The organism is Deinococcus sp. (genome assembly GCF_025362455.1).
Lineage (GTDB): Bacteria > Deinococcota > Deinococci > Deinococcales > Deinococcaceae > Deinococcus.
On record NZ_JANYGJ010000067.1, the window covers coordinates 1 to 46,591 of the forward strand.

Genomic DNA, 46,591 nt, shown 5'->3' on the forward strand with positions numbered 1-46,591 from the left:
TTGGGCCGAGGAACAGGAATGAGCCGTACGGTTTGTTCGGATCCGCGAGGCCCGCGCGTGAACGACGAATCGCATCGGCAACAAGCGACACCGCTTCGGCCTGACCGATCACGCGCTTGTGCAATGCATCTTCAATGTGCAGCAGTTTGTCGCGCTCACCGGTCATCATTTTGCTCACGGGAATGCCAGTTGCACGAGAGACGACTTCTGCGATTTCTTCTGCACCGACCTGGGTGCGGAGCAACTTTTGTTTGGAACTCGCCCCCTCACCCCCACCCTCTCCCGCGAGGGGAGAGGGGGCCATTGCGTGGAGTTGCTTTTCCAACTCCGGCAACTTGCCGTACTGAATCTCGGACATGCGCGCAAAGTCGCCGCGACGGCGCGCTTCGTCCATGTCGAGCTTGAGTTTTTCGATCTGTTCCTTGACGCCTTGCGTGCCTTGCACCGCCGCCTTTTCACCACGCAGGATTTCATCAAAGTCAGCGTATTCGCGCTCAAGTTTCAGGATTTCTTCTTCCAGCAAATCGAGACGCTTGCGCGACGCAGCGTCCTTCTCTTTCTTCACCGCTTCACGCTCAATCTTCAATTGAATGATGCGACGATCCAGCTTGTCCATGACCTCGGGTTTGGAGTCAATTTCCATCTTGATTCGGCTCGCGGCTTCGTCGATGAGATCAATCGCCTTGTCCGGCAAAAAGCGATCCGTGATGTAGCGATGTGACAATTCCGCCGCAGCAATAATCGCTGCGTCGGTGATGTCCACACCATGATGCACTTCGTATTTTTCTTTCAAACCACGCAGGATGGCGATGGTCGACTCGACTGACGGTTCGCCCACCAGCACCTTCTGAAAACGTCGTTCCAGCGCAGCATCTTTTTCGATGTATTTGCGATATTCGTCGAGCGTGGTTGCGCCGACGCAGTGCAGTTCGCCGCGAGCAAGTGCGGGCTTCAACATGTTGCCCGCATCCATCGCGCCTTCGGCCTTGCCCGCGCCCACCATGGTGTGCAACTCGTCGATGAAGACGATAGTCTGGCCTTCGTCTTTGGCGAGGTCTTTGAGCACCGCTTTCAAACGCTCTTCAAATTCGCCGCGATATTTCGCGCCCGCGAGCATTGCCGCGAAGTCGAGCGACAACACGCGTTTGTTCTTGAGTCCTTCCGGCACTTCGCCGTTGACGATGCGCTGCGCGAGGCCTTCAACGATGGCCGTTTTGCCTACGCCCGGCTCCCCGATCAGCACCGGGTTGTTCTTGGTGCGCCGCAGCAGAATCTGCATGGCGCGGCGAATCTCCTCGTCGCGTCCGATCACGGGGTCGAATTTGCCGTCCATGGCCCGCTGGGTCAGGTCGGTGCCGTATTTGTTCAGCGCGTCGAACTGCTGATCGCTGGTTTTATTGGTCACGGTTTTTCCTTTGCGGCCAGCCTGGGCGGCCTCTTGCAGTTGAGCCTCGGTTGGCCAGCGGTGTTTATCCAGAATCTGGCCCCTGATTTCACTGCGAAGCGCGATCAGCAGGGCGTCGGGCGCCACGAAGCTGTCGCCGAGCGAGGCGGCAATCTCGTCAGCCTTGCTGAAGGCGCGGGAGAGCGCCGGGTCGAGGTAGGTCTGGCCCTGGGCGCCCTGCACGCGGGGCCATTTGGCGAGTTCAGTTTCGATCTGTTTTTGCAGTGCGGCAAGGTCGCCCCCGGCAGCGCCGAGCATCCGGCTGGCCACGTCGTTGTCCATCAGGGCGGCGAGCACGTGCCAGACGCTCAACGCCTGGTGGCCGGACGCCTGGGCCAGTTGCTGGGCGTCGGCAAGCGCCTGGAACGCGGATTCGGTAAAACGGTCAGGGTTCAAGGGAAGACCTCCTCAAGTAACTCTATTGTGAAACTTGAGTGCGGTCATGTCAAGTTTACTGAGCGTTGTGGGATGGGGAAGTGGACAGATGATTGGCATTCGAGATTTTGGGGGCGCTCGGTATCACCCCTCTGCTTCGCAGCTCTGCGAGTCCGTCCGCTGCGCGGCCACCTCCCCTCAAGGGGGCTGGGTGACGCATGCAAGTTTCTCCTCTTCGTTGCTACGCCGACTTTCGCCGGATGTCTTTTTCCTTGAACCGCGCTGGGAGAGCGTTTGCGCTACCCCTCTCCCAGCCTCTCCCGCAGGGGGAGAGGAGCCAACAACGCTGTGTTCATCGGTGTCGCTCAGTTGATGAGAGAGATATGTGCAGCACTGAGCCTCAAGGGCGGCTCCCGCGTAGCAGGTGGGGGGGTTATTGCCCTGGGGGATTGCCACATCAGACGGGATTAACTTGACTTCGGTGTATACGCGATTGACCCCTCGCCCCTGCGGGAGAGGGGGCCACCGGGCAGCCCCAACGCTTCATGTTCGGGAGTCTTTTCAATTCCGTATCAGACAAAATGCCCTCCCAGCGCGGACCAAAATCAAGCTTCGGCTGGCACTGGAAGGGCGTGGTTGTCTTCTGGCTCAGTCCGCTACAAATGTCTGCCGGGGGTATTCCTGTCCAGCTTCGACCATCGGCAATCCCTGCTCGGCCCGCTCCAGAAGTTGCTTGAGCACGGTAACGACCATGGGGCCTTCGCCGTACATCTCCACGGCGTCGTCGCTCAGCAGTATTTCCAGACCCTGCTTGCCTTCCGGAACGCGGCGCATGATGCGGAAGATGCGGCCCTCGACTTCCTCGTAGGTGCTGACCCGAACGTCAGCGGGGAATCCGGCCTGGTCGATCTGGGTCTGAAAATCCATAGCCTTATTGTGCGGTCTGCGGAGCGACAATGTGCCGGGCATGGAGACTTTCTCAAGACCCCGCCGGATTCATTCAGGCCGCACCAGCTCGCGCACACCGTCTGGCGCGGCCACGAAGGCCCGCTCGGCCATGCCGAGAAACAGCCCGGTTTCGACCACGCCCAGCGTGCCCTTGAGCGTGCGCTCCAGGCCCAGCAGGTCGGCGGCGCCGAAGCGGGCGTCGAAGATCAGATTGCCGTTGTCGGTGACGTAGAACTCGCCTCCGGCGCGGCGCAGTTCGCCCACGGCGCCCAGGCGGCGCAACCGCTCCAGGCTGCTGTCTACGCCGAAGCTCAGCACCTCGATGGGCAGCGGGGCTTTCTCGCCCAGACGGCTCACCAGCTTGGTGTGGTCGGCAATAATAACCAGCCGCCTGGCCTGGACTTCCACCAGTTTTTCGCGCACCAGGGCGCCGCCCAGCCCCTTGATCAGATCGAGCTGCGGACTGATCTCGTCGGCGCCGTCGATGGCCAGGTCAAAGGGCTGGGGCGTGAGTGGCCCCACGTCCAGCCCCAGCGAGCGTGCCAGGACGCCACTGGCCTGCGAGGTGGCCACGCAGGTCAGCCCCGCCAGCTCGCCTGCCGCTACCTTGCGGCCCAGTTCCAGAATGGCGTGGCGCGAGGTGCTGCCGGTGCCCAGACCCAGGTGCATCCCGCTGCGGACCAGCGCCACCGCCCGCACGGCAGCCTCTCGTTTGAGGGCTTCGAGCCTGAGCGTGGCAGGGTCGCTGCTCAACTCAGCCCCGCACGCCCGCCTGGGCTGCGCCGGTCTCGTCGGCCTCGATGGCGGCGACCACCTCGCCCACGTGCCCCTCGACCTTGACGTCGTACCAGGCGCGGACCAGTTCGCCGCCCGGCCCCACCAGGAAGGTGCTGCGCCTGATTCCCTCGCCCACCTTGCCGAACACGTTCCTGGGGCCATACGCGCCGATGCGACGCAGGAATTCGGCGCTGGGGTCGGAGAGCAGCGGGAACGGCAGGCTGTGCTCGGCGGCAAACGCCTGGTGGCTGGCGGCGTCGTCCATGCTCACGCCCATGATGACGGCCCCGTGCGAGCGCAGCGCCTGGTTGTCGCGGAAATCGCAGGCTTCCCTGGTGCAGCCGGGCGTGCTGTCCTTGGGATAGACGTACAGCACCAGATACCCGCCCGCCGTCTGTGCGAGGCTGTGGCGCACGCCCTGGCCGTCTGGCAGGTCAAATTCAGGGAAATTCTGACCCGGCTTGAGCACGCGGGTCGGCACGCTGGGGCGGTTATCTGGCGCAGTCATATCCGTCAAGTTAACACCCCGATTGAGAACGCCATGTGTATCGTCTATGGGGGCTTGTGGCTTGTGGCTTGTGTCCTGTAGAAATAGCAGGCGGCTGGACTGGCGCTGGGCGGGTACGCGGCGTTATTGGGCCTCAGCTCGTTGCCAATGCGCCTGGGCACGCCACTCCTCCCCCTGGGGACGCCTGCCCGCTGGCCGCTCCGTTCACGACGACAGTCCGTTCTGCCTGATAAGGCCCCTCACCTCTCTTGATGAGGCAGCGTGTCAATAGCACCTTGGAGGGCGTCGGCGCTGCGCCAGGCATGGTACATCCAGTTCGTCCCACACGCACTTTGTCTCCCCGCATTCTCCACATCGTGGCCGCTGGCGTAGGGCGCCTGTGCTCCGCACCTGCACATAACTGACCTCGCTGGAATATTTTGATCGACTTCAGCGAAAAACAGCGTCTGAGCGCACGTTGTCGACCCCTCTACCTCTGGGAGAGGGAGGGAGCCGCGAAGCGGCGGAAGGGTGAGGCCAAGTGAGCAACGCTCATGCCCTTCCTCTCTTCCCGCGCACTGCGCACCACATCCCGCATCCCATCTGTCCCCACTCCCCACTCCCTACTTCCCACTCCCTACTTCCTACTTCCTGATCGCCTGCAACTCGGTCACGCCGTCCTGCTCCTCGGTTCTGATGAGGCCGGTGCCCTCGGCGTACCAGGAGGTGCTCAGACGTTTGCTGTTCATCACCTGAATGGGGCCGAGCTTGCCCTGAAAGGTCGTTTCAATCGCCACTTTCCAGGCGCCGAAGGTTCCGGCAGGCACCGTGACCTGCTCGCGGCCCAGCACTCTGTAGTTCGAGGCGATGCGGCCCGTGCCACTCAGTAGCCCCTTGCGGCCCTCCAGGTCGAACACCTGCGACCAGGTGTGACCCACCTTCCAGGCGGCGGGCGGCGGGGTGGTCTGGCCGCTGGAGACGATGCGGGTGATGGTGACGCCCGCGCCGAAGTCCAGCTTGGACACGTTGCTGTGGGCGCCGTTCTGGCAGCGGTACTGCTGGGCGAACACGACTTTGCCCCCAGTTCGGTACTCGTCGCTGAAGCCGCTCTGCGCCACCACCCGCCGCAGATCGTAGCTGCCGGGCGCCTTCGGATCGGGCGCCTTCTGAGTAACCGCCTGCTGGGTGGGCAGCTTCTGGTACTGCCAGGTCCAGTTCTCGGCAGGATTCAGGGCGTTCTCACAGCCGGGCGCCGCCGGGGCCACAGCGCCCAGCGCCGAGCCACCCAGGGTCAGGATCGATGCGAGGACCGAGGCAACAACCGCCGTGCTGAATGAAGTCATGGCACCACATTACCGGCGCGAAGTGAAACCAGCCTCACCTTCTGATGAGTGTGCGGACAGACGGTCTGGAAGGAATGACGGTCTGGAAGGAATACCGCCGCATCTTACTTCTTGAGTGCCGACAGCTCTGAGACGCTGGCCTCGCGCTGAATTTTGATCAGGCCGACGTCCTGGGCGATCCACTGGGTCTCGGTGAATTTACGGCGAATCGGCACAATCGAGACGTGGGCGTCCACGTCGCCGTCGAGGGCGACTTTCCAGGCGTCGAAGGTTCCGGCGGGCACGCTGACCTTCTCGCGGCTCAGGATGCGGTACTTCAGGGTCATGACCGCCCCGGCGCCCAGGCCGGACTTTTTGCCTTCCAGATTCATGATGTAGGTCCAGGCGAAGCCCGGTCTCCAGCTCGGCAGGGCCGGGTAGCTCACGCCCTGCACCGTCAGCCTGGTGATCTGTGCGCCAGCGACACTGGGCGCGGTGATATTGATGTGGGCGCCGCCCTCGCAGCGGTAGCTCTGCGGCGCTGGCGGCTTACCGGGCGTGGTGTAGGTGTCTGTGTAGCCCGCCTTGTCCAGCGTGCGGTGCATCTCGTAGAGCACCGGGCCGTTTTTGTCGGTGTCGCGGTAGGTCCAGGTCCAGCCCGGCTGCATCGGTTTGACGTTGTTCTCACAGGGGCTTGCCAGCGAGGGACCAGCCAACGAGGAGCCGGTGCAGGCCATGAGGGCGAGCGAAAGCAGGGAGCGGCGAGGCATGGCTGCATGCTAAAGGCCCGGTGTGAGGAGTCGGTCAGGGACGCCCGGCCAGCCGACCCGATTTGGTGACTCACGCTCCACTCATCAGCTTGAGGTCTGGTAAAGGTGAGTCGCCATCCATTTGTTCTGCACTGACCACGCCTGGATTGACTAAGCCTGCACTGACCACGCCTGCATCTGCCTGACCGGGAGGCTGATAGAGCTGAGCACCACGCCAATCCAGTTGTGAAACCCCAACCGTGAAACCCTCGCCGCAGCTCGCGCTGACGCTGCTGCGCCTGGTGCTGGGCGCCCTGCTGCTGCTGTCGGGCTACCAGAAGTTTGCGCTCAGCGGCCTGCACGGTGTTGGTCTACAGGGGGTGGCCGCCGAACTCGCCGCGCTGGGGTTGCCGCTGCCGGGCGTGCTGGCGCCGGTGCTGGCGGTGGCCGAGTTGCTGGGCGGCGCCCTGATGATGGCGGGCGTGGCGACCCGGCCCCTGGCGGCGGTGCTGGGACTGCTGGCCGTCGCCCAGAGCGTGACGCCGCTGGTGCAGGCCAGCCGGAGTTTCACGCTCAGCGCCTACCAGTACCCGCTGCTGCTGCTGGCCTGCGCGGCGGCGGTGGCCCTGGGGAGTGAGCCGGGGCGCGGTCCGGCTAAGCGCGGTCAGGCCGGGCGTGGCCCATCCGTACGGGGCGGGTCGGGGCGCAACACCCCTCAGCCCTGAAACCCCTCAGCCCTGGAGTCGGCACAGCCCTGAACCAGCTCTGGGCTAGGTATCTCCTTGCCAAGCTTTAGCTCTGCCGAGCGGAGCGGGCAGGCGTGCCCAGGCGGACTTGCAAAGCTCCGCAGGAGAGGAGTGGCGTCCTCATGGGGACGAGTGGCGTTCTCATGGGCGTCCGTTCACGAGGACAGTCCGCTGTGCCCAAGAAGCGGAAGCCAGGGACGTCAGCCAGGACATACTGAGCGTGATGAAGCGTCGGTGCAAACAGCTTGTTCGACGCCATGTCCTGATCGTCTTCGAGGCTCCTTCGAGTCAGTCTGATAGAGAAACGGTCCTTCTCGTAGGTTAACGGCGAGATCCTTCGCTTCGCTCAGGATGACGAACTTCTTTACGAGTGATCGGCTGTTTTAATGTTACCAACACCGCTATCTAAAAAACACTCTTCAAGGTCGAAACCTACACTCTATCCCCCTCTGCCAATCGCCGTGACTGTTTTAGGGCGTAACTATCGGTCATTCCGGCCAGGTAGTCGCAGATCACCCGGTCGCGCCCGGCCTGGTCGCCCGCCTCGGCCCGCTTGCTCGCTTCGGCATAGCGGCGGCGCGACTGTGCCCCCAGCCAGCGGAGCGGCTCGGCCTGGGCAGCCCCGAACAGCGCCCGGAGCTGGGCGCTGGCAAGGCGTTCGGGCTCGCGGACCTGCGGCGTGTCGATGACGCGTTGCCACACCAGCGCCGTCAGAAAGCGTTGCAGGGCGGCGGCGGCGGGCGTGAAGTCGGCCCGCAGATCGAGCAGCGGCTCGGCGAACACGGCCTGGCGCGTCACCTCCACCCCGCCCACCAGGGCGCCGGACAGGGCCACCACGCCGCGTTTGCGAGCCGATTCGTCAGCATTGAACACCAGCCCGGCCCAGGCGTTCAGCTCCGGCACCATTTCGAGTTCGGGCGTCCCGGCGGCCAGCTCATTCCAGTCGCCCCGCGTGACCAGTTCCAGATTCACGCTGTCCTCGAAGTCGTAGACGGCGTAGGCGGCGTCGTCGGCCAGCTCCATCAGGCGCGAGTCGAAACTGCGGTGGCCCCCGCCCGGCGCGGTGAAGCGTGCCCGGTCAGCCTCGGAGAGCGGCGCCAGGAGCCAGTCCACCACCCCGGCCTCGGTATCGAGGTAGCACTTGGGCGGACGGTGATCGGAGACCAGTGCCGCCAGCGAGTACGCCACCGGGTACTTCAGCACCCCCAGCAGCGCCCGGCGGGTCAGGTTCAGGCCGTGAGCAGGCTCCGGGCCGCTTTCCAGATGAGTCAGCAGCCGCAACGTCTGCCCGTTGGCCTCGAAGCCGACGGGGCCGCTCGCCCGCATGGCCGCGTCGAGCGCACGCTCACCCGCGTGACCGAACGGCGGATGCCCCAGGTCATGCGCCAGACAGATGTTGGCCATCAGCGTCCGGCCCGGCACAAGCGCCGCCCAGGGCTGGCCCTCCGAGCGCACTTCGAGTCCGGCCAGCAGGGCGCGGCCCAGTTCGGCGACTTCCAGGCTGTGGGTCAGGCGGGTCCGGTACACGTCGCTGAACGCCTCGCCGATGCCCAGCACCTGCGTCTTGCCCTGGAGGCGGCGAAAGGCGTAGCTGTGGATGATCCGGGCGTGGTCCTCGTCGTCAGGTTGCTGACCGGGCAGCAGTTCTGGCAGCGGGCCGCGCCGGAGGGTCCAGAAGGCCGGATTGGTCAAGTGTGGGTCACTCACATCTGAACTGAATCCGGGCTGGACGCTGAATCTCCCGCCGCAGTCTCTGGCTTGTCTGGCCCTGGCTTATCCGGCCCCGGCTTGTCCGGCCCCGGCTTGTCCGGCTCCAGGTCGAAGCTGGCGAAGACCCGGCGCCCGTTGCCGTCGGGGTAGACGTTGACGATGGCCGGTAACTTGCGCCCGGAACGAAACGGCACGTAACTCTTGCCGCTGATCTCCAATCCCGTTTCCGAGGCAATTTGAACAGGATGCTCGTCCGGAATCGGCGTGCCGGGGCGCAGCGAATATTTGACGCCCGCCGTCGCCGCGCTGGCCCGCACGCTCAGCACCCGGCCCTCGCCGCGCCCGACGGGGGCACACACCGCCAGCAGCACCTGGCCCGTCGCCGCCTCGGCCAGAGCGTACAGCGCCGCGCTGCCGCTGACATCGGCCCGGCGCACCAGTTCGGCGATGCCCCGTCCGGTGGCCCCGAAGCGCTCCAGAAGTTCGACCATCAGCGCGTCGGGAATCAGGATGGCCGAGGCGCCCACATTGCACAGCGTCTCGATCATGTTCTCCAGCCGCTCGCCCTCGTAGCCGTCGTGCAGGTCGCTGAGCAGGTCGTCGTCGCTGAGCAGCAGGGCGTGGCTGATCTCGTGCGCCAGCGTGAAGCGTTGCCGCTCAGGCCGCGCCTGGGAGTTGATCAGGATGACCCTGTTTTCGGGGTCGTAGGCGCCGTCGCGCTCGCCCATCGGCATGAACTCCAGACGCACACCGCCCGACTGGAGCAGCTCGCCTTCCATCAGGCTATGGGTGTCCAGGGCGGGCAGGCCAGCCGCGTACTGGCGGGCCAGCTCGCGCATCCGGCTGCGAAAGGCGCCCGGATCGGAATCCTGGGCGCTGCTCGGCTGACCTTCGGGGCGTCCGCTCACAGTCTGGGAAGGATAGCGCCTTCGGCGGGCCTGTGGCGTGTGGCCTGTGGGCCTCGATCATGGCCCGGTGCCTGCCGTGCTGGAGTTGGATGGTGGCGGCAGCGAGCTTGCAGCGAGGACAAAACTGTGTGGAGAAAGCAAAAATGGGAGGCAAGACCTTCCCCGTTCCCACTGCCCACTCCCTAGCTCCCCTTCAACTCCCCCACCAGCGCCACGTAGTCGCTCTGCGCCTGCTGCTGCGAGGTGCCCCTGAGTTCGGCCCAGGCGTCGTATTTGGCGCCGCCGACAAAATCGAAGCCGCCGGGGCGCTCGCCCTGTACGTCGCCCAGGCTGCCCTGTTTGTAGAGGGCATAGAGCCTCAGCAGCGTCAGGTTATCTGGTTTGACGGGCAACGACTGAGAATCGGTTCTGGCCTGCTCGAAGGCGCTGGCGGAGGCGTCGGTCATGCGGCGAGTCTAGCAAGGTGGATCGGTCATCTGTACTCGTATGAGTAACTTACACATGATAATGTTCTTACACATTTTGAGTTACATACTCATCTACGCCCCCTATCATCTCATCAGTCCTCAAGTCTGTCTCAGTTCACAGCGTCTCAGTTCACAGTCAACGTCGTCCATCCCGGTTTCACCCCAAGGAGCACCCATGGTTCAGGTCGCGCTCGATGCCTTCTGGTCCCTACTTTCCGGCTGGTCCGGCCTGCTGTGGACGGTGCTCATCGCCGCGCTGCTGGGTGGGCTGTGGCTGCTGACCGTGCGCCAGCGCAGCCCAGAGCGCTACCAGGCCACCAGGGGCTGGCTGGGCGGGGCGGCGCTGCCGGTGGCGGCCTGGGCGGCGGCGCTGCTGGTGTTCGCCTTTACCTTCGCGGCGCTGGGTGTGGTGAGAAGCCTGGTGAGCAGCCGCACCGGCGCCGCCGAAAACTCGCGTTCGGGTCGCGGCGCCGACCCTGACGCCTCGCCCACCGTGCAGCGCTCGCCCACCATCAGCTACCTGACCGAATCCAAGTTCGTGCGGACCCTGATCGTGCCGCCTGCTTTGCTCAAAAAGGTAGGCGAGCAGGGCATCCAGGTGCTGTCTCCCTACCTGACCGACTCCGACAGCAACAACCTCAAATACGTCATCGATCAATTCAAGCGCAGGGGGCGGAATCTGGTCTTCACTCGCCAGTCCACCATGACCACCGAGGCGCCCATCAAGCTCGACACCTCGCGGGTGAACGTGGGCCTCGACTTCGTGACACCTGGACGTGGGGCCAAACGCACCTACTACAACGCGACCTTCAGCGCCGAGTACAGCTTTACCAATCCGCTGGACACCGCAGCCACCGCCCGCTTTCAGTTTCCCTTGCCCGAAGGCAGCGGCACCCTGTCGGGCTTCAAGGTGGTCGTGGACGGCCAGGAACTGACGGCTGCCGATCTGAGCAACGGCTCGCAGTGGTCGGCCAACCTGGCGCCCAGGCAGAAAGTCAACGTGCGCGTGACCTACGCCCACCAGGGCGCACGCGGCTGGAAGTACCTGCTGGCCGGGCGCCGCGAGCCGATCCGCGATTTCGAGCTGACCGTCAAGACCAACGAGGTCGCCAAGTTCGCCCGTTACAGCCTGCCGCCCACCAAGACGGCCCGCAGCCTGGGCAGCACGACCCTGGCCTGGAACCTCAAGGACGTCATTACCGCCCAGGACGTGTCGATGACCTTCTCCAGCGCCAGCCTGCGCGAGACGCTCAACAAGCTCTACGGCTTCGCGCCGTTCGCGCTGCTGCTGGCCGCCGCCTTCGGGCTCGTCTGGGCGCGGCTGCGCGGGCTGGTACTCACTCCGGTTCAGGTGGTGCTGGCGCTGCTGTCGGTACTGGCGGGCCTGACCCTCGGCGGCGTGCTGATGAACTACCTGCCGCTGGCCGTCGCGGGCGTGCTGGGCAGCCTGGTGGGCGCGGCGCTGGCTCTACGGGCGCTGGGCACGGGCTTCTGGCCGCCGGTCTTGATCGCCACCGCACTGCCGCTGGCCTTTTTGCTGGTCGGCAACGCCGGGCTGGTGCTGGTGCTCGTCGGCGTGGCGGGGCTGGGCGCGGTGATCTGGCGCCAACCGGTGAGGGCCTTGCCGAGCGGCTTGTAGCCTGTGGCTTGTAGCTTGTGGCTTGTGGCCTGTGGGAACAGATGTGGGGCCTGGACATTAGCAATTGGCCAGCGGTCAGCAGGGACGGCGTGAGGTTGGTGAGAGGTACGGCGCAGGACGGCAACCAGACCAGAATGCTAACCTGAATTCATGACCAAGATTTCTGCTTCCAGCTTCGGGCTGCTCGGCCTGTGCGCCCTGACCCTGACGGCGTGCAGCACCGGCACAACGACCACGACGACGACGACCACCACGACTCCGGTTGACAGTACGGTCTCCACCGGCCCGACCACTCCCGCTGCCGGAGCGGCGGCTGTGGCGAACGGCAGCTACACGCTCCAGTCGGTGACGGTGCCCAGTTTCGATTCCTACCAGAAAGACCGCGTTGTGATCGCCTGCCCCGGCAAGAACGCCACCGAGAAGGTGGACTGCACCAACAACGCTGCCAGCTTCGTTGACGGCAAATACGATCTGGGCGTCATCATCGACACTCCCATGCGTACCGGCACTTACGCGGCGTATACCGCTGCCAACAACCCCAGCCTGAATATCCAGCTCAACGGCAACCTGGTCGGCAACTGGACGGTAGTGGGCAGCCAGTACACCCTCACCGTCACCGGCCTGGTCGGCAATTATTCCGGCGGCTCACTCCGCTTCCCCACCAAGTTCATCTACACCAAGAATTAAGCCGCTCCACCACAGAAGCCGCCGCCGATGCACTGAGGGCGGCGGCTCGTTGCTGTCCCCACTCGCCACACGCCGGGACAACGATCCATTCTCCCGGCCCCCAGCACGCTAGAATCGCCTCAATGAACGCTAAAACCTTTTCCACCATGCTCGGCGGCGCGGAACTGAGCATCGAGACCGGCAAGCTCGCCAAACTGGTCAGCGGCTCCGTGACCGTGCGCTACGGCGACACCATCCTGCTGGTCACCGCCCAGGCCCGCGACGAGCGCAGCACGCTGGACTTCTTGCCCCTGACCGTCGAGTTCGAGGAGCGCCACTACGCCGTGGGTAAGATTCCCGGCTCCTTCCAGCGCCGCGAGGGCCGCCCCGGCGAGAAGGCCATCCTGAGCGCCCGCCTGACCGACCGCCAGATTCGCCCGCTGTTTCCCAAGAGCTACCGCCAGGAAACCCAGGTGATCATCACCGTGATCTCCGCCGACGGCGAGCACGCAGCGGACGTGCTCGGCCCGGTGGGCGCTTCCGCCGCGCTGAGCATCTCCGACATTCCCTGGGGCGGCCCCACCGCCTGCGTGCGGGTCGGCATGGTCGGCGGGCAGTACATCGTCAACCCGACCACCACCCAGTTGGCGAGCAGCACCCTCGACATCGTGGTGGCCGGAACCAAGGACGCCATCCTGATGGTCGAGGCGGGCGCCAAAACCGTGGACGAGGAAACCCTGATCGGGGCCATCGAGTTCGGCCACGCTCAGATGCAGCCGATCATCGCCCTGATCGAGCAGATGCGCGCCGAGCTGGGCCAGGAGAAGTTCGTGTTCGCCACCGAGGCCGACCTCACCGTGGACATGGTGCCGCAACTGGCCATCGACGCCCGCGCCGGGGGCCTGCGCGACGCCCTGCTGACCACCATGAAAAAGGAGCGCAGCATCCGCACCAAAGCCCTGCGCGACGGCCTGATCGCCCTGCGCGTGCCCGACGCCGGGGCCGAGGGCGCCGCCGCCCGCATCACGGCGCTGAAAAACGCCTTCAACAAAGTCGAGAAGCAGGAACTCCGCCGCCTGATTCTGGAAGAGGACCTGCGCGCCGACGGACGCAACACCCGCACCGTCCGGCCCATCTGGATCGAGGCCCGGCCCCTGCCGCGTGCCCACGGCTCGGCCATCTTTACGCGCGGCGAGACGCAGGTGCTGGGCGTGGCGACGCTGGGCACCGGACGCGACGAGATATTAATTGACGATCTGAGTGCCGAGACCGGCGACAAGTTCATGCTGCACTACAACTTTCCGCCGTACTCGACCGGCGAGGTCAAGCGCATGGGCGGGCAGTCGCGGCGCGAGATCGGGCACGGCAACCTGGCCAAGCGGGCCATCCGGGCCGTGCTGCCCAGCTTCGAGGACTTCCCCTACGTCATCCGGCTGGTGGGCGAGGTGCTGGAATCCAACGGGAGTAGCAGCATGGCTACCGTCTGCGCGGGCAGCCTGGCGCTGATGGACGCGGGCGTGCCGATCACGGCCCCGGTGGCGGGCGTGGCGATGGGCCTGGTGATGGAGGGCGGCCAGTACAAGATCATCACCGACATCCTGGGCCTGGAAGACGCGCTGGGCGACATGGACTTCAAGGTCTGCGGCTCGGCTCAGGGCGTGACCGCCTTGCAGATGGACATCAAGATCATCGGCATCACGCCCCAGATCATGCGCGAGGCGCTGGCTCAGGCCAAGGAAGCCCGGCTGCACATCCTGGGCAAGATGGCCGAGGTGCTGGCCGCGCCCAGGCCGGAGCTCTCGCCCACCGCGCCGCGCATCATCAGCATCAAAATCAACCCCGAACTGATCGGCAAGGTCATCGGGCCGGGCGGCAAGCAGATCCGCGAGCTGGAGGCGATGGGCGCCCAGGTGACTATCGAGGAGGACGGCACCGTCCGCATCTTCAGCGCCGACGGCGAGAGTGCCAAAGCCGTGCAGGCCAGGATCGAGGCCCTGACCCGCAGCGCCGCCGTCGGCGAGGAATTCGAGGGCACGGTGGTCAAGACCACACCGTTTGGGGCCTTCGTCAACCTGTTTAGCGGCCAGGACGGCATGCTGCACATCTCGCAGATGAGCGAGGAGCGCGTGAACGCCGTCGAGGACGTGCTGAACGTCGGCGACAAATTGCGCGTCAAGATCATGGGCATCGACGACCGGGGCAAGATCGACCTGATTCGCCCGGAGCTGGAGGGCAAGATCGCGCCGCGTGAGCCGCGTGCCCCGCGTGACGGTGGCGAGCGTCGCGGGCCGCCCCGGCGCTGAAGTCTGTGAATTGAGCAGGCGGCTTCAGCGTTGGCTGGGCGGCCTGTTTTCTTTTCGTTGACGCTACGTTGCTGGGCTGGATGGGTGGGTGGCGGTGGGGTTGCTTCTTTGGGCTTTAGCACTGTGCAAATGCGTCGGCACCCCCACCCCCCAGCGGCCAGGCGTGCCCAGGCGGACTTGCAAAGCTCCGCAGGAGAGGAGTGGCACCCTCATGGGGAGGAGTAGCGTCCTCATGGGCGTCCGTTCACGAGGACAGTCCGTTCACGACGACAGTCCGTTCTGGCCAAGAAGCCCCCGCCCCGGTGGGGCGCAACTGGCCACAGGTTCGGGGGCGGCGTCTTGAGCAGAACGGACGCCCTTGAGGACGCCTGCCCGCCCCTCACCTCTCTTGATTAGGTGATGTGTCAATAGAACCTTGGAGGGAGTTGACGCTGCGCTAGGCATGGTACTTCCAGTTCGTCCCAATAGCGCTTTTTCTTCCCGCGTTCTCCACATCCTGTAGGTCACGTAGGGCGCCCGTGCTCAACAATCGCCCATAATTGACCGAGCTGGAAGGTAGTGGTCTACTTCACCGGAAAACAGAGTCTGGGCGCGTGCTGCGCAGCAGCGGGGTGAGGGGTCAGTGAGCAACGCTCATGCCCTCCCTCCGTCCCCACTCCCTACAACCCACATCCCACTCCCCTCGTTTCCCACAAGCCACGCGCCACAAGCCGGGCGTCAGCCCCCTCACTCCACCTGACGACCCACTACCGCCTTCATCCTCGGCGCGGTGAAATGGCCGAAGCAATAGCCCAGGGAGCCGATCAGCAGGGCGGAGGCGGCGTAGCTCCAGTGGCGGTCAACAGCCAGCCAGGCCGCGCCCAGGAGGCCGACCACCAGGAGCAGCCAGATGGCGGCGCCCAGGGGTGAGTGCTGTATCCGGCGGCGGGCGCAGGCGCTCAGGCCCACGAACAGGGCCAGGCTGCAAAAAAGTGAGGTCACCAGGGCGCCGATCATGTCCGGGTAGCATGGTCCCCGGCGTCTCACCGGAGTCTTACGCGAAGCTGATGGGAGCCCACCCTCACGACCTTCCGGCGCTGCGCTAGACTCGCGCCATGCGAAGTGCCTACCTGACCGCCGCCCGCGCCCTGCAACTGGGACGCGAGGCCGCCGTCGAGGGTGAGAGCAATGCCGCGCTGGACTTTCTGAGCCAGGCCCACCGAGCGCTCCGGGTGCTGCCGCCCGAACGCACCCGCGACGTGCTGCTGGGGCACGTTCACCTGGCCTACTTCCAGACGCTGACGCTGCTCGGCTCGGCCCAGGCGGCTGAGCACCTGCACCTGGGCGTCAGCTACGCCAGATCGACCCGCGATCCGCTGGCCCGCGCCATCGCCCAGGAGTGCCTATCCGGGCTCGACGCCGTGCTATAGCCGCACACCGAACAGAGTTTGCCTGACGGGGCGGCCTGACGGCGGTGCTTGTGGCCTAACGGCGGTGCTGCGAGCGCTCCGAGCGGGGCAGCGGCAGGTCTTCGAGCATCACGACCTGTGTCGGCAGCGCCTCGCCCGCCGCCGGATACTTGCCCGCCCGCGAGGGTTCGCCGCGCCCGCACAGCACCGTCACCGGGTCCACCTGATGGACGCTCAACGGCAGCAGCGCCAGGCGTCCGGTTTCGTAGGCGCCCAGGTCGAGGTAGACATGGCGGCCCAGCCGGGTCGGCACCCGCACCGGGGTATGGCCGTGAACGCTGTAGACCACGCCCTGCGCCATCGGGAAGGGGCCTTCGAAGGGCCGCAGCCACAGCGCCGCCGTTTCGGGGTTGGGGTACTGGGGGTGGCGCACCGGGGGGCTGGCGTGGGCGACCAGCACGCTGGCAGCTTCCGGCGGGGCGTCGTGAATCTCGCCGTCCTCGGTGACGTAGACGACCTTGCGCAGCAGATCGATGTAGCGGGCCAGGTTGGGCGGAAACTGCTCCAGCGTCAGAGTCGCCGTCGTGCCGCGCTCGGCGGCGATGCGGGCCACCTCCTTGCGCACGGTATCGCCGCCCGCCTGCATCCACCAGTGATAACCCTCCATCGCCTTGCGGTAATCGCCCATGTCGTGGGTGCCGACGTACTGCCGGTACCAGCGCAGTCCCTCGTGGGCCATGCGCTCGTGGTTGCCCATCAGCAGCGTGGCGCGGCCCGCGTCGTGGAGTTCAAGCAGCTTGTCGACGGTGCCCAGGCTGCGCGGGCCTCTGTCGATGGCGTCGCCCAGCGACAGAAAGTGAGCACCCGGAAATTCGCGGATGGCGGCTTGCAGCAGGTCCAGGCGTCCGTGCAGATCGGGAATGACGACGATCTGCCTCATGAGCGACCTCCAGATGTGGCACCGTCAGCGCCACTGGACTCATCTGGCCTGGACTCATCGGGCCTGGACTCATCTGGCCTGGACTCATCTGGCCTGGACCCATCGGGCCTGAATTCGTCTGAAAAGTCCAGCAGGGTCTGTTTACTTTTTTCGCGCAGCGCCGCCGCGCCGCCCTCGGTGGCGGTAAAGGTGACGCCCTGGGCGCTGGCCTGGGCCTGGTACGCCTGGCCGTCAGCGGCGCCGGGCAACCAGGCGGCGGGAAAAGCGTAGGTGCGGCCCTGATCGTCCTCGACTTCGGCCAGGCCGGTGTCCTCATCGATCAGGTCGATCACCAGCAGGGTAAAGGTCCGTGCGGTAGAAGCCATGCGCCCAGTGTAGAACGCCTGTTCTCACCGCGACCTTGCAACGCACCCCATTGAGGGCAGCCCGCGCTTGAGGTGACCTCCTTGCCCTACCGAGAGCGCCGGGCAACTGTTAAGCTCAGGGCCGGACCTGGGCGCGGCTCAGGCGACCCAGCGGCAACGTGAAGGTGAAAAAACGCATCAGGTCAGAGTCGGCCAGCACCAGTACGCAGCGAGCACGCCCCCAGCCGGGGCCGCTCGCTGTCCGTGTTTCCCGAAACTAGTTTGGCGCCTAAGTAGTCTGAGTTTCTAAGTAATAAAGTAAGCAATAGAGGAAGTCACCGGGGATCACCAGTTCAGCACTCAAGGGAGGCGGCATGACGCTCAGCACCACACGCGGCGCACTGAAGTACGAGGGCAAGGCCAAACGGGTCTACGAATCCGGGCAGCCGGACCTGTACATCGTGGAATACAAGGACGACGCCACCGCCTTCAACGGCGTCAAAAAGGCCCAGATCATGGGCAAAGGCGCCATCAACAACGCCATTACGTCCGCCATTTATCCGCAGCTTGAGCAGGCGGGCATTCCCACCCACTTTCTGGCCCAGCTCAGCGACACCGAGCAACTGGTGCGGGCCGTGACCATCGTGCCGGTCGAGGTGATCGTGCGCAACGTGGCGGCGGGCAGCTTTTCCAAGCGCCTGGACGTCGCCGAAGGCACCGCGCTGGCCGTGCCGGTGGTCGAGTACAGCTACAAATCCGACGCCCTGGGCGATCCGATGATAAACACCGACACGGCGGTAGCCCTCGGCTGGGCTGACTACGAAGAGTTGAGTCACATCCGCGAGCTGGCCCTGAAGGTGCGCGGCTTCCTGACGCCGTTTTTCGCGGCGCGGGGCGTTCGCCTGATCGACTTCAAGCTGGAGTTCGGCAAGTTAGAAAACGGCCACATCATCCTGGCCGACGAGATCAGCCCCGACACCTGCCGCTTCTGGGACGCCGAGACCGGCGACAAGTTGGACAAGGACCGCTTCCGCCGCGACCTGGGCGGCGTGGAAGATGCGTATGCGGAGATGCTAAAGAGAGTAGTGCTGAGCACTGAGTAAAAAGCACTGAGAAAGATCAAAACGACATGTCCAACGTTTCTTTCTCAGTACTCAGTACTTCTATTCATTCAGTGCCTCTTTACCTTACACACCAGGAGATGTTCAATATGCCCAACTACCACGCTAGAGTCTTCGTCACGCTCAAACCATCTATTCTCGATCCCCAGGGGCGGACCGTCGAGCGCTCGCTCTCGCATCTGGGACAGCAGGCCAGCGGCGTGCGCATCGGCAAATTCATCGAACTCCAACTTGAGGGCGAACGCAGCGAAGTCGAGGCACGCTTGCAAGATATGGCCGTCAACGTGCTGAGCAACCCCGTCATGGAGGACGTGCGCTGGGAGCTGGAAGGCGCATGACAGAACTGAGCGTGGTCAATCTGGCCGAGAAGTTCGGCGCCTTTACCGGGCACTGGTCGCCCAAGGTGGTCGGTGAGCTCAACGGGCAGGACGTCCGGTTGGCGAAAATCAGCGGCGAGTTCGTCTGGCACGCCCACGAGGACGCCGACGAGCTGTTCATGGTCATCCGGGGCACGCTCCGCATGGGCCTGCACGGCGGCGACAAACTGGTGCAGGAAGGTGAACTGCTGATCGTGCCGCGCGGCGTGGAGCACAAGCCCATCGCCGAGACCAGGGAAGTCTGGATGCTGCTGTTCGAGCCGTCTGGCACGCTGAATACCGGCACCGCTGGCGGCGAACGAACGGTGGCTGTGCTGGAGAAGCTGTGAGGAAGAGCATATGAACGTCGCCGTCATCCAGTTTCCCGGCTCCAACTGCGACGCCGACGCGCTGCACGCCGCCAGGTTGATGCTCAGCCCGGATTCGCAGTTCGTCTGGCACACCGAAACTGGCTTGCCCACCGGCACCGATCTGGTATTTCTGCCGGGCGGATTTTCTTATGGCGATCACCTCCGCAGCGGCGCCATCGCGGCCCGCAGCCCGGTCATGGCGGCGGTCAAGGCGCACGCCGAGCGCGGCGGCTACGTGCTGGGCGTCTGCAACGGCTTTCAGGTGCTGACCGAGGCGAAGCTGCTGCCGGGTGCCCTGGGCCGCAACAGCGAGCCGCATTTCATGTGCAGGCCGGTGCATCTGCGCGTGGAGAACGCGGCGACGGCGTTCACCTCGGCCTACACTCAGGGACAGACCATCGAAATTCCCATCGCGCACGGCGAGGGCAACTACTTCGCCGACCCCGAAACCCTGGCGCGGCTGGAAGGCGAGGGCCAGGTCGTGTTCCGCTACCTCGACAACCCCAACGGCTCGCTAAGCGACGTCGCCGGGATCATCAGCGCTGACGGCAAGGTGCTGGGCATGATGCCGCACCCGGAACGCGCCGTGGAAGCGCTGCTGGGCAGCCAGGACGGGCAGGGCCTGTTCGCGTCGCTGGCCGGAGCGCTGGTCAAATGAGCAACGTCCAAAGCTTTCTGGCCGATCAGTACGAGATGGAGCTGAGCCAGTTCCGCGCCGCGCTGAGCAACGTATCTGACTTCGAGCACGCCCAGCCGGGTCACAGCGCCGCCTGGCACGCCGCGCATGTCGCCGAGTGGCTGCGCTTCTTCGTGTTGCAGGACCTGAGTGCCAGTTACGCCGCGCTGGGCTGGGAAGACAGCGCCTGGGTGGGCCAGTACACCGGCACGCCGAGGGTCGCCGTCAGCGCCGGGCGAGAGGCGATCATGGCCGAGCTGGAGCGCTTGGGCAGTGAGGTGTTGGCCCACCTGCGCGGCCTGAAGGATGAGGAGCTGAACGCGGTGCTCGTCTCCCCCGCCGCGCCGGGCGGCACGCGGCCCCGGCTGATCGGGCTGGGGCTGCATCTGCGCCACATCGCGTATCACCGAGGCCAGGTTCGGCTGGCAGCGAAGGGTTGATGGACGGGGCGCTGAGCCTTCGTGAGTCCGGGCAGCGTAGCGGAGTGGCCGTGTTGTTTCTGCATGGCGGTGGCCTGAACAGTGGGCAATGGGCGCCGCAGATGGCCGACCTGAGCGAGTTTCACTGCCTGGCGCCTGATCTGCCCGAACACGGCCTCAGCGCCGCGCTGGGTCCGTTCACGCTGGAGAACGCGGCACGTCGGCTCCTCCAACTGCTGGACAATCTGCCGGTGCGTCAGCCGGTGCATCTCGTCGGGCACTCGCTGGGCGGGGCGGTGGCGCTGCACCTGCTGGGAAAGGCGCCGGAGCGCTTTGCCAGTGCGCTTGTCAGCGGCTGTGCGGCGGGGCTGAGTTCGTTCCTGGCGGGCCTGTCCAGGCTCAGCGCCCCGCTGCTCGACTGGCTGCCGACGGACTGGCTGCTGAAGCTGACGTATCAGCAGTTCCGGTTGCCGCTCGCCGTCCAGCCGGTGTTCGGGCGCGACCTGCGCCGCAGCCTCAGCGCCGATTTCACGCGGCGGATCACCGACGAGTTGCAGGGGTTACGCCTGCCCACTGCCGCCCAGGTGCCGGTCCTGGCGCTGGTGGGCGAACACGAGACGGCGGCGGCGCGGCAGATCGGGCGGCAACTGCCCCAGGGCCGGGTGTATGGGGTGCCGGGCGTCCGTCACGTCTGGAATCTGGAAGCGCCGGAACTGTTCACGCGGGTCGTAAGCGACTGGGTACAGCGCGGCGAGGTCGGGCCGCCGCTGCTGGCGCTGGATCAGGTTCGCAGGGGGTGGCCAGGATGACCGATGTTCGTTCGCTGGTGACGGCTGCCCTCGCCGCCGAGTTTCGGGCGTTCGGGGACGTGCTCTCAGGCTGCCCGGCGGAGCACTTCAACACCCCGCCCCGCTCCGGCCACACCGCCGCCTGGCACGCGCTGCACGTCATGGACTGGACGCGGGCCATGATTCAGCCGGGACTCCTCGGCGCCGATCCGGAGCTGACCTACGGCTACCTCGGCTTCGAGGATCAGCCCTGGGCACAGGCCGTCAGCGGGCCGACGCTGGCACGGGAGCAGGATTCGAAAGACGTGATTCTGGAGGCGGTGCAGGGCGTGCTCACCGACGCCCTGGAGGCGATTCAGGCAGCGCCGGACGGACGCTTCACCTCGGAAGCCATGTGGGGCGCCCTGAAAAAACCGCGCCCGGTGCTGGAAAGCCTGCTGTATCACGCCACGCACACCGCCTATCACCGGGGGCAGGTGCGGCAGCTTTCCTTCGACTTCAAAATAATACCAACTCCGGGCAGTATGGTAAATTAACAGCATGACCCTGCGACTCAATCTCGGCAGTTACCTCCAGCGCCACCAGATCACGGCTTACCGATTGGTCCAGGAAACTGAGGGCCGGGTCGCGCCCAACACGGTGTATGCACTGGCCCGCAAACCGGCTCAGCGCATCGACCTGAATACCGTCAGTGAGGTGCTGCACGCCCTGGAGCGCCTGACCGGTGAGAGTGTTCCGATTTCGGAGGTGCTGGAGGACGTGGCCGAGACACCCAAAGCCGATCTGTCGCATTTGACCGCTGATCCAGGGCGGCCAACCTACGATCCGTCGAAGGCGAAGGTGTTCAGCTACGGAGGCTACCGGGTCGCCATCGGACCCGGATTGTCAGCAGAGGACATCGTGGCCGAGTTGCGGGGCCGCTGAACCGTGAGCGTTCTGTACGTCGATTCCAGTGCGTTTGTCAAGTTGTACGTGACCGAGGACCAGACCGAGACGGAGCAGGTCGAGCGGGCGCTGCGGCGAAATGTCGAGGTCGCCAGTTGTCTGATCGCCTACGCCGAGGTCTGCGGCACCTTCGGGCGGCAATTTCAACAGGGTCGCCTCGCCGAAGAGACCTACTGGGCCACCCGGCGAGCCTTCGAGGCCGACTGGGAGAACGTCAACGCCACCGAAGTGACACCTGAACTCTCCAGCCTGGCCGCCGATCTCCTCAAGTCACAGACCGGGCTGCGGGCGATGGACGCCCTGCATCTGGCCTCGGCGCTGATGCTCCGCAAGCAGCAGCCGCTGAACTTCCTGAGTTTCGACAAGCTCCTCAACGCCGCCGCCCAGGCCCTGATGCCCGACGCCTTCTGATCGCCGTTTTACCATTTAAAACCCCTTCCCAGGAGCCTCATGACGGATAATCAAGAAAGGACGTTTACAGTTCCTCATACAGTAGAAGAGGGTGCCATGATGGTACTTAGGGACGCACTGTGGTTCCTAGGCGATCTGAGCGAGCCACCAACTCAGGCTCAGAGATATGAAGCATCGAGTAAGCTATACAGTATTGTCGTGAATATGTACACAGGTAAGCAGGTTTCATCATATTCCTCAATGGGTGTTGTGCCGCACAAGGATACTCTGCTCATCGAAAAGATAATCACGGATGCGGCAAGAGAGTCAGGAGAGGATTACGTATTTATACAGCCTTTAGAAAAATCTGGTAAGTGCTCTGAATTGCAAGGCGTTTCAAGACTTTTAGAGGAAAGCGGCGAGCCGTTCAGACCTCTCGAATACATCGTCTACAACTACAAGGTCAGATTCGACAAAGAGGAAGGTGAGTGGCGAATGGTAGTCGAGCCAGTGAGAAGATGTGAGCTTTGCCGGTTCATTGAATATATGCTGGCCCCCACTGACGAGTTCGATGGTGGGATAGCATTTTGCTTTGACCTTCCCATTCAGTCTACTTAACTACTCAGCTTATTCTACCAGGAGTCCCCATGACCCAGATTCAACCCCCCACCCCCTCCCTGCGTTCCCGCGCCGGAACCTTCGGCCTCAGCGAAGGCGAATACGACCTGCTGGTGTCCAAGATTGGCCGCGAGCCCAACGCCCTGGAGGCCGCCATCGTCGGCGCCATGTGGAGCGAGCACTGCGGCTACAAGAACTCGCGGCCCCTGTTCTCGGTGTTCCCGACCAGCGGGCCGCAGGTCTTGCAAGGCCCCGGCGAGAACGCGGGCGTGGTGGACATCGGCGAGGGCTGGGGCGTGGCCTTCAAGATGGAGTCGCACAATCACCCCTCCGCCGTCGAGCCGTTCCAGGGCGCCGCGACGGGCGTGGGCGGCATCCTGCGCGATATTTTTGCGATGGGGGCGAGGCCCTTCGCGGTGCTGGACTCCCTGCGCTTCGGCGACCCCGACAGCCCGCGCACCCGGCATCTGGTCAACGGTGTGGTGGAGGGCATCAGCCATTACGGCAACGCCATCGGGGTGCCGACGGTGGGCGGCGAGGTGACCTTTCATCCCAGCTACCAGGAGAATCCGCTCGTCAACGTGATGGCGCTGGGATTATTGCGTCACGAGGACCTGGCCAAAGGCACGATGGGCGAGGTCGGCAACGTCATCATCTACGTGGGCTCCAAAACCGGGCGCGACGGCCTGGGCGGCGCCGTGTTCGCCTCCGCCGACTTATCCGACGCCTCGCAGGCGGACCGGCCCGCCGTGCAGGTGGGCGACCCGTTCATGGAAAAGCTGCTGCTGGAAGCCACTCTGGAGGCCATCGAGAGCGGCGTGGTGGCGGGCGTGCAGGACATGGGCGCGGCGGGGTTGGTGAGTTCGACCTGTGAGATGGCCTACCGCGCCGGGCTGGGCCTCACCATGCGCCTGGACGACGTGCCCACCCGCGAATCCGGCATGGTGCCGATGGAGCTGTGCCTGTCCGAATCGCAGGAGCGCATGATCCTGGTGCCGGTGCCGGGCCGCGAACAGGAACTCTACGACCTGCTGGAAAAATGGGAGCTGGACGTGGTGAACATCGGCCAGGTGGAGGCCCACCAGAATTACCGCCTGACCTGGCGCAATGAACTCGTGTGTGACCTGCCGGTGGACCTGCTCAACGAGGCGCCCAAGTACACCCGCGAGGGCGTCGAGAGCCCGGAGATCATCGCCGCCAGAGGGCGTGACCTGAGCGGCATTCCGGTGCCAGACGACCTGGGTGACGTGCTGCTGAAACTGCTCTCGCATCCGACCATCGCCAGCAAGCGGCCCATCTTCGAGCGCTACGACTGTCAGGTGATGACCAACACGGTGGTCCTGCCAGGCGCCGCCGACGCCGCCGTGATGCGGGTTAAGGGCACCTCATTAGGAGTGGCCGCCACCTCCGACTGCAACCCGCGTTTCGTGCAGCTCGATCCATACACCGGAGCCGCCGCCGCCGTGGCCGAGGCCGCCCGCAACCTGGCCTGCGTGGGCGCCACGCCGCTGGCGATCACCGACAACCTGAACTACGGCAACCCGCACCGCCCGGAGGTCTACTACCAGATGCAGCGCGGTGTCCAGGGCATCGCCGACGCCTGCCGGGCACTGAATACGCCAGTCACGGGCGGCAACGTCAGCCTGTACAACCAGTACGTCGAAGAAGGCCGGACGGTGGCCATTCACCCGACCCCGACGATTGGCATGGTGGGCGTGCTGCCGGATATCAGCAAGCGGGCGACGCTGGGCATCAAAGCCGCCGGGCAGCCGCTGTACCTGCTGGGCGACATCGGGGACTCGATTGGTGCCAGTCAGTACCTCGAAACGGTGCATGGGCTGGAAGCTGGACAGGTGCCACCGCTCGACCTCTATTTGGCCGGGCGGGTCAACGACGGGGTGCTGGCCCTGATCCGCGCCGGACTGACAGAGACCGCGCACGACTGCGCCGAGGGCGGCCTGAGCGTGACCTTAGCCGAGATGGCGATGGCCGGAAACATCGGGCTGGATGTCGTGCTGGAGAGTAATGCCCGTGCCGACGCCCTGCTGTTCGGGGAAGCGCACAGCCGCATCGTGGTAGCGATCACTGACCCTGCCAACACCGACGACGTGGAGAGCATCCTGGCTGGCCTGAACGTGCCGTTTACCCGGCTGGGCGAAACGGGTGGCAACACAGTCAGCATCTCTCTGCCGCGCCAGAACGTATCCCTGAGCGTGAACCTCAGCGATCTGAGCGCGGCGTATGACGAGCCGCTCAGGGGGGTGTTGGGATGAGTTGGGTGACCCCTCACCGCCGAGCGACCCCTCACCCCCGGCCCCTCTCCCCACGGAGAGGGGAGCTAGGACAATGCATCTTTGATCGTTTGCGTGACAGCTTCGAGGCTGGTCAGAACTTCGGTGTTCCAGAAGCGAATGACACGGTAGCCAGCGGCATTCAACTCGGTGGTGCGGTGGGCATCGTAAGCACAAGCGGCTTCGTCGGCGTGCTGGCCACCGTCCAGCTCGATGACCAGGCCGTACTCGACACAGGCGAAGTCCGTGATGTACGGCCCCACCGGGTACTGTCGCCGGAACTTGACGCCCAGCCCCCGGTTTCGCAGCGCAGTCCACAGAATGGCCTCAGCGTCCGTCTGATCTCGCCGCAATCGCCGCGCCCGCTCCGTTTTACCCTGCACAGCGGCCAGTCTAACCCCATCCCACGCGCCGTTCCCCCCTCTCCGTGGGGAGAGGGGCCGGGGGTGAGGGGTCCATCCCTCCGGAGCCAGCCATGACCATGACCCTCACTGACCTGCCCACCGACTTCGAGGGCGACGATAAGCCCCACGACGAATGCGGCGTCTTCGGAATGTACTCGCCGCAGCCGCAGGACCTGGCCTGGCTGACCTACCTGGGCATCTTCGCGCTGCAACACCGGGGCCAGGAGGCGGCGGGCATGTGTGTCAGCGACGGTGACAAGTTCCACGTCGAAAAGGATCTGGGGCTGGTCACGCAGGTGTTCGACGAGCGGCGGCTCGACTCGGTGCGGCTCGCCAACGCGCGGGTCAGCATCGGGCACGTGCGCTACTCGACCACCGGCTCCAACCTGCGCTTCAACGCCCAGCCGCTGACCACCCGGACCAACAAGGGCATTTTGGGCCTGGCGCACAACGGCAATTTCGTGAACGCCCGCGAGGTGCGCGACATCATGCTGATGGAAGGGGCGCTGTTCGCCACCACCAACGATTCGGAAGTGATGCTGAACCTGATCGCCCGCGAGAGCCACATGGACCTGCCGTCAGCCACCGCCGCCGCCATGAAGCAGCTCAAAGGCGGCTACGCCTGCGTGCTGATGAGCCGCACGGCCTTGATCGGCTTCCGCGACCCCAACGGCGTGCGGCCCCTGGTGATCGGCCAGCAGGACCATCCGGCGGGAACGGGCGCCTACGTCATCGCCTCCGAACCCTGTGCGCTGTTCGCGGTGGGCGCCCGGCTGATCCGCGACGTGCTGCCCGGCGAACTGGTCTGGATCGACAAGGACGGCCTGCACAGCCTGATGGTCAATGCGGGCAAACCCACGCCCTGCTCCTTCGAGTGGATCTACTTCGCCCGCTCGGACAGCCGCCTGGACGGCATCGACACCCACGAAAGCCGCATCCGCATGGGCGAGCAACTGGCCCGCGAGTTCCCCGTCGAGGCCGATATCGTGGTGCCGGTGCCGGATTCGGGGATGGGCGCCGCCATCGGTTACGCCCGTGAGAGCGGCATCCCGTTTGATTACGGCCTGTACAAGAACCCCTTTGCCGGGCGCACCTTTCTGGCGCCGACCCAGGCGGCCCGCGACCTGAAGGTGAAGATGAAGCTCTCGCCCACCAGCGCCGTGCGGGGCAAGCGGGTGATTCTGGTCGACGACAGCATCGTGCGCGGCACCACCAGCCGCCAGATCGTGAACCTGCTGCGCGAGGCGGGCGCCACCGAGGTGCATTTCCGGGTGTCGAGTCCGCCGATCAAGCACCCGTGTTTTTACGGCATCGACACCGCCGCCCGCAAGGAACTGGTGTCGAGCACGCACAGCATCGAGCAGATTCGGCAACTGATCGGCGCCGACAGCCTGAGCTTCATCTCGGAAGCCGGGTTGAAGCAGGCCGTGGGCGGCCCCGGCTTATGCCTCGCGTGCTTCAACGGGGAGTACCCGGCAGGGGCGCCACTGCTGAACGATGTGGATAAGTTGGCTTTGGAAGTTTGAGCGGCGGGGCGTGAATTTGTTGTGTAGACTGCCCGCAGATCAGTGGGCAGTCTTTATTTGGAGGATTGGTATGGATGACGTCCCAGCCCCACCCCAGCCGCCGCGCAAGCCGAAGCGCGAAGGCATTCCGCTGGTCCTTGACCTGGACATTCACAAGCGGCTGAAGAAGATTGCCAAGCTGAAGAAAATCTCGCACCAGACGATGCTGAAGCAGTTCGTGGGCGAAAAGTTGTATGAGGCGGAGAAAGGGTTAGGGGTGATCTGAGTGGCAGTCAAAGGTAGTCGAACAATTTCTCGACCATCAGCTTATGAATTCAAGTCGCCAATGCACGTTCCTTATAGTTGGAGTGTGTCTCATGAGGCGTGCTAAAGCACAACGTAGTCAGAGTATAGACAAATCGCAACTCAGCGTGTAAAATTTAATGATACTGTATGAGCCAAACTCTGTCTCCCAATCTCCAAAGCGAAGATGACAACGAAACCCTGCGCTATGAGTCTAAATACGCAAACTTAATATCCTATAATTTAGATATAAACAGAGCTATGGTCAGCTTTCAGTCGAGCAAGCACAGCCCTATACATAGATGGTTTAAGTATAGAGAAGGCTATAGTGAAGCTTTGGTGAAATATTACATTAAAAAACTCAGCGTAAAGCCTGGAAAGTGTCTCGACCCTTTTGCGGGAAGCGGGACTACGGCTTTTGCTTCCAGTCAATTTGGGTTTGATAACACCCTAATAGAATTACTTCCAATCGGAAATTTTATCATAAAAGTCAAGATTTCGGCACACAGCGCGAACCAACTAGAAGTAATATCACATATTAGAAGTTTTATATTAGAAAAGCCTTGGAAAAGATTTGAATACAGTCAAATTAACTATATCAACATAACAAAGAAGGCATTTTCACTAGAAAACGATGTCGAGATAGGAAAATTTCAGACGTACACTAATACATTGCCCAAAATCTTGAAGGATATTTACGATATTGCCTTACTATCGATACTTGAATCAATCTCTTTCACTAGAAAAGATGGCCAGTATCTTAGGTGGGATGCTAGATCAGGGAAATCTCTCGGCAACTTTCATAAGGGTGCAATACTTAGTTTTGAAGAGGCCATAGTAAGTAAGTTAAAAGACATAGCAGATGATTTGGATAAGGAATTCGGCTTATTCGGGGAAATCTACAAGGATAATGACATCGGGAAGATTGACGTTCTAGAAGGCTCATGCCTAAAAATCATGCCACAGCTCAAAGAAGACGATTACGAATTGGTCTTTACATCACCGCCTTATGCAAACAGATATGATTATACACGAACATACGCGCTTGAGCTGGCTTTGCTTGGATGCAATGATGCAGAAATCAAAGAACTCAGGCAAACTATGCTGAGCTGTACTGTAGAAAACAGGAAAAAGAATCTCATCAATATGAATCCGGATTGGCGTGGCCCGTCGGAGTACGCCGAAAACCACCCTTTAGTTGTACAACTCATTAAGCGACTCAACGAAAAGGCTGCACACGGAAATCTTAACAACGTAAATATTATAGGAATGCTTGAAAACTATATCAGAGAAATGGCATGTATTATATACGAGGGCTACAGACTACTTAAAGATGGCGGTTATTTTGTCATGGTTAATGATAACGTCAGATACTCTGGATTAGACATCCCAATAGATCTTATTTTATCCGAGATAGCGTCATATTGCGGATTCAAGGTCGTGCAGATAGATGCACTTCCGATACATAAGGGCAACAGTAGCCAACAAATGGGGGAGCATGGCAAATCATCACTACGCAAATGCGTATATATATGGAGGAAGCCATAATGATATTAGAGGTCGCGGATCTCGTTACGTCGAAAGAAGACTACAAAAAAGGCTTCTTGGAGATCGCACTTATAAAAAGCGAGCATATGAGACCTTATGTGGCGGAAACCCGTAGTTTGGAGGCACTAACAGCAGAAATCGATCTGCCAGAAGATTTGTTGATAGGTGGTAAATTCAGCAATTCGTTGTTGACAGCATATGGAATGTCTACCAAAGCACTCAATTACTTGAAGTTGACCCAAGAAGACGTCCAATTATTATCCAAAGAATTTGTAGAGAATTACTTAACCGATCTCCGGGAATTTAGGACCGAATTTTCGATCAGATACACTATTATTAGAGGAGATACTTTTGGAGGAAAAATGAAGAACTTAATAGGAACTTTGGCAAAAAGAAAAGCCCTGCATTCTATCATGGCAAGTCTCAATGTTCTTGGAATCGATTTTTCCGTGCGTATAAAAGAATCCAAAAAATTCGTCCCCTTCCTCGAATATGAGCTTGTAGATGGAATAGATGCAATACACTGGCACAAAGACGAGTTTATAAGCCGGATTCTACTGTTCGATAAAAGATCTCCAATAGTAAAAACAAATATAGACATTATTCTTATAGAATCAGATAGAGGTTCTATAAAAGAATCTCTTTGCGATGGAGAAAAATATATTGCATGTGGCGAATTAAAAGGCGGAATTGATCCTACTGGATCAGATGAGCATTGGAAAACTGCCAACGAAGCTTTAAGACGAGTAAGAAAAGTAAAGGAATCGATCAATACCTTTTTCATCGGAGCTGCGATTGAAAATCGTGTCGCCGATGAAATAAAACAGCAATTGGAATCAGGTATTCTCACGGCGGCTGCAAACTTGAACCATGACAGTCAGGTAGCTGACCTTTGCAATTGGCTGGTCAGCCTTTAGTACTTCACTCATATGTTGTAAAAAGTATAATTTCTTTGAAGCTTTCTGAAACCACTTGGATTGTCCTCTCTGCCGCCGCATCAAGCGACTGGTAGAGGCGTGGCTGATTCCTCACACCCCCAGGTGCATCCTCACCTTCGCGTCAAGCTCGGCCATCAGGTCGTCAGGCACATGCCCAAGCCGCTTGATCAGGCGGCTGACGTTCGCGGCCCGCATCGCCTCCATCTGCGCTTTGCTGTCGTACCCTAACCCGGTGCGCTGGTTGGGTAACAATAGGTTGGTGATGTACAGCCGCTCCACGTTACTCGTCAGTGGAATGACAATCAGCAGCACGGCGTTGGCGTTGGCGGCGTTGTTGCTCACTACGACGCCGGGGTGAACCTGGCCCGCCTCGCCTTCCCGACCATCTGGACGGTAGTTGATGAGCCAGATGTCGCCGCGCCGGGTGAGCTTCAACCCGCGTCCAGCCCATCGGCGTTGTCGTCGGGGTACTGCTCCAGTCCGGCACGTTGCGCCGCGCCCAACTCAGCGTAGGCGGCGTGCAAGGTCTGGTCGCGAAGGGCGTTGACCGCCGCCGCGAGCGCCGCGCTCCGCGATCCCAGGGCGTGAGCCGCCTGGTACTCGTCAAGGAAGGTTGCCAGCTCTTGCGATAGCGTGGCACTGATTCGCACAGCAGAAGTATTACTCGCCATGCCGTTAGCGTACATATAAAAGCCGCCCAGTCTCCCAGGCGGCCTTCTCTCCCCTCCACGCTCGTTTACGTCGTCACCACCCCCAGGCGGCGTTCCTTCCAGACGCCACGGCTGCCCGCGCTCAGGCCGGGGCGGCGCGGGGTCCGCACGGGGGCGCGGCGAAGGCGGCGTTGCCTGACCGGGCGGCTCATCTGCTCACCATCATTTTGCCGATATTCAAGGTGCCCTTGCCGAGCCTACCGGAGTAGCTGGCGTCGTTTGAAACGGTGGCGGTGGCCTTGAGGGCCTTATACAGCGCCACCACGTCGCGCTTACCACTGGCGATGGCCAGAGCAGCCGCGCCGCTGACCATCGGGGCCGCGAACGAGGTGCCGGTGGCGTTGGTGCGCTGGTTACCGGGGAAGGCGGTGGCCACAGCCTCACCGGGCGCCACCAGGTCGATGCTGGGGCCGTAGGTCGAGAAGCCGGACTTCTTGTCGTCCAGGTTGACGCTGCCCACGCTTATCAGGCCGCCGCCGAGGCTGGCCTGCATGTCACCCGACAAGCGGGCCGGGTAGCTCACGTTCTCGTCACCGGAATTGCCACTGCTGGCCACGACCACCGCGCCGCTGCGGATGGCGCTGCTCACCGCGTCTTTGAGGGCCTGGGAAAACGTGGTGGTGCCCAGCGACAGGTTGATGACCTTGGCACCCTTGGACGCCGCGTCACCGATCGCCATGATGATGTTGGAGAGTTGGCCCGCACCGTTGGGACTGAGCACCCGGTACGGGATGATGGTGGCGTTGGGCGCAACCTGCAAGATGATGCCGGTAACGGCGGTGCCGTGGCCGAAGGACTTGCTGTAGCCGCTGCTGGCCCAGTTCTCCTCCGATGGGTCCTGGTCGTTGCCGATGTAGTCCCAGCCCCAGTTGGTATTCAACTTCCCGGCAAAGGCGAGGTGGTTGACGTCCACACCGGTATCCAGCACCGCGACCATGACACCCTGGCCCAGATGCAGGTCGGCTTTCTGGGCGGTGGCCAGATCGAGCTTGGTCCAGGCCGCCGCGTTGCCAGCCAGGGCACCCATTCCGCCAGTACCGGTCAGGCCGCCCGCCCAGGCCGTCTGTCCACCTGCCCAGGCCGTCTGTCCGCCCGCCCAGGCCGTAAGCCCCTGAGCCTCGGCTTCATCGCTGCCCACGTTGGCCGACAGCGTAAGGTCTGGCTCGGTGGCGACCACAGCCACTGCCTGGGCACGCAGGCTCAGACCGGTCAGGGCCGGGGCAGCCACATTCTGGGACATGGCCAGAAGCTGGGACGTGGCCAGGAGCTGAGCGTAGCCCTCATCTGCGTGCAAGGACAGCACCTTGGCGCCGGGGTAGCGGCTGAGCAGATCGGCTTCGGTGGTGCCTGCCCTGACGCTGACGGTCACGATCTGGGCGGCGGTGCTGGCCTGCTGAGCCTGGGGCGCCGCCGGGAGGGCAGCCTGCTGAGTACCGCAGGAAACGAGCGCCAGGGTCAGCAGCGTGAACTGACCGAGGAATACGAGGGAACTGGGTTTACGCATAAGTGCTCCTTGTTGGGTGAGCGGAGGTCCTCGCCGCGTCGCCGCAACGTCTCCCCCATCCCTACTTCTTGATGTTCATGGTGAGGCCGGTATGTGGCTGCTCTGTGTTTTTTTCGGGGGCATCGGTGGGGGGGTCCATTCCGTCTGGGAGGGCAAAAACCCTGTCAGAAGTCTGTGATGATTGGTCAGTAAGCAGCGCCTGAAGCCGGTGCAGGCTCAGGCGCTGTTCTTGTTTAGAGCAGTACTCCGAATTACGCCACGGGGAAAACAGCCTCCCCGCGCCTCCATTCTGCGTCCTGCTCAGTTAAAACTACTCGCTCCGCTCGGTCATAAAAAGGGTCTTTTTATGACATCTGCTCTAGAGCAGTACTCCGAATTACGCCACGGGGAAAACAGCCTCCCCGCGCCTCCATTCTGCGTCCTGCTCAGTCAAAACTATTCGCTCCGCTCGGTCATAAAAAGGGTCTTTTTATGACATCTGCTCTAGTCGGTCAATCAGGGCACTACAGGCAGATGCGGTCCCGGCCCGTGTGCTTGGCCTCGTAGAGCTTGCTGTCGGCCCGCGAGATCATGCGCTCGTGGTTGGGCACGTCCAGGCCCGCCGTCACGCCTATCGAGAGGCTGACCTTCAGGCCCGGATGCACCTGATCCCAGTCGTAGCTGCGAATGGCGTTGTGGACCCGCTCACACACCCGGCGGCCCTGGTCGAGGCTGGTGCCGGGAAACACGAACAGGAATTCCTCGCCGCCGTAGCGCCCGATGGAGTCGCTGGGGCGGCAGGTCTGGGTAAAGATCTGGGCCACCACCCGCAGCACCTGGTCGCCGCTCAGGTGCGAAAAGGCGTCGTTGATCTGCTTGAAGTGGTCGATGTCCACCATGGCGATGCACAGCAGTTGCGCCGCCGACTTCTGCTGCCAGAACTCGTGCTGCAAGATGCCCTCGATGTGTTTGCGGTTATACAGCCCGGTCAGGCCGTCTTCCGAGAGCTGGCGCTTGAGCAGCCGCGACTGATCTTCGAGCATGTTGACCAGGCCGCTCTTCTCGGCGTTGGCGTGCTCCAGGGCCTCGTTGGCGCTGGCCAGTTCGATGCTGCGGAGCTTGTAGATCTGGGCGTCGGCCTTGGCCCGCTCGACTTCGAGCTGCACCATCAGCGCCCGCGTCTTGAGCGACGCCTCCTTGTTGAAAATATCGAGTTCGACGGCGTGGTGTTTGCGGTAGTAATCGAGCGCCGCCGCCGCGTCGCCGCAGGCCGCACTCAGCTCAGAGAGGCTGCGAAACACCTGCATTTCCAGATCCTTGACACCGAGTTCCTGGGCAAGCCCCAACGCCCTGAGATAGGTGGCCTGAGCATCTGCATCGTTGCTGCGGCCCTGATACACCTGCCCCAGCTCATATAGGCTCCATGCCTGCGACTGCTTGTTGCCTGTGGAAACCGCGTAATTCAGTGCTTTTATCTGCAACGCTTCAGCCAGCTCGTACTGAGCCAGGCGTGAGTGAGCTTTGCCCGCCGTGGACTGGGCCACCGCTTCAAAATGAGGCTGATCGTGGATACGAGCCTGCTCAGCAGCAGTCATAGCCAGCTTTACCGAGCGCCCAAAATCGCCCTGCTCAAAGGCTAGATTCGCTGAACTGCCCAGCGCTACCGTCTCACCAATGTAATCTCCAATTTCCCGGCAGATGGCCAGACTTTCATTGAGGTACTTGCTGGCCTCGACCAGAGAGCGGTTCGTCATAGTGACAGCCCCTAGGTTATGTAAACAGCTCGCCTCACGCTTACGGTCTTTCTGTTCACGGGCAATGTTCAAAACCATCATCAGATGCTCGGTGGCCTGATCGTAATCGGCCAGCGAGTGATAGGCCCCGGCCATGAAGTTGGCGCAGTCAGCCTCCAATGTCAGGTTCCCCAGCGCCACCCCGATGTCTAGTCCACGCACCAGATGTCCCAACGCCTCCTCAAAATCAGACGACATGAAGCGGAACCAACCCAAGTTGCGGTGCGCCAGTCCCAGGAGCAGCTCATCCATGCCTCGTTCAGCACGTCCAAGGGCTTCGGTGGCCAGTTCCTCGGCCTGTTTAGGGTCACTCTGGCGCAGCGACCAGGCCCGCTCGATCAGCTCGGCGAGTTCGCTGTCAGGCGCCAGGGCCGGGGGCGCAGGCAGCACCGGCAGCGCCCTGGGTGGCGCCTGTGGCACGAGCGCCGGGCGCGGCTGGAGCAGGTCGGCCACCGAGCTGAGATTGGAGCCGATCAGCGCGTGCAGCCGCTCGACGATCACGGGGTCGAACTGGGCGCCGGACTGGGCCTGCATCTCCTCCAGGGCCGCCTGAATGGTCCAGGCGGGTTTGTAGAGCCGCACGGTGCTCAGGGCGTCGAACACGTCGGCCACCGAGACGATGCGCCCGGAAATGGGAATATCGGTGCCGGACAGGCGGTTGGGGTAGCCCTTGCCGTCCCAGCGCTCGTGGTGGGTGCGGGCGATCTCCTCGGCCATTCGCAGCAGCGGCGAGGTGCTGCCGCCCAGCACCGTGGCGCCGATTTCCACGTGGGTCTTCATGCGTCCGAATTCTTCGGGGGTGTAGCGGCCTTCCTTGAGCAGCACGCTGTCGGGCACGCCGATCTTGCCGATGTCGTGGAGGCGGGCAGCCCAGCGAATCAGGTCCACCGTTTCGGGCGGCAGTCCCAGCGCCTGGGCCAGATGCGCTGAGAGTTCACCGACGCGGCGGGTGTGCTGGCCGGTCTGGTCGTCGCGGTACTCGGCGGCCATGCCCAGCCGGGTCACGATCTCGATCTGGGCGGCTTCGAGCTGGGCGGTGCGCTGACGCACCATCTCCTCAGCCTGGAGGCGGGCGGTCTGCGAGAGTTCACCGATCTGGCGGTAGGTTTCGGCCTCGCTGCGGGCACGCTCGGCCTCGAAGCGGGCGGTCAGGGTCTGGGCGCGGCGCTCGCTGTTTTCGTTGAACAGTTGCCCGGACAGCGCCTGGTAGGCCCGCAGGGGCGCAAAGGCCGCCGCCAGATCACCGACCGCCTCGAAGCCCTGATACAGCGCCTGGTACACGTCCAGCGCCGATTGCCGCAGGTCGTGGGCGAGTGCGGCGTCCAGCGCCTGGGTCAGCAGCGTGCTCGCCGCCGCTGACTCACCTTCCAGAAAAGCGAGGCGTCCCAGACTGAGCTGGGCGTTGACCCGGCCCTGGAGATCGTCCTCGGCCTCTGATAAGGCCAGCGAGCGGGTCAGCAGCTCACGGGCCTGTCCGTAGTCGCCCATCTCGGCGTAGACCTGGCCCAGATTGTCGGTCAGGTCGATCAGTTCCTGCGAGTTGGCCACCTGCGCCAGTTCCAGGCCGCGCCGCAGGGTCTCGATGGCTTTCGGGTACTGCGCCTGGGCCTTATAGACCAGTCCCAGTTCGCTCAGGGCCGAGAGCTGGGTTTCGGTGTCACCGACCTGGCTGGCCACGTCCAGGCCGCTGAGCAGGTAATCGAGCGCCGGGGCGTACTGGCGCAGCGACAGGTAGGTGTGGCCGATGTTGACCAGGCAGGCGGCGCGGTACTCGGCAGACACAGCGGGGTACTGCACCGAGAGCTGCTGGCACTGAAACAGGGTGGTCAGCGCCTCGGCGTGGTCGCCCAGGGTGACCTGCAACATGCCCAGGTTGTTCAGGCACTCGACCTGCCCGGAGTGGTCGCCCAGCCCGGCCCGCACGAGCGCCTCCTGGCGCAGATGCTCGAGCGCCTGAAGGTACAGCCCCAATCTCTGCTCGGCAGCGATCAGCCGCGAGAGGGCCTCGGCCTGGGCGGCGTCGTCACCGAGCTGGGTGGCCAGGTCCAGGTACTGCCCGGCCACCTGCGCCAGCAGCTCGGCGTCAGCGGCGTCAAGCAGGTGGCGGCTGCGCTGCGAGAGCTGAATCAACTCGGCGCGTCCGGCACTCTCATCCAGCGCTGCCGTGTCCGGCACCGACGCGGCAACCGTGCGCTGGGCGGTGGTCTGGGCCGGAGTCTGGGTTGAGCTGTAGGCGGTCAAAGGCGGCTCAGGGCGCTCAGGGCGTTCAGGGGTAGTCACGAGGGATCACCGCCGTGTCCGGCTGAGGGGTGGTCCGGGTCTGGGTGGTCCGGGTCTGGGTGGTCCGGATTCAGGCGTTCCAGGGCCAGGCGCAGCACCGCCGAGAGGTCGCCCGCCTCGGAGGGGGCCTGAACGTGGCTGACCCGCACGTCGCAGCCGCCGTAAGGCCAGGCCGGGGACGGCGCCGCTTCAAAGCGGGTTACCAGCTCGCTCAGGCGGGAACCCAGCGCGGCGGCTGAGGCGGTGTGAGGCCGTTCCGTGTGAGGCCGCTCCGTGTGAGGCAGTTCCTGGGTCTGACCTGTACTCTGGCCCGGCGTCTGGTGGCCCGGCGTCTGGCCTGAGCGGACCAGGCTGGCCAGCACCGCGCCGCCGAGCCGGTAGAGGCGGTCCTCGGTGCGCAGGGCGCTGCTCAGCGCCGAGGCCAACGAGCGGATCAGGTCGTTGCCTGCCGCGAAGCCCAGCCGCAGATTGACCGCCCTGATGTCGGTGATTTCAAAGAGGCTCAGCGTCAGGGCGCTGGCGTGGCGCTGGCTGTAGGCCAGTTCACCCGTGAGGTCGGCCAGCAGGGCGCGGCGGTTGGGCAGGCCGGTCAGCTCGTCGCTGAGTGCGGCGTGCTCCAGCGTCAGGGTCTGCATCTGGCGCTCGAAGGCCAGCCCGAAGGCCCGCGCCGCTGCGTCGAGCAGCCCCAGGTCGGGCATACCGGCAGGCTGCGCCTCACCGGAGGGCGAGTCGCCCGGCACTTCAGCGGGGAAGTCGGCGGGCAGTTCCAGATACAGGGCGTAGCTCTGGCTGAGGCTGGGCGCCACCGGAATCACCAGCGCCTGGCCACCGCCGGGCAACGCGGCGCGGCGGCTCAGGCGGCGCAGCTCCCCATCCGGACCGGACACCTGGCCCAGCGACCCCCGCAGCGTGAGCGCCAGCGCCTCGGCCTGCCGCTGCACCACACTGCGCAGGTCCAGCCCCTCCGGCGAGACCGCCGCCAGACACTGCACCGGCCCGGCACCGTTCAGGCCAGCAGCGTTCAGGCCAGCAGCGTCCAGACGAGGGCCGTCCAGGCGCCACAGCGCACAGACCGAGGCGCCGCACAGCCGGGCCAGGCCGCTCAGGCCCCGGCTCCAGATGTCATGCAGGCTGGCGGCGCCGCTGAGCTGCTGGGCGAGGTTGTAGAGCGACCTCAGGTCGGCGTTGGCGCGGGCCAGGTCGCGGGTACGGGCCTGGACCCGCGCTTCGAGGTCGTGATTCAGGCTGCGAATCTGGGCCTCGGCGTGCTGGCGACGCAAAATTTCGCCGTTGAGGCGCAGCGCCGGGTTGACCAGTCCGGCCACCGCGTCCAGCGCCGGGCGGACCTCGGTGGACCAGGGCGAGTGAGATTGGGACGGTTGATTCTGGGACGGTTGATTCTGGGACGGCTGGTTCTGGGCGGCGAAGACCAGCAGCGCCCAGGGCTCCTCACCGGGCACGCCGGTGCCGAGGGCCACCACCGCCTGAGCGGGGCCGTCTGCGGGCGCCTGAGTGCCGGGCACTGAGTTTCCGGACGCCGGGCCTCCGGGTGCTGATCCGACTTTCGGGCTCAACGGTTCCGGCCCGGCCTGGGCCAGCCGGGTGCGCGTGGGCAGCGACCACAGCGAGACGCTGCCCACGCCGTACTGCTCCCGCACCAGGTCGTAGACACCCACCATGATGTGTTCCGGGTCGGTGACCTGCAAGATACGCCCGGCCAGCAGGGTCAGCAACCTCGCTTCCGGCGGCAGTTTTTCGAGGTGCGGCTGGGCCACGCCGCTCCCCTCGGCCAGCGGGCAGCGGTAGCCCAGGCCGCGCACGGTCTGCACCGAGCCCTGGCCCAGCCTGGCCCGCAGCCGCTTGACATAGGTGTCCACGATCCGGTCATCGCCGGGGAAATCGAGCCCCCACAGCCGCTCCAGAATGTCGTCGCGGCTAAACAGGCGGCCCCGCGAGCTATACAGCAGCTCGATCAGCAGGTACTCGCGGGCGGTCAGCGTCACGCTGCGGCCATCCAGGTAGGCGGCGCGGCCCCTCAGATCGACGTACAGGCCGGGGACGGCTGCTGGCAGTGCAGTTCCGGACAGCCCAGTTCCAGACAGCCCAGTTCCGGACAGGTCAGTCGCTGCCGCGCCACTCGGCTTCGTCGCCCAGGTCGCCCCGTTGCCCGGCTGCCCACTCACGGCGCCACCTGGCGGCAGTAGGTGCCACCAGACCCGGAGGTCGGCGGCAACAGGCACAGCGGAATAGAAGTCGACATGAGTATGGGGGCGCCGCACAACCGTCGAGGCAGGGCTCGGCCCTCAAAGGTAGACAACGCTTCAATTGTTACCATATTGAACGGCTTCTGACAGCCCTCTCACTCCGGAAGTCGGTGAACTGGCCGCGCCGAGACCGTGCCTGAGCGCGTCGATCTGCTCAGGCACGGTCTCGGCAGGTCGGCTCGCCCGCCAGGACAGCAGGTGTCGTTTTCGCCGGGAACGGGGCCGCCCGGCCTGAGCAGGTGCCGGACCTGGACCGCGCCTGACCGGTGTGGCGCCTGGCCTGGTCAACCCCGTGTCTGGCTCACTCAGTGACCCCGGCGCCGCGCCACCAGTGCGCCGCCTGCACCGGCCAGCAGACCACCGATAGCGGCCAGGCCGACGGTCAGCATCACGCCGGTAGCAGGGTTGGGCGTGGTGCTGTTGCGCAGCGCCGAGGCCACCGCGTACAACTGATTGATGGCGATGACGTTGCTAAACAGCAGCACCAGCGCCGCAATCACCAGCACCACGCCGAGGATGCCCACAATTCTGGAGAGAAGAGTCATGGCGCCATGATAAGCCGCCGGGCCGACATACTTAGGCGCGACACCTCCACCAAAGCCTCAGCGCTTTATGCTGCGGCCATGAACGACAGCCTGCCGCCCTTCCTGTACCGCCTGGAAGCCCAGTACCACGCCCGCGTCTGGGGCAGCCAGCAGCTCAAACGACTTCCGGAGGATCAGACGCCCATCGGGGAAGCCTGGGTCATCGACGAGGGCAACCGGATTGTCGGCGGCCCACACGAAGGCCGTATGCTGCGCGACCTGGTGGCCGAGCTGGGCGACACCCTGCTAGGCCAGGGCGTGTCGCAGCGTTGCGGTGGGCATGGCGCCGGTACGCGCTTTCCGCTGCTCATCAAATTGCTGGCCAGCGCCGAGTGGCTGAGCGTGCAGGTCCACCCCGACGACGCCCAGGCCCGTGAACTGGTCGGCCCCGACGAATTCGGCAAAACCGAAGCCTGGCACATTCTGGAGGCCCAGCCGGGCGCCAGAATTCTGGCCGGAGTCAGGCCCGGCACCTCACCGCAGAGGCTGGCGGCGGCCATTCGCGGCGGCAGCGTCATGGACGTGGCCGAGGAGACAGCCGTGCATTCCGGCGACACGGTGTTCATTCCGGCGGGCACGCTGCACGCGCTGGGGCCGGGGCTGCTGCTCTACGAGGTCCAGCAGACCAGCGACACCACCTACCGCGTCTACGACTGGGACCGCCCTGAGAGCGACGGACGGGCGCTGCACATCGAGCAGTCGGTCAGCGTCACGCGGGCCGATCTGTGTTCTGAAGTCTTGACCTTCCCCAGGCTGGGCAGCGCCGAGGCCGCCACCGTCGCCGAGTGTCCCTACTTCCGGCTGGAGGTGGTCGAGATCGCTGAGGGCGAGCACCTGGCGGCTGAAACCCACAACCTGAGCCTGCACTGCCTGACCGTGCAGCGCGGCGAACTGGAGGTGCTGGCCGGTGCGGGACCGGCTGAGACCGAGCGTCAGATTCTGGGGCCGCTGGGCAGCCTGCTCGTCTCGGCCCACACCGGCTCGTATACCCTGCGGGCCAAAAAAGGCGATGTGCGGGTGCTGCGCTCCAGCCTGCCACCAGCGGAGGTGTAGGGCGCGAAACTCAGCGCCTGAACAACAAGTGGTCTGCACCCGCACATCTGCGCACAACCGGTCTGTCCCCAACCAGTCTGCACCAAACCAGTCTGCACCAAACCAGTTTGTCATCCTGAGCGCAGTGAAGGATCTCGTCGTAGGGCGGCAAAATCGTTTATTCCATTCAGGACGAGGCTGGTCCACAAAACCGGCATCCGGGCGGTCTGGACGTCCCCTGGCGCCGCACTGGGCAGCGCCGCATGGGGAATGTCCGCATCGCCCCTGCACGCAAAGCACTACTCTGCACCTACCTTGATCGACCTCAGCGCCCGTCGCCCGACCCTGACACCCGAACAACTGACGCGCTCGCTCTGTCCGAGTGCGCGTTTTCAGGACGTGCGGTTTCGCACCTACCGGCCCAATCCGGATTTTCCCTCGCAGGCGCAGGCCAGCGCCGCCCTGGAGGCCTTCGCCGCCCGCGCTGCCCAGGGCCACGCCCAGCCCGGCGGCCTGCGACTGTTTCGGCGCCGTCAGCCGGAAGGCCAGGGGATTTACCTCGACGGCGGCTTCGGCGTGGGCAAAACGCACCTGCTGGCCAGCACCTACCACGCGGCCAGCGGCGCTCAGGGGCCGTCTCAGGCTGCGCCGAAGTCCGCTTCAAAGGTTGCCCCAAAGACGGCGCTGATGAGCTTTCAGGACCTGATGTACATTATCGGGGCGCTGGGCATGCTGCGGGCGGTGGAGACCTTCAAGGACCACGCCCTGCTGCTGATCGACGAGTTCGAGCTGGATGATCCGGGCAGCACCCATATGGCCAACACCTTCCTGGCGCAGCTCATGCCGGGCGGCGCGTCGGTGGTCGCCACCAGCAACACCGAAAGCGGCGCACTGGGCCAGGGCCGCTTCAACGCCGCCGACTTTCAGCGCCAGATTCAGGGCATCTCCAGCCGGTTTCTCGCCGTGGGCATCGACGGCCCGGATTACCGCCAGCGCGGCGCGGTTCCCAGCGAAATCATGTCTGACACAGCATTCAGGGCCTGGACCGGGCAGCAGGACTCGGCGACCCTGGCGCTGATCGACTTCCGCGAGCTGGGTCATCTGCTCACCGAAGTCCATCCGTCCCGCTTCGCCCGGCTGCTGGAGGGCGTGCAGGCGCTGAGCGTCAGCGAACTTCGTGAGATGCGCGACCAGAACGTGGCGCTGCGTTTTGTGCATTTCATCGACAAGCTCTACGACCTGGGCATCCGGGCGGCCTTCAGCGGCGCGGCGCTGGACACGCTGTTCGACGAGAGCTACCGGCACGGCGCCTACGCCAAAAAATACAGCCGGGCGCTCTCCAGATTGTCGGAAATGCTGCAAGAATCGCGAGCGAATGCTCAGCAGCGTGCCGATTGACCAGTCTGACTACATCCACTGACCAGGGGTCATGTTCATCTTTTCTAGCCTGGATTACACAGGATGTCCACGTTGGGAGCTTACGATAAGAGAACCAAAGTCCAAGATTTCTTAAGGCAACCGCGCCTGTAAGGGCATCCCCCTTGAGCCTTTGGTCAGGAGCCATCATGAACGAGACTCCATCCGTCACCGAGCAGATGTACTGTGTTTGGGTTCCCGGCACCAGCGACCGCGTTCGCCTGACACTATCAGGCCGCGTCATCGAGTGCAGCCTGTCACTGGTCGCCAAGGTGTTCGGTGCCCGGCGACTCGACGATCTGTACCTGCGGGGCCGCGCCGTGCTGCCTTTCTCGCAGCAGCAACTCGCCCAACTGGCGTAACCCTGCACCGACTTCCGCCGCCCTCTTCCGGGCGGCGTTTTGATGGTGGGGGCTGGTGGCCTGTAGAGAAAGAGGAAGTATAGAGAAAGAGGAAGTCAGGAGCGGGAAGTGGGCTCGGTCTTTTCCCACTTCCCACTCTCCACATCCCACTTCCCTATCCCTGTCCGCCGTACTCTTGAGGGCATGACTCCCCCATTTGATCCGCAGGCCGTCCACGCCGAGCCGCTCAGGTCGCTGCTGCACCATCTGCGCACCCTGGTCGAGATCGAGTCGCCGACTTCCGATCAGAACGCAGTAGCCGCTGTGCAGGACGTGGTGCAGGGCTGGGCCAGCGACCTGGGCGCCGTCTGCCTGAACCTGGACGGCACGCGGCAATTCTTGTTTGGTGAACACAGTCCGGCGACCTCTGCGCTGCTGGTGCTGGCGCACGCCGATACGGTCTGGCCGCACGGCACGCTGGCCCGAATGCCGTTTCGCGTCGAGGGCGATAAGGTCTACGGCCCCGGCAGCTACGACATGAAAGGCGGGATCGTGGGGCTGTTTCACGCGCTGCGGCGTCTGGGCGGCCAGTACCCGGCGGGCGGCATCGAGGTGCTGCTGACCCCCGACGAGGAGACTGGCAGTGAGCGCAGCCAGGGCGTGATCGCAGCGCGTGCCAGGCGTGCCCGCGCCGTGCTGGTGGTCGAGCCTGCCGTGCCGCTCAGCCACGCACTCAAGACCGGGCGCAAGGGCGTGGGCGAGTACCGGCTGAGCTTCAGCGGCCTGGCCGCCCACGCGGGCAGCGCCCCGGAGCAGGGGGCCAGCGCCATCACCGAGGCGGCGCGGCAGGTTCTGGCCGTGCAGGCGCTGGCCGACCCGGCCCTGGGCACGACCCTGAGCGTCGGGCGAATCGAGGGCGGCGGCGCCAGCAACGTCATTCCGGCGCAGGCGAGTTTCGAAGTAGACGTGCGGGTCTCCAGCCTGGCCGAGACGGCGCGAATTGAAACGGCCATCCGCTCGCTCCAGCCGCACGACCACAGGGTCAGCCTTCAGGTCAGCGGCGGCCTCAACCGTCCGCCCTTCGAGCGCGGGGCAGGCACGCTGGCGCTGTTCGAGCAGGCCAGACGCTACGCCGCCGAGGTGGGCTTCGGTTTGCAAGAAGCGGTGGTCGGCGGCGGCTCGGACGGCAACCTGACGGCGCCCATCTGTCCCACCCTCGACGGGCTGGGCGCACCCGGCGACGGCGCCCACGCCGAGCACGAACACATCCGCCTGGACCGCTGGCCAGATCACGTCAGCGTGCTGAGCGCCCTGTTGCGCGGGCTGTAGTTTCGTAGACTGAGACCCAGACTAGAGCAGTACTCCAAATTACGCCACGGGGAAAACAGCCTCCCCGCGCCTCCATTCTGCGTCCTGCTCAATCAAAACTACTCGCTCCGCTCGGTCATAAAAAAGGTCTTTTTATGACATCTGCTCCAAAGATCTACCCACTTCGCAGGAGAATTCACGATGTTCTGGAAAAATCTATTCGGCAACAAGAAGGCCAACAATCCTTACGTGCTCGACGCCGGGCAGGGCGTGTTCCTGGTGCGCGTCCGGACCCTGGCCCACCACGACGAGCTGGAGGTGCGCTTCACCAAGTCGGCCCACATCGGCGCCGCCGAGGAAGGCAACGGTTACGTGCTGCGCAAGCCGATCGTCAGCAACAGCCTGGACCGGGGCGAGATCGCGGTGTTTTTCGACTCGAATTACCGGGTGACGGGCACCGAGGCCCAGGGCGTGGAGTTTATTGCGGTGGGCGAGTGGCCCAAGGACTGAGACCGGCACCCACATAGACCGGCGCCGGGCAGACCATCTGGGCCGTGCTACAACGGTCCGAAGTCCAGTTCAGGCCCCGACCGGTCCGGCTCACCTGAGTCCACGCCGGGCCGCCACTCAGCCCCCAGGAGCCCTATGACCACCCAGAACACGTCAGAGCAGAGCACGTCAGCGCAGAACACGTCAACACAGAACACGTCAACACAGAGCAGCACCGAAAATCTTCACGTCAGCGCCTTCGAGAACGTGCTCAGCCCCCGGCAGCTCAAGGCCGAGTTTCCGATCAGCGCTGCCGCCGAGGCGACGGTGGCGCAGGCACGCATCGCCGTGCGCGACATCCTGCATGGCCGGGACGCTCGCCTGCTGGTGATCGCCGGGCCGTGCAGCATCCACGACTTCGGTCAGGCGCTGGCCTACGCCCACAAGCTGGCCAAATTGCGCCGCGAGGTCCAGGGCGAACTGGAGATCGTGATGCGCGTCTACGTGGACAAACCGCGCACCACCGTCGGCTGGCGCGGCTACCTGACCGACCCTCACCTCAACGGCGCCTACGACTTCAACGGCGGCCTGCGGCGCACCCGCGAGCTGATGCTGGCCCTGGGTGACCTCGGCCTGCCGGTGGCCACCGAACTGCTCGACCCCTTCGTGCCGCAATACCTCTTCGACCTGCTCTCGTGGGTCTGCATCGGGGCGCGTACCGTCGAATCGCAGACGCACCGGGTGATGGCCAGCGCGGTGTCGGCCCCGGTAGGCTTTAAAAACGGGACCGGCGGCAGCCTCAAGATCGCCGTGGACGCGGCGGTGGCGGCCCGCAACCCACACGCCTTTTTTACCATCACCGACGACGCCCGCGCCTGCATCGTGCATACCCTGGGCAACCCCGACGGCCATGTGGTGCTGCGCGGCGGCCAGGCCGGGCCGAATTACAGCGCGGCCTCGGTGGCTGAAACCGCCGCCCTGATGCACGGCGCCCACCTCGACCCCGCCGTGGTCGTCGACTGCTCGCACGCCAACAGCGGCTCGGACTGCGCGCGCCAGCACCTCGTCTGGGCAGACGTGCTGGCCCAGCGCTCGGCAGGCAGTCCGGCCCTGCGCGGCGTGATGATCGAGAGCCACCTGCACGAAGGCAAGCAGAGTATTCCCGCCGACCTGAGCGACTTGCAGTACGGCGTGTCGGTCACCGACGCCTGCATCGGCTGGGACGAGACGGAGCGCCTGTTGCGCGGCGCGGCGAAGCTGAGCTGAACGGATTGACACTGGCGCCCCGGTTGCGGTAACTGGGGCGCGTTACTTTGAGCTGGATATTTGGATGTCGAGCAGTGAAGTTTCAGCCTCTTTGCCAAACAGCAGGTCGATCTTTCATCACTCCAGACCTGTTTACCATGAATGTACCGAAGGATCTGGTGGCTAAACAGCGAGACCTCTCACTACGCTCAAGGTAACATCAGGTTCCGGACAGATGCTTTGGCAAAAGCGCCATCAGTCATGAAACCGACTCTTCATGCACCCTTCTGCACGCCGCTGCGGCGCTCGATCACGTCGGCGATCTCGCGTGCCAGCTCGTGAATCTCGGCTTCATCCGGTCCCTCGACCATCACACGCACCAGGCTCTCGGTGCCGCTGGGGCGCAGGTTGATCCGTCCCCGGCCAGACAGCCTGACCTCGGCGGCCCGCACGGCGGCCTGGACCTCCGGGTCGCGGCTGGCAGCCTGCTTGTCCAAGACGCGAACGTTGAGCAGCGTCTGCGGAAACATCACCAGCTCGTCATGCAGGGCGTCCAGCGTAGTGCCGAGTTGCCGCATGGCCTTCAGAATCAGCAGGGCCGTCAGCACACCGTCACCCGTCGGAGCCACATCCAGAAACAGCACATGTCCACTCTGCTCGCCGCCCAGGTTCAGGCCCTTGGCCTTCATCCGCTCATGCACGTAGCGGTCCCCGACGGCGGTGCGTTCCAGCGCCACGCCGCCGCTGCCCAGCAGCACTTCCAGCGCCATGTTGCTCATGATGGTCGTCACCACACTGCGTTCACCCCGCGCCCGCGCCGCCAGCAGCAGCATGTGGTCGCCGTGAACCTCGTTTCCGCGCGAATCGACGAACAGGCAGCGGTCCGCGTCACCGTCGAAGGCCACGCCCAGGTCATAGGCGCCGCCCTGCACCAACTGTTTCAGGTGCTCCAGGTGGGTGCTGCCGCAGTGGCGGTTGATGTTGTGACCGTCGGGGTTGGTGTAGACCGCAAACACGTCGGCCCCCGCCGCCTGGAAGACGCGGGGCGCGATGCGGTAGGCCGCGCCGTTGGCACAGTCCATGGCGATTCGCAGCCCGGAGAGGTCCGGCGCCTGGGCACGCAGGAAGCTGGAATACCGGCGCTCGGCCTCGGTGTAGTTGGTGACGCTGCCCATCGCCGTGCCGGTCACCGGCGGCAGCTCGGCGACGCGGGCTATGGCCGCCTCCATCTCGGCCTCCAGCGCGTCGCTGAGTTTCTCGCCCGTGGCGCCGAAGAACTTGATGCCGTTGTCCTGGTACGGGTTGTGCGAGGCGCTGATAACGGCCCCCGCGTCGGCGCCGAGTTCACGGGTCAGGTAGCTCACGCCGGGCGTAGGCAGCACGCCCAGGTGGGTCACGCCCACGCCCCGGCTGGTCAGGCCCGCCGCCAGGGCGGCTTCGAGCATGTCGCCGCTCTGGCGGGTGTCCTTGCCGATCACCACGCTGGCGCGTGGATTGCGCTCACGCAGCACCTCACCGGCTGCCGCGCCGAGCGAGAGCACCCAGGCCGGGGTCAGGGGAAACTCGCCCGCCACGGCCCGGATGCCGTCGGTGCCAAAGAATTGCCGCTGGGGAGTGGGGGAAGAAGTCATGGTGAGCATGATAGCGGAGGCAACCGACTACCGAAGCTTACGCAAGGCAATGAAAAAGACCCCCGATTAAGGGGGCCTTCAAAACAGGAAGTGGGTTTAGCGGCCCGTCTTCTCGCCGTAGAAGTTGTA

At 64.0% G+C, this 46,591-nt stretch carries 47 protein-coding genes; 26 read left to right on the forward strand and 21 right to left on the reverse strand.

Annotation, left to right across the window (positions count from 1 at the left end; translation table 11 throughout):
* The 6 genes from Q0R23_RS04730 to Q0R23_RS04755 all read right to left on the reverse strand — a co-directional run.
* Window positions 1–1,840: Clp protease N-terminal domain-containing protein (locus Q0R23_RS04730; protein WP_293910893.1), on the reverse strand; the 1,840-nt coding region annotated here is incomplete at its 3' end.
* Window positions 1,841–2,467: 627 nt separating this feature from the next.
* Entirely contained in the window at window positions 2,468–2,746 is a 279-nt protein-coding gene (locus tag Q0R23_RS04735; protein WP_293910895.1) for a hypothetical protein, read from the reverse strand.
* Window positions 2,747–2,815: 69 nt separating this feature from the next.
* Window positions 2,816–3,520: a ribose 5-phosphate isomerase A gene (gene rpiA, locus Q0R23_RS04740; RefSeq protein ID WP_293910897.1), complete on the reverse strand. Its 705-nt coding sequence runs from the start codon at window positions 3,518–3,520 to the stop codon at window positions 2,816–2,818.
* A 1-nt stretch (window position 3,521) separates the two neighbouring features.
* Window positions 3,522–4,052: a peroxiredoxin gene (locus tag Q0R23_RS04745; protein WP_293910899.1), complete on the reverse strand. Its 531-nt coding sequence runs from the start codon at window positions 4,050–4,052 to the stop codon at window positions 3,522–3,524.
* A 623-nt stretch (window positions 4,053–4,675) separates the two neighbouring features.
* Window positions 4,676–5,374, reverse strand: coding sequence for a hypothetical protein (locus Q0R23_RS04750; protein ID WP_293910901.1), 699 nt, complete (start codon window positions 5,372–5,374; stop codon window positions 4,676–4,678).
* A gap of 104 nt (window positions 5,375–5,478) precedes the next feature.
* Complete coding sequence (locus tag Q0R23_RS04755; RefSeq protein ID WP_293910903.1) at window positions 5,479–6,123, reverse strand: hypothetical protein; 645 nt, start codon at window positions 6,121–6,123, stop codon at window positions 5,479–5,481.
* A 239-nt stretch (window positions 6,124–6,362) separates the two neighbouring features.
* Between Q0R23_RS04755 and Q0R23_RS04760 the strand changes: the two genes are divergently transcribed.
* The gene (locus Q0R23_RS04760; RefSeq protein WP_293910905.1) at window positions 6,363–6,827 is read left to right on the forward strand and encodes a DoxX family protein; all 465 of its coding nucleotides are present in this window, start codon (window positions 6,363–6,365) and stop codon (window positions 6,825–6,827) included.
* 453 nt (window positions 6,828–7,280) lie between these two features.
* On the opposite strand, the gene dgt is transcribed toward Q0R23_RS04760, so the two are convergent.
* The 3 genes from dgt to Q0R23_RS04775 form a co-directional block, all read right to left on the reverse strand.
* Window positions 7,281–8,555 (reverse strand): dGTP triphosphohydrolase, encoded by a 1,275-nt coding sequence (gene dgt, locus Q0R23_RS04765; RefSeq protein ID WP_293910907.1) that lies wholly within the window; start codon window positions 8,553–8,555, stop codon window positions 7,281–7,283.
* A complete protein-coding gene (locus tag Q0R23_RS04770) occupies window positions 8,552–9,466 on the reverse strand; it encodes an ImmA/IrrE family metallo-endopeptidase (protein WP_366520385.1) in 915 nt (304 codons plus the stop codon). Before Q0R23_RS04770 ends, dgt begins: the two co-directional genes overlap by 4 nt.
* Before the next feature lie 182 nt (window positions 9,467–9,648).
* Entirely contained in the window at window positions 9,649–9,912 is a 264-nt protein-coding gene (locus Q0R23_RS04775) for an acyl-CoA-binding protein (protein ID WP_293910909.1), read from the reverse strand.
* A gap of 196 nt (window positions 9,913–10,108) precedes the next feature.
* On the opposite strand from Q0R23_RS04775, the gene Q0R23_RS04780 reads away from it, so the two are divergent.
* The 3 genes from Q0R23_RS04780 (at window position 10,109) to pnp (ending at window position 14,541) form a co-directional block, all read left to right on the forward strand.
* The gene (locus Q0R23_RS04780; protein WP_293910911.1) at window positions 10,109–11,572 is read left to right on the forward strand and encodes a hypothetical protein; all 1,464 of its coding nucleotides are present in this window, start codon (window positions 10,109–10,111) and stop codon (window positions 11,570–11,572) included.
* 150 nt (window positions 11,573–11,722) lie between these two features.
* Window positions 11,723–12,259, forward strand: a complete 537-nt coding sequence (locus tag Q0R23_RS04785; protein WP_293910913.1) for a hypothetical protein — start codon at window positions 11,723–11,725, stop codon at window positions 12,257–12,259.
* A 122-nt stretch (window positions 12,260–12,381) separates the two neighbouring features.
* Window positions 12,382–14,541, forward strand: a complete 2,160-nt coding sequence (gene pnp, locus Q0R23_RS04790) for a polyribonucleotide nucleotidyltransferase (protein WP_293910915.1) — start codon at window positions 12,382–12,384, stop codon at window positions 14,539–14,541.
* 726 nt (window positions 14,542–15,267) lie between these two features.
* On the opposite strand, the gene Q0R23_RS04795 is transcribed toward pnp, so the two are convergent.
* Complete coding sequence (locus Q0R23_RS04795) at window positions 15,268–15,537, reverse strand: hypothetical protein (RefSeq protein ID WP_293910917.1); 270 nt, start codon at window positions 15,535–15,537, stop codon at window positions 15,268–15,270.
* Window positions 15,538–15,635: 98 nt separating this feature from the next.
* Here Q0R23_RS04795 and Q0R23_RS04800 point away from each other — a divergent pair, with 98 nt between their 5' ends.
* Complete coding sequence (locus Q0R23_RS04800; protein WP_293910919.1) at window positions 15,636–15,950, forward strand: hypothetical protein; 315 nt, start codon at window positions 15,636–15,638, stop codon at window positions 15,948–15,950.
* Window positions 15,951–16,005: 55 nt separating this feature from the next.
* On the opposite strand, the gene Q0R23_RS04805 is transcribed toward Q0R23_RS04800, so the two are convergent.
* Together Q0R23_RS04805 and Q0R23_RS04810 are read right to left on the reverse strand one after the other, a co-directional pair.
* Window positions 16,006–16,869 (reverse strand): metallophosphoesterase, encoded by an 864-nt coding sequence (locus Q0R23_RS04805; RefSeq protein WP_293910921.1) that lies wholly within the window; start codon window positions 16,867–16,869, stop codon window positions 16,006–16,008.
* Window positions 16,866–17,234, reverse strand: coding sequence for a hypothetical protein (locus Q0R23_RS04810; protein ID WP_366520386.1), 369 nt, complete (start codon window positions 17,232–17,234; stop codon window positions 16,866–16,868). The genes Q0R23_RS04805 and Q0R23_RS04810 overlap by 4 nt, the downstream gene beginning before the upstream one ends.
* A 353-nt stretch (window positions 17,235–17,587) precedes the next feature.
* Here Q0R23_RS04810 and purC point away from each other — a divergent pair, with 353 nt between their 5' ends.
* From purC to purL, 11 genes are all read left to right on the forward strand, one after another.
* A complete protein-coding gene (purC, locus tag Q0R23_RS04815) occupies window positions 17,588–18,316 on the forward strand; it encodes a phosphoribosylaminoimidazolesuccinocarboxamide synthase (protein WP_293910923.1) in 729 nt (242 codons plus the stop codon).
* Between the two features lie 107 nt (window positions 18,317–18,423).
* Window positions 18,424–18,672 carry a phosphoribosylformylglycinamidine synthase subunit PurS gene (purS, locus tag Q0R23_RS04820; protein ID WP_293910925.1) on the forward strand — a complete coding sequence of 83 codons (249 nt, stop codon included), beginning with the start codon at window positions 18,424–18,426 and terminating at the stop codon, window positions 18,670–18,672.
* Window positions 18,669–19,040, forward strand: a complete 372-nt coding sequence (locus tag Q0R23_RS04825) for a cupin domain-containing protein (RefSeq protein WP_293910927.1) — start codon at window positions 18,669–18,671, stop codon at window positions 19,038–19,040. Before purS ends, Q0R23_RS04825 begins: the two co-directional genes overlap by 4 nt.
* A 10-nt stretch (window positions 19,041–19,050) precedes the next feature.
* On the forward strand, window positions 19,051–19,719 hold the full coding sequence (gene purQ / locus Q0R23_RS04830; protein ID WP_293910929.1) for a phosphoribosylformylglycinamidine synthase subunit PurQ: 669 nt from the start codon (window positions 19,051–19,053) through the stop codon (window positions 19,717–19,719).
* Window positions 19,716–20,177: a DinB family protein gene (locus Q0R23_RS04835; protein ID WP_293910931.1), complete on the forward strand. Its 462-nt coding sequence runs from the start codon at window positions 19,716–19,718 to the stop codon at window positions 20,175–20,177. Before purQ ends, Q0R23_RS04835 begins: the two co-directional genes overlap by 4 nt.
* Window positions 20,178–20,227: 50 nt before the next feature.
* Window positions 20,228–20,965, forward strand: a complete 738-nt coding sequence (locus Q0R23_RS04840; RefSeq protein WP_293910933.1) for an alpha/beta fold hydrolase — start codon at window positions 20,228–20,230, stop codon at window positions 20,963–20,965.
* Window positions 20,962–21,480 carry a DinB family protein gene (locus Q0R23_RS04845; RefSeq protein ID WP_293910935.1) on the forward strand — a complete coding sequence of 173 codons (519 nt, stop codon included), beginning with the start codon at window positions 20,962–20,964 and terminating at the stop codon, window positions 21,478–21,480. Before Q0R23_RS04840 ends, Q0R23_RS04845 begins: the two co-directional genes overlap by 4 nt.
* Window positions 21,481–21,484: 4 nt before the next feature.
* Entirely contained in the window at window positions 21,485–21,868 is a 384-nt protein-coding gene (locus Q0R23_RS04850) for a hypothetical protein (protein WP_293910937.1), read from the forward strand.
* Window positions 21,869–21,871: 3 nt separating this feature from the next.
* Entirely contained in the window at window positions 21,872–22,300 is a 429-nt protein-coding gene (locus tag Q0R23_RS04855) for a type II toxin-antitoxin system VapC family toxin (protein WP_293910939.1), read from the forward strand.
* Window positions 22,301–22,339: 39 nt separating this feature from the next.
* Window positions 22,340–22,897, forward strand: coding sequence for a hypothetical protein (locus Q0R23_RS04860; protein ID WP_293910941.1), 558 nt, complete (start codon window positions 22,340–22,342; stop codon window positions 22,895–22,897).
* Between the two features lie 29 nt (window positions 22,898–22,926).
* Window positions 22,927–25,170, forward strand: coding sequence for a phosphoribosylformylglycinamidine synthase subunit PurL (gene purL / locus Q0R23_RS04865; RefSeq protein WP_293910943.1), 2,244 nt, complete (start codon window positions 22,927–22,929; stop codon window positions 25,168–25,170).
* A gap of 65 nt (window positions 25,171–25,235) precedes the next feature.
* Here the strand turns inward: purL and Q0R23_RS04870 are convergent, their stop codons facing one another.
* Entirely contained in the window at window positions 25,236–25,571 is a 336-nt protein-coding gene (locus tag Q0R23_RS04870; protein ID WP_293910945.1) for an endonuclease domain-containing protein, read from the reverse strand.
* A 92-nt stretch (window positions 25,572–25,663) separates the two neighbouring features.
* Between Q0R23_RS04870 and purF the strand changes: the two genes are divergently transcribed.
* The 4 genes from purF to Q0R23_RS04890 all read left to right on the forward strand — a co-directional run bounded on the left by purF (window position 25,664) and on the right by Q0R23_RS04890 (window position 29,865).
* Entirely contained in the window at window positions 25,664–27,118 is a 1,455-nt protein-coding gene (purF, locus tag Q0R23_RS04875) for an amidophosphoribosyltransferase (RefSeq protein WP_293910947.1), read from the forward strand.
* A gap of 70 nt (window positions 27,119–27,188) precedes the next feature.
* Entirely contained in the window at window positions 27,189–27,383 is a 195-nt protein-coding gene (locus Q0R23_RS04880; protein WP_293910949.1) for a hypothetical protein, read from the forward strand.
* Window positions 27,384–27,550: 167 nt separating this feature from the next.
* Window positions 27,551–28,948, forward strand: coding sequence for a hypothetical protein (locus Q0R23_RS04885; RefSeq protein WP_293910951.1), 1,398 nt, complete (start codon window positions 27,551–27,553; stop codon window positions 28,946–28,948).
* The gene (locus Q0R23_RS04890; protein WP_293910954.1) at window positions 28,933–29,865 is read left to right on the forward strand and encodes an AvaI/BsoBI family type II restriction endonuclease; all 933 of its coding nucleotides are present in this window, start codon (window positions 28,933–28,935) and stop codon (window positions 29,863–29,865) included. Before Q0R23_RS04885 ends, Q0R23_RS04890 begins: the two co-directional genes overlap by 16 nt.
* 111 nt (window positions 29,866–29,976) lie before the next feature.
* Here the strand turns inward: Q0R23_RS04890 and Q0R23_RS04895 are convergent, their stop codons facing one another.
* The 7 genes from Q0R23_RS04895 to Q0R23_RS04925 form a co-directional block, all read right to left on the reverse strand.
* Window positions 29,977–30,321: a type II toxin-antitoxin system PemK/MazF family toxin gene (locus Q0R23_RS04895; RefSeq protein ID WP_293910956.1), complete on the reverse strand. Its 345-nt coding sequence runs from the start codon at window positions 30,319–30,321 to the stop codon at window positions 29,977–29,979.
* On the reverse strand, window positions 30,318–30,536 hold the full coding sequence (locus Q0R23_RS04900) for a hypothetical protein (RefSeq protein ID WP_293910958.1): 219 nt from the start codon (window positions 30,534–30,536) through the stop codon (window positions 30,318–30,320). Before Q0R23_RS04900 ends, Q0R23_RS04895 begins: the two co-directional genes overlap by 4 nt.
* A gap of 86 nt (window positions 30,537–30,622) precedes the next feature.
* The gene (locus tag Q0R23_RS04905) at window positions 30,623–30,748 is read right to left on the reverse strand and encodes a hypothetical protein (RefSeq protein WP_293910960.1); all 126 of its coding nucleotides are present in this window, start codon (window positions 30,746–30,748) and stop codon (window positions 30,623–30,625) included.
* Entirely contained in the window at window positions 30,745–32,100 is a 1,356-nt protein-coding gene (locus Q0R23_RS04910; protein WP_293910963.1) for a S8 family serine peptidase, read from the reverse strand. The genes Q0R23_RS04905 and Q0R23_RS04910 overlap by 4 nt, the downstream gene beginning before the upstream one ends.
* Before the next feature lie 503 nt (window positions 32,101–32,603).
* Window positions 32,604–36,152 (reverse strand): tetratricopeptide repeat protein, encoded by a 3,549-nt coding sequence (locus Q0R23_RS04915; RefSeq protein WP_293910965.1) that lies wholly within the window; start codon window positions 36,150–36,152, stop codon window positions 32,604–32,606.
* Window positions 36,149–38,392, reverse strand: a complete 2,244-nt coding sequence (locus Q0R23_RS04920) for a winged helix-turn-helix domain-containing protein (protein WP_293910967.1) — start codon at window positions 38,390–38,392, stop codon at window positions 36,149–36,151. The genes Q0R23_RS04915 and Q0R23_RS04920 overlap by 4 nt, the downstream gene beginning before the upstream one ends.
* A gap of 329 nt (window positions 38,393–38,721) precedes the next feature.
* Entirely contained in the window at window positions 38,722–38,961 is a 240-nt protein-coding gene (locus Q0R23_RS04925; protein WP_293910969.1) for an LPXTG cell wall anchor domain-containing protein, read from the reverse strand.
* A 78-nt stretch (window positions 38,962–39,039) separates the two neighbouring features.
* Here Q0R23_RS04925 and Q0R23_RS04930 point away from each other — a divergent pair, with 78 nt between their 5' ends.
* From Q0R23_RS04930 to Q0R23_RS04955, 6 genes are all read left to right on the forward strand, one after another.
* On the forward strand, window positions 39,040–40,053 hold the full coding sequence (locus tag Q0R23_RS04930; RefSeq protein ID WP_293910971.1) for a type I phosphomannose isomerase catalytic subunit: 1,014 nt from the start codon (window positions 39,040–39,042) through the stop codon (window positions 40,051–40,053).
* Between the two features lie 294 nt (window positions 40,054–40,347).
* Window positions 40,348–41,430, forward strand: a complete 1,083-nt coding sequence (zapE, locus tag Q0R23_RS04935; protein WP_293910987.1) for a cell division protein ZapE — start codon at window positions 40,348–40,350, stop codon at window positions 41,428–41,430.
* Between the two features lie 167 nt (window positions 41,431–41,597).
* Complete coding sequence (locus Q0R23_RS04940) at window positions 41,598–41,810, forward strand: hypothetical protein (protein WP_293910974.1); 213 nt, start codon at window positions 41,598–41,600, stop codon at window positions 41,808–41,810.
* A gap of 183 nt (window positions 41,811–41,993) precedes the next feature.
* Complete coding sequence (locus Q0R23_RS04945) at window positions 41,994–43,118, forward strand: M20 family metallopeptidase (protein WP_293910976.1); 1,125 nt, start codon at window positions 41,994–41,996, stop codon at window positions 43,116–43,118.
* Between the two features lie 180 nt (window positions 43,119–43,298).
* Window positions 43,299–43,607, forward strand: a complete 309-nt coding sequence (locus Q0R23_RS04950; protein ID WP_293910978.1) for a hypothetical protein — start codon at window positions 43,299–43,301, stop codon at window positions 43,605–43,607.
* 135 nt (window positions 43,608–43,742) lie between these two features.
* Window positions 43,743–44,852 (forward strand): 3-deoxy-7-phosphoheptulonate synthase, encoded by a 1,110-nt coding sequence (locus tag Q0R23_RS04955; protein ID WP_293910981.1) that lies wholly within the window; start codon window positions 43,743–43,745, stop codon window positions 44,850–44,852.
* A gap of 254 nt (window positions 44,853–45,106) precedes the next feature.
* On the opposite strand, the gene glmM is transcribed toward Q0R23_RS04955, so the two are convergent.
* Window positions 45,107–46,462, reverse strand: a complete 1,356-nt coding sequence (gene glmM / locus Q0R23_RS04960) for a phosphoglucosamine mutase (RefSeq protein WP_293910983.1) — start codon at window positions 46,460–46,462, stop codon at window positions 45,107–45,109.
* Between the last annotated feature and the right edge of the window lie 129 nt (window positions 46,463–46,591).

Coding starts and splice junctions, on each gene's coding strand:
- Q0R23_RS04735 (WP_293910895.1), bottom strand. CDS start 2,746: ATGGATTTTCAGACCCAGATCGACCAGGCCGGATTCCCCGCTGACGTT.
- Q0R23_RS04745 (WP_293910899.1), bottom strand. CDS start 4,052: ATGACTGCGCCAGATAACCGCCCCAGCGTGCCGACCCGCGTGCTCAAG.
- Q0R23_RS04750 (WP_293910901.1), bottom strand. CDS start 5,374: ATGACTTCATTCAGCACGGCGGTTGTTGCCTCGGTCCTCGCATCGATC.
- Q0R23_RS04755 (WP_293910903.1), bottom strand. CDS start 6,123: ATGCCTCGCCGCTCCCTGCTTTCGCTCGCCCTCATGGCCTGCACCGGC.
- Q0R23_RS04775 (WP_293910909.1), bottom strand. CDS start 9,912: ATGACCGACGCCTCCGCCAGCGCCTTCGAGCAGGCCAGAACCGATTCT.
- Q0R23_RS04780 (WP_293910911.1), top strand. CDS start 10,109: ATGGTTCAGGTCGCGCTCGATGCCTTCTGGTCCCTACTTTCCGGCTGG.
- Q0R23_RS04785 (WP_293910913.1), top strand. CDS start 11,723: ATGACCAAGATTTCTGCTTCCAGCTTCGGGCTGCTCGGCCTGTGCGCC.
- pnp (WP_293910915.1), top strand. CDS start 12,382: ATGAACGCTAAAACCTTTTCCACCATGCTCGGCGGCGCGGAACTGAGC.
- Q0R23_RS04795 (WP_293910917.1), bottom strand. CDS start 15,537: ATGATCGGCGCCCTGGTGACCTCACTTTTTTGCAGCCTGGCCCTGTTC.
- Q0R23_RS04800 (WP_293910919.1), top strand. CDS start 15,636: ATGCGAAGTGCCTACCTGACCGCCGCCCGCGCCCTGCAACTGGGACGC.
- Q0R23_RS04805 (WP_293910921.1), bottom strand. CDS start 16,869: ATGAGGCAGATCGTCGTCATTCCCGATCTGCACGGACGCCTGGACCTG.
- Q0R23_RS04810 (WP_366520386.1), bottom strand. CDS start 17,234: ATGGCTTCTACCGCACGGACCTTTACCCTGCTGGTGATCGACCTGATC.
- purC (WP_293910923.1), top strand. CDS start 17,588: ATGACGCTCAGCACCACACGCGGCGCACTGAAGTACGAGGGCAAGGCC.
- purS (WP_293910925.1), top strand. CDS start 18,424: ATGCCCAACTACCACGCTAGAGTCTTCGTCACGCTCAAACCATCTATT.
- Q0R23_RS04825 (WP_293910927.1), top strand. CDS start 18,669: ATGACAGAACTGAGCGTGGTCAATCTGGCCGAGAAGTTCGGCGCCTTT.
- purQ (WP_293910929.1), top strand. CDS start 19,051: ATGAACGTCGCCGTCATCCAGTTTCCCGGCTCCAACTGCGACGCCGAC.
- Q0R23_RS04835 (WP_293910931.1), top strand. CDS start 19,716: ATGAGCAACGTCCAAAGCTTTCTGGCCGATCAGTACGAGATGGAGCTG.
- Q0R23_RS04845 (WP_293910935.1), top strand. CDS start 20,962: ATGACCGATGTTCGTTCGCTGGTGACGGCTGCCCTCGCCGCCGAGTTT.
- Q0R23_RS04850 (WP_293910937.1), top strand. CDS start 21,485: ATGACCCTGCGACTCAATCTCGGCAGTTACCTCCAGCGCCACCAGATC.
- Q0R23_RS04860 (WP_293910941.1), top strand. CDS start 22,340: ATGACGGATAATCAAGAAAGGACGTTTACAGTTCCTCATACAGTAGAA.
- purL (WP_293910943.1), top strand. CDS start 22,927: ATGACCCAGATTCAACCCCCCACCCCCTCCCTGCGTTCCCGCGCCGGA.
- purF (WP_293910947.1), top strand. CDS start 25,664: ATGACCATGACCCTCACTGACCTGCCCACCGACTTCGAGGGCGACGAT.
- Q0R23_RS04880 (WP_293910949.1), top strand. CDS start 27,189: ATGGATGACGTCCCAGCCCCACCCCAGCCGCCGCGCAAGCCGAAGCGC.
- Q0R23_RS04885 (WP_293910951.1), top strand. CDS start 27,551: ATGAGCCAAACTCTGTCTCCCAATCTCCAAAGCGAAGATGACAACGAA.
- Q0R23_RS04890 (WP_293910954.1), top strand. CDS start 28,933: ATGGAGGAAGCCATAATGATATTAGAGGTCGCGGATCTCGTTACGTCG.
- Q0R23_RS04905 (WP_293910960.1), bottom strand. CDS start 30,748: ATGAGCCGCCCGGTCAGGCAACGCCGCCTTCGCCGCGCCCCCGTGCGG.
- Q0R23_RS04910 (WP_293910963.1), bottom strand. CDS start 32,100: ATGCGTAAACCCAGTTCCCTCGTATTCCTCGGTCAGTTCACGCTGCTG.
- Q0R23_RS04925 (WP_293910969.1), bottom strand. CDS start 38,961: ATGACTCTTCTCTCCAGAATTGTGGGCATCCTCGGCGTGGTGCTGGTG.
- Q0R23_RS04930 (WP_293910971.1), top strand. CDS start 39,040: ATGAACGACAGCCTGCCGCCCTTCCTGTACCGCCTGGAAGCCCAGTAC.
- Q0R23_RS04940 (WP_293910974.1), top strand. CDS start 41,598: ATGAACGAGACTCCATCCGTCACCGAGCAGATGTACTGTGTTTGGGTT.
- Q0R23_RS04945 (WP_293910976.1), top strand. CDS start 41,994: ATGACTCCCCCATTTGATCCGCAGGCCGTCCACGCCGAGCCGCTCAGG.
- Q0R23_RS04950 (WP_293910978.1), top strand. CDS start 43,299: ATGTTCTGGAAAAATCTATTCGGCAACAAGAAGGCCAACAATCCTTAC.
- Q0R23_RS04955 (WP_293910981.1), top strand. CDS start 43,743: ATGACCACCCAGAACACGTCAGAGCAGAGCACGTCAGCGCAGAACACG.
- glmM (WP_293910983.1), bottom strand. CDS start 46,462: ATGACTTCTTCCCCCACTCCCCAGCGGCAATTCTTTGGCACCGACGGC.